This is a genomic window from Mesorhizobium sp. CO1-1-7 (genome assembly GCF_020164885.1).
Taxonomy (GTDB): domain Bacteria; phylum Pseudomonadota; class Alphaproteobacteria; order Rhizobiales; family Rhizobiaceae; genus Mesorhizobium; species Mesorhizobium australicum.
In genome coordinates, this window is the sequence record NZ_JAIUHA010000007.1 from 336,880 (window position 1) to 392,070 (window position 55,191).

58 protein-coding genes and 2 tRNA genes (1 of these 60 only partly in view) are annotated in these 55,191 nt (G+C 62.1%); 35 read left to right on the top strand and 25 right to left on the bottom strand.

Features of this window, described 5'->3' with window-relative positions:
- Positions 1–57: 57 nt before the first annotated feature.
- Positions 58–1,278: a septal ring lytic transglycosylase RlpA family protein gene (locus LB516_RS17895; protein WP_224720100.1), complete on the bottom strand. Its 1,221-nt coding sequence runs from the start codon at positions 1,276–1,278 to the stop codon at positions 58–60.
- A 263-nt stretch (positions 1,279–1,541) separates the two neighbouring features.
- On the opposite strand from LB516_RS17895, the gene LB516_RS17900 reads away from it, so the two are divergent.
- Positions 1,542–1,631, top strand: a tRNA-Ser gene (locus LB516_RS17900).
- Positions 1,632–3,994: 2,363 nt separating this feature from the next.
- Here the strand turns inward: LB516_RS17900 and LB516_RS17905 are convergent.
- Positions 3,995–4,228, bottom strand: coding sequence for a hypothetical protein (locus tag LB516_RS17905; RefSeq protein WP_015317897.1), 234 nt, complete (start codon positions 4,226–4,228; stop codon positions 3,995–3,997).
- Positions 4,229–4,606: 378 nt separating this feature from the next.
- Between LB516_RS17905 and LB516_RS17910 the strand changes: the two genes are divergently transcribed.
- The 5 genes from LB516_RS17910 to rimO all read left to right on the top strand — a co-directional run bounded on the left by LB516_RS17910 (position 4,607) and on the right by rimO (position 9,005).
- Positions 4,607–5,446, top strand: coding sequence for a sterol desaturase family protein (locus LB516_RS17910; RefSeq protein WP_224720102.1), 840 nt, complete (start codon positions 4,607–4,609; stop codon positions 5,444–5,446).
- A gap of 54 nt (positions 5,447–5,500) precedes the next feature.
- The gene (locus LB516_RS17915) at positions 5,501–6,199 is read left to right on the top strand and encodes a DUF2161 domain-containing phosphodiesterase (RefSeq protein WP_015317895.1); all 699 of its coding nucleotides are present in this window, start codon (positions 5,501–5,503) and stop codon (positions 6,197–6,199) included.
- A gap of 56 nt (positions 6,200–6,255) precedes the next feature.
- Positions 6,256–6,663, top strand: coding sequence for a DUF930 domain-containing protein (locus tag LB516_RS17920; protein WP_041163455.1), 408 nt, complete (start codon positions 6,256–6,258; stop codon positions 6,661–6,663).
- Positions 6,664–6,846: 183 nt separating this feature from the next.
- Positions 6,847–7,533, top strand: a complete 687-nt coding sequence (locus LB516_RS17925) for a TerC family protein (RefSeq protein ID WP_023773709.1) — start codon at positions 6,847–6,849, stop codon at positions 7,531–7,533.
- Between the two features lie 158 nt (positions 7,534–7,691).
- Positions 7,692–9,005: a 30S ribosomal protein S12 methylthiotransferase RimO gene (gene rimO / locus LB516_RS17930; RefSeq protein WP_015317892.1), complete on the top strand. Its 1,314-nt coding sequence runs from the start codon at positions 7,692–7,694 to the stop codon at positions 9,003–9,005.
- Between the two features lie 76 nt (positions 9,006–9,081).
- On the opposite strand, the gene LB516_RS17935 is transcribed toward rimO, so the two are convergent.
- The 8 genes from LB516_RS17935 to LB516_RS17970 form a co-directional block, all read right to left on the bottom strand.
- Positions 9,082–10,149, bottom strand: coding sequence for a BMP family ABC transporter substrate-binding protein (locus tag LB516_RS17935; protein ID WP_224720103.1), 1,068 nt, complete (start codon positions 10,147–10,149; stop codon positions 9,082–9,084).
- A gap of 51 nt (positions 10,150–10,200) precedes the next feature.
- Positions 10,201–11,121 carry an ABC transporter permease gene (locus LB516_RS17940; RefSeq protein ID WP_015317890.1) on the bottom strand — a complete coding sequence of 307 codons (921 nt, stop codon included), beginning with the start codon at positions 11,119–11,121 and terminating at the stop codon, positions 10,201–10,203.
- A complete protein-coding gene (locus LB516_RS17945) occupies positions 11,121–12,251 on the bottom strand; it encodes an ABC transporter permease (RefSeq protein WP_141907148.1) in 1,131 nt (376 codons plus the stop codon). The genes LB516_RS17940 and LB516_RS17945 overlap by 1 nt, the downstream gene beginning before the upstream one ends.
- On the bottom strand, positions 12,248–13,825 hold the full coding sequence (locus LB516_RS17950; RefSeq protein ID WP_224720104.1) for an ABC transporter ATP-binding protein: 1,578 nt from the start codon (positions 13,823–13,825) through the stop codon (positions 12,248–12,250). The genes LB516_RS17945 and LB516_RS17950 overlap by 4 nt, the downstream gene beginning before the upstream one ends.
- 217 nt (positions 13,826–14,042) lie before the next feature.
- Positions 14,043–15,020: a quinone oxidoreductase family protein gene (locus LB516_RS17955; protein ID WP_140824442.1), complete on the bottom strand. Its 978-nt coding sequence runs from the start codon at positions 15,018–15,020 to the stop codon at positions 14,043–14,045.
- Positions 15,021–15,047: 27 nt separating this feature from the next.
- The gene (pcsA, locus tag LB516_RS17960) at positions 15,048–15,815 is read right to left on the bottom strand and encodes a phosphatidylcholine synthase (protein ID WP_224587278.1); all 768 of its coding nucleotides are present in this window, start codon (positions 15,813–15,815) and stop codon (positions 15,048–15,050) included.
- Positions 15,816–15,862: 47 nt separating this feature from the next.
- Positions 15,863–16,477, bottom strand: a complete 615-nt coding sequence (locus LB516_RS17965) for a DUF1326 domain-containing protein (protein WP_015317885.1) — start codon at positions 16,475–16,477, stop codon at positions 15,863–15,865.
- A 14-nt stretch (positions 16,478–16,491) separates the two neighbouring features.
- Positions 16,492–17,379 carry a DUF2182 domain-containing protein gene (locus LB516_RS17970; protein ID WP_224720105.1) on the bottom strand — a complete coding sequence of 296 codons (888 nt, stop codon included), beginning with the start codon at positions 17,377–17,379 and terminating at the stop codon, positions 16,492–16,494.
- Positions 17,380–17,493: 114 nt separating this feature from the next.
- Between LB516_RS17970 and LB516_RS17975 the strand changes: the two genes are divergently transcribed.
- Together LB516_RS17975 and hspQ are read left to right on the top strand one after the other, a co-directional pair.
- Positions 17,494–18,708 carry a UbiH/UbiF family hydroxylase gene (locus LB516_RS17975; protein WP_224720106.1) on the top strand — a complete coding sequence of 405 codons (1,215 nt, stop codon included), beginning with the start codon at positions 17,494–17,496 and terminating at the stop codon, positions 18,706–18,708.
- A gap of 147 nt (positions 18,709–18,855) precedes the next feature.
- Positions 18,856–19,179, top strand: a complete 324-nt coding sequence (gene hspQ, locus LB516_RS17980) for a heat shock protein HspQ (protein WP_027142695.1) — start codon at positions 18,856–18,858, stop codon at positions 19,177–19,179.
- A gap of 84 nt (positions 19,180–19,263) precedes the next feature.
- Here hspQ and LB516_RS17985 read toward each other — a convergent pair whose 3' ends face one another.
- A complete protein-coding gene (locus tag LB516_RS17985; protein WP_015317881.1) occupies positions 19,264–19,893 on the bottom strand; it encodes an invasion associated locus B family protein in 630 nt (209 codons plus the stop codon).
- 232 nt (positions 19,894–20,125) lie between these two features.
- Here LB516_RS17985 and LB516_RS17990 point away from each other — a divergent pair, with 232 nt between their 5' ends.
- The 4 genes from LB516_RS17990 (at position 20,126) to mgtE (ending at position 26,751) form a co-directional block, all read left to right on the top strand.
- Positions 20,126–21,946, top strand: a complete 1,821-nt coding sequence (locus LB516_RS17990; protein ID WP_224720107.1) for an extracellular solute-binding protein — start codon at positions 20,126–20,128, stop codon at positions 21,944–21,946.
- Between the two features lie 15 nt (positions 21,947–21,961).
- Positions 21,962–22,642 carry a DsbA family oxidoreductase gene (locus LB516_RS17995; protein WP_141907153.1) on the top strand — a complete coding sequence of 227 codons (681 nt, stop codon included), beginning with the start codon at positions 21,962–21,964 and terminating at the stop codon, positions 22,640–22,642.
- 581 nt (positions 22,643–23,223) lie between these two features.
- Positions 23,224–25,116, top strand: a complete 1,893-nt coding sequence (locus LB516_RS18000) for an ABC transporter ATP-binding protein/permease (RefSeq protein ID WP_181166502.1) — start codon at positions 23,224–23,226, stop codon at positions 25,114–25,116.
- A gap of 270 nt (positions 25,117–25,386) precedes the next feature.
- Positions 25,387–26,751, top strand: a complete 1,365-nt coding sequence (gene mgtE / locus LB516_RS18005) for a magnesium transporter (RefSeq protein WP_224720108.1) — start codon at positions 25,387–25,389, stop codon at positions 26,749–26,751.
- A 57-nt stretch (positions 26,752–26,808) separates the two neighbouring features.
- Here mgtE and gor read toward each other — a convergent pair whose 3' ends face one another.
- From gor to rpiA, 3 genes are all read right to left on the bottom strand, one after another.
- Positions 26,809–28,200 (bottom strand): glutathione-disulfide reductase, encoded by a 1,392-nt coding sequence (gene gor, locus LB516_RS18010; protein ID WP_140824446.1) that lies wholly within the window; start codon positions 28,198–28,200, stop codon positions 26,809–26,811.
- Positions 28,201–28,316: 116 nt separating this feature from the next.
- Complete coding sequence (locus LB516_RS18015) at positions 28,317–28,949, bottom strand: DUF2059 domain-containing protein (protein WP_140619662.1); 633 nt, start codon at positions 28,947–28,949, stop codon at positions 28,317–28,319.
- Positions 28,936–29,667 (bottom strand): ribose-5-phosphate isomerase RpiA, encoded by a 732-nt coding sequence (gene rpiA / locus LB516_RS18020; RefSeq protein ID WP_140664506.1) that lies wholly within the window; start codon positions 29,665–29,667, stop codon positions 28,936–28,938. Before rpiA ends, LB516_RS18015 begins: the two co-directional genes overlap by 14 nt.
- A gap of 252 nt (positions 29,668–29,919) precedes the next feature.
- On the opposite strand from rpiA, the gene LB516_RS18025 reads away from it, so the two are divergent.
- The 5 genes from LB516_RS18025 (at position 29,920) to LB516_RS18045 (ending at position 32,691) form a co-directional block, all read left to right on the top strand.
- The gene (locus tag LB516_RS18025) at positions 29,920–30,603 is read left to right on the top strand and encodes a phosphoglycolate phosphatase (protein WP_224720109.1); all 684 of its coding nucleotides are present in this window, start codon (positions 29,920–29,922) and stop codon (positions 30,601–30,603) included.
- 139 nt (positions 30,604–30,742) lie between these two features.
- Positions 30,743–30,817 (top strand) — tRNA-Val (locus LB516_RS18030).
- Positions 30,818–30,968: 151 nt separating this feature from the next.
- The gene (locus LB516_RS18035; RefSeq protein WP_015317872.1) at positions 30,969–31,226 is read left to right on the top strand and encodes a PepSY domain-containing protein; all 258 of its coding nucleotides are present in this window, start codon (positions 30,969–30,971) and stop codon (positions 31,224–31,226) included.
- A gap of 141 nt (positions 31,227–31,367) precedes the next feature.
- Positions 31,368–32,108 carry a lysozyme inhibitor LprI family protein gene (locus LB516_RS18040; protein ID WP_224720110.1) on the top strand — a complete coding sequence of 247 codons (741 nt, stop codon included), beginning with the start codon at positions 31,368–31,370 and terminating at the stop codon, positions 32,106–32,108.
- A 106-nt stretch (positions 32,109–32,214) separates the two neighbouring features.
- The gene (locus LB516_RS18045; RefSeq protein ID WP_224720111.1) at positions 32,215–32,691 is read left to right on the top strand and encodes a hypothetical protein; all 477 of its coding nucleotides are present in this window, start codon (positions 32,215–32,217) and stop codon (positions 32,689–32,691) included.
- A gap of 3 nt (positions 32,692–32,694) precedes the next feature.
- Here LB516_RS18045 and LB516_RS18050 read toward each other — a convergent pair whose 3' ends face one another.
- Entirely contained in the window at positions 32,695–34,578 is a 1,884-nt protein-coding gene (locus tag LB516_RS18050; RefSeq protein ID WP_224720112.1) for a murein L,D-transpeptidase, read from the bottom strand.
- 209 nt (positions 34,579–34,787) lie between these two features.
- Positions 34,788–35,534, bottom strand: coding sequence for a 3-oxoacyl-ACP reductase family protein (locus LB516_RS18055; protein WP_140619669.1), 747 nt, complete (start codon positions 35,532–35,534; stop codon positions 34,788–34,790).
- A 100-nt stretch (positions 35,535–35,634) separates the two neighbouring features.
- Between LB516_RS18055 and LB516_RS18060 the strand changes: the two genes are divergently transcribed.
- Positions 35,635–36,249, top strand: a complete 615-nt coding sequence (locus LB516_RS18060) for a TetR/AcrR family transcriptional regulator (protein ID WP_224720113.1) — start codon at positions 35,635–35,637, stop codon at positions 36,247–36,249.
- 63 nt (positions 36,250–36,312) lie between these two features.
- Positions 36,313–36,708, top strand: a complete 396-nt coding sequence (locus LB516_RS18065; protein ID WP_015317866.1) for a rhodanese-like domain-containing protein — start codon at positions 36,313–36,315, stop codon at positions 36,706–36,708.
- Positions 36,709–36,720: 12 nt separating this feature from the next.
- Here the strand turns inward: LB516_RS18065 and LB516_RS18070 are convergent, their stop codons facing one another.
- Positions 36,721–37,632, bottom strand: coding sequence for an alpha/beta hydrolase (locus LB516_RS18070; RefSeq protein WP_224720114.1), 912 nt, complete (start codon positions 37,630–37,632; stop codon positions 36,721–36,723).
- A 47-nt stretch (positions 37,633–37,679) separates the two neighbouring features.
- On the opposite strand from LB516_RS18070, the gene LB516_RS18075 reads away from it, so the two are divergent.
- Positions 37,680–38,132, top strand: a complete 453-nt coding sequence (locus LB516_RS18075; protein ID WP_023773737.1) for a MarR family winged helix-turn-helix transcriptional regulator — start codon at positions 37,680–37,682, stop codon at positions 38,130–38,132.
- A 16-nt stretch (positions 38,133–38,148) separates the two neighbouring features.
- On the opposite strand, the gene LB516_RS18080 is transcribed toward LB516_RS18075, so the two are convergent.
- Positions 38,149–38,760 (bottom strand): pyridoxamine 5'-phosphate oxidase family protein, encoded by a 612-nt coding sequence (locus tag LB516_RS18080; protein WP_224682621.1) that lies wholly within the window; start codon positions 38,758–38,760, stop codon positions 38,149–38,151.
- A 64-nt stretch (positions 38,761–38,824) separates the two neighbouring features.
- Positions 38,825–39,178: a gamma-butyrobetaine hydroxylase-like domain-containing protein gene (locus LB516_RS18085; RefSeq protein ID WP_140619676.1), complete on the bottom strand. Its 354-nt coding sequence runs from the start codon at positions 39,176–39,178 to the stop codon at positions 38,825–38,827.
- Between the two features lie 193 nt (positions 39,179–39,371).
- Between LB516_RS18085 and moaA the strand changes: the two genes are divergently transcribed.
- The 12 genes from moaA to LB516_RS18145 all read left to right on the top strand — a co-directional run bounded on the left by moaA (position 39,372) and on the right by LB516_RS18145 (position 48,594).
- The gene (moaA, locus tag LB516_RS18090) at positions 39,372–40,367 is read left to right on the top strand and encodes a GTP 3',8-cyclase MoaA (protein ID WP_140664526.1); all 996 of its coding nucleotides are present in this window, start codon (positions 39,372–39,374) and stop codon (positions 40,365–40,367) included.
- 55 nt (positions 40,368–40,422) lie between these two features.
- On the top strand, positions 40,423–40,896 hold the full coding sequence (locus tag LB516_RS18095) for a hypothetical protein (RefSeq protein ID WP_224720115.1): 474 nt from the start codon (positions 40,423–40,425) through the stop codon (positions 40,894–40,896).
- A 136-nt stretch (positions 40,897–41,032) separates the two neighbouring features.
- Positions 41,033–41,392 carry a hypothetical protein gene (locus LB516_RS18100; RefSeq protein ID WP_015317859.1) on the top strand — a complete coding sequence of 120 codons (360 nt, stop codon included), beginning with the start codon at positions 41,033–41,035 and terminating at the stop codon, positions 41,390–41,392.
- Between the two features lie 178 nt (positions 41,393–41,570).
- Positions 41,571–42,491 carry a DMT family transporter gene (locus tag LB516_RS18105; protein ID WP_224720131.1) on the top strand — a complete coding sequence of 307 codons (921 nt, stop codon included), beginning with the start codon at positions 41,571–41,573 and terminating at the stop codon, positions 42,489–42,491.
- Between the two features lie 53 nt (positions 42,492–42,544).
- A complete protein-coding gene (gene mobA, locus LB516_RS18110; RefSeq protein ID WP_140790821.1) occupies positions 42,545–43,171 on the top strand; it encodes a molybdenum cofactor guanylyltransferase MobA in 627 nt (208 codons plus the stop codon).
- Positions 43,168–43,677, top strand: a complete 510-nt coding sequence (gene mobB, locus LB516_RS18115; protein ID WP_140619683.1) for a molybdopterin-guanine dinucleotide biosynthesis protein B — start codon at positions 43,168–43,170, stop codon at positions 43,675–43,677. Before mobA ends, mobB begins: the two co-directional genes overlap by 4 nt.
- Before the next feature lie 159 nt (positions 43,678–43,836).
- The gene (locus LB516_RS18120) at positions 43,837–44,622 is read left to right on the top strand and encodes an ABC transporter substrate-binding protein (RefSeq protein ID WP_015317855.1); all 786 of its coding nucleotides are present in this window, start codon (positions 43,837–43,839) and stop codon (positions 44,620–44,622) included.
- Between the two features lie 74 nt (positions 44,623–44,696).
- On the top strand, positions 44,697–45,413 hold the full coding sequence (locus tag LB516_RS18125) for an ABC transporter permease (protein WP_015317854.1): 717 nt from the start codon (positions 44,697–44,699) through the stop codon (positions 45,411–45,413).
- The gene (locus tag LB516_RS18130; protein WP_140619685.1) at positions 45,410–46,234 is read left to right on the top strand and encodes an ABC transporter permease; all 825 of its coding nucleotides are present in this window, start codon (positions 45,410–45,412) and stop codon (positions 46,232–46,234) included. The genes LB516_RS18125 and LB516_RS18130 overlap by 4 nt, the downstream gene beginning before the upstream one ends.
- 113 nt (positions 46,235–46,347) lie before the next feature.
- Positions 46,348–47,217 carry an NAD(P)-dependent oxidoreductase gene (locus LB516_RS18135; protein ID WP_224720116.1) on the top strand — a complete coding sequence of 290 codons (870 nt, stop codon included), beginning with the start codon at positions 46,348–46,350 and terminating at the stop codon, positions 47,215–47,217.
- A 5-nt stretch (positions 47,218–47,222) separates the two neighbouring features.
- A complete protein-coding gene (locus tag LB516_RS18140) occupies positions 47,223–47,927 on the top strand; it encodes a DNA alkylation repair protein (protein ID WP_224720117.1) in 705 nt (234 codons plus the stop codon).
- Positions 47,928–48,030: 103 nt separating this feature from the next.
- Positions 48,031–48,594, top strand: coding sequence for a DUF3299 domain-containing protein (locus LB516_RS18145; RefSeq protein ID WP_224720118.1), 564 nt, complete (start codon positions 48,031–48,033; stop codon positions 48,592–48,594).
- A gap of 9 nt (positions 48,595–48,603) precedes the next feature.
- Here the strand turns inward: LB516_RS18145 and LB516_RS18150 are convergent, their stop codons facing one another.
- The 4 genes from LB516_RS18150 to LB516_RS18165 form a co-directional block, all read right to left on the bottom strand.
- Complete coding sequence (locus LB516_RS18150) at positions 48,604–49,095, bottom strand: Lrp/AsnC family transcriptional regulator (RefSeq protein ID WP_006205209.1); 492 nt, start codon at positions 49,093–49,095, stop codon at positions 48,604–48,606.
- Between the two features lie 108 nt (positions 49,096–49,203).
- Positions 49,204–49,878, bottom strand: coding sequence for a uracil-DNA glycosylase family protein (locus tag LB516_RS18155; RefSeq protein WP_140824455.1), 675 nt, complete (start codon positions 49,876–49,878; stop codon positions 49,204–49,206).
- Entirely contained in the window at positions 49,818–50,429 is a 612-nt protein-coding gene (locus tag LB516_RS18160; protein ID WP_140664545.1) for a glutathione S-transferase, read from the bottom strand. The genes LB516_RS18155 and LB516_RS18160 overlap by 61 nt, the downstream gene beginning before the upstream one ends.
- A gap of 33 nt (positions 50,430–50,462) precedes the next feature.
- Positions 50,463–51,086 (bottom strand): thermonuclease family protein, encoded by a 624-nt coding sequence (locus LB516_RS18165; RefSeq protein WP_224621999.1) that lies wholly within the window; start codon positions 51,084–51,086, stop codon positions 50,463–50,465.
- A 76-nt stretch (positions 51,087–51,162) separates the two neighbouring features.
- On the opposite strand from LB516_RS18165, the gene LB516_RS18170 reads away from it, so the two are divergent.
- Positions 51,163–52,683, top strand: a complete 1,521-nt coding sequence (locus tag LB516_RS18170) for a sensor histidine kinase (protein ID WP_015317845.1) — start codon at positions 51,163–51,165, stop codon at positions 52,681–52,683.
- A 28-nt stretch (positions 52,684–52,711) separates the two neighbouring features.
- On the opposite strand, the gene LB516_RS18175 is transcribed toward LB516_RS18170, so the two are convergent.
- On the bottom strand, positions 52,712–53,710 hold the full coding sequence (locus tag LB516_RS18175; RefSeq protein ID WP_140664556.1) for a nicotinate-nucleotide--dimethylbenzimidazole phosphoribosyltransferase: 999 nt from the start codon (positions 53,708–53,710) through the stop codon (positions 52,712–52,714).
- A 198-nt stretch (positions 53,711–53,908) separates the two neighbouring features.
- Here LB516_RS18175 and LB516_RS18180 point away from each other — a divergent pair, with 198 nt between their 5' ends.
- Positions 53,909–54,139, top strand: coding sequence for a DUF1289 domain-containing protein (locus LB516_RS18180; RefSeq protein ID WP_041163452.1), 231 nt, complete (start codon positions 53,909–53,911; stop codon positions 54,137–54,139).
- Positions 54,140–54,149: 10 nt separating this feature from the next.
- The gene (locus LB516_RS18185) at positions 54,150–54,854 is read left to right on the top strand and encodes a TIGR02281 family clan AA aspartic protease (protein WP_224587214.1); all 705 of its coding nucleotides are present in this window, start codon (positions 54,150–54,152) and stop codon (positions 54,852–54,854) included.
- 2 nt (positions 54,855–54,856) lie between these two features.
- Here LB516_RS18185 and dusA read toward each other — a convergent pair whose 3' ends face one another.
- On the bottom strand, positions 54,857–55,191 hold the end of the coding sequence (gene dusA, locus LB516_RS18190) for a tRNA dihydrouridine(20/20a) synthase DusA (RefSeq protein WP_224621996.1). 664 nt of this gene lie beyond the right edge of the window; only the last 335 of its 999 coding nucleotides appear in the window; its start codon lies beyond the right edge, outside the window; the stop codon is at positions 54,857–54,859.

The window sequence follows — 55,191 nt, forward strand, 5'->3', positions numbered from 1 at the left end:
CGAAACTATCGGGCTTTTTCGGTGAGGGATCAACTGCCGGGCGCAACCGGCGCTGGATCAGTCGCGCACGACCAGCGCGTCGGGCGCGCCATGAGACCACGCCGCCTTCAGCAACTCGTCCAGACCGCCATGGCCGTCCGGATAGAGGTTGACCGCATACCAGTCATTGCCGTCGAGATCGGAGCGCTGGATTTCTATTCTGCCGAAGGGCTTTAGTGCCGAGGCCACACGTGTGGCTTCGGTGGCGTCGTCGAACGTGCCGGCGGCGACATAGTCGGCACTGGATGGCGCCGCTTGGCGGCCGGTGTTTTTCCACGACCGCAGGATGTCTGCGGGCGACATGCCGCTGTCGTCCAGAGCGGCAAAGACATCCGCGCGATGGACGCGTTCATCCGCATAGGACAGCGACGCCATGGCGAACGGCGATTGCGGCGGCAGGCTGATCTGCGGCCGTTCCGGCACGATCGGTCCAAAATCGGGCAGCGCCGGATCGCCGAAGGTCGGTTGCGCGGCCATCCGTCCCTGCATCGGTGCCGCGGCATCGGTCAGCTGACCTGGAAACGGCACGGCGGCCGCGCCGACCGGAAGGCTCGGCGAAGGCCCGTTCATGGCCACCATGACGCCGGTCGGCAGGCCGTCCGATGGGTCCAGTATGCGGTTGCCTGGATGGTAAGAGGCCATCAGGTACTGGTCGTCATTGCCGTCGAGCGGCGCGCGGCCGACATATTCGACCTTCACCTTCGCGGTACCGACCTTGTCGTAGTCCAGCATCTGCGCGGCTCGCTCCGAGACGTCGATGATGCGGCCCTCATGGTAGGGGCCGCGGTCATTGACGCGCACGATGACCGAACTGCCGGTTTCGAGGTTGGTGACGCGGGCATAGCTGGGCAGCGGCATGGTCGGATGCGCCGCCGTCAGATGCGCCATGTCGTAGACTTCGCCATTGGCGGTCAGCCGGCCATGGAAGGCGTCGCCATACCATGATGCCAGACCCACCTTGGCGTACTTCTTGTCTTCCTTGGGATAATACCACTTGCCGCGCACCTGATAGGGCTTGCCAAGCTGGTCGCGACCGCCGCCGCGCCGCATGAAGGCAGCGCGCGGACTGGCCTTCACCCCATATTCGGTCTCGGCGAAATATTCCTTGGAGCGGGTCTTCTTGTAGACCATCCCTTTCGGCTCGGGCTGCGACGCGCAAGCGGCGAGCAATGCAGCCGACGCTGCAAGCAACGCAACCGTGGCAACGCGACGAAGACGCGGGTGCGTCACAGCCTGCATTCTTGATTGCCCCCTAAATCTCATGAAGACGTCGCATCCGACCATCAGAGGAGCCAAAGCACTCACTCGACAATGCCAACGACGCCTCGAACCCCGATCCTTTGTGCGCAGGAATTGTTTATCACGGTATTAACCGATTGTGGCCGGAACCGGGCAAGATTGTGACGCCGCCTGTCCTGTCCTAGGCTCAGGGAGCGACCTGCTCATGCAAGCCGGTTGACAGGCCTTTGCCGGGCACACTAGAGCAGTGGCCGGCAGTCGCTGGAGGGATGGCCGAGCGGTTTAAGGCACCGGTCTTGAAAACCGGCGTGGGCGCAAGTTCACCGTGGGTTCGAATCCCACTCCCTCCGCCATAACGTCTATGAATCAGATAGGGACCCCACCGCTATCCCCAGCCCGCTTGGCTGCGATGGTGCCGCAACATCTTCACCAATCATCCGCGGGTGCCATGGTCGAGTTCGACACGGGCATCTGGGGCCGCCGATTTGAGAGCCGATAAGGGGTGACTGCAAGCGCCGTAAAGCGTCTGGCAGTTACCATTCACGATGATTTTGGGCATGGTGGGCACAGGGAACCGGTAGCTATCCACCGCGTTCTCTCGGCATGCTCAAGAAAATCGCCTTTGCCGCCGTGCTTGTTCAAGTTGCAGCCTTGTCAGCCCTCCTGACGCAAACATTCCTCCTTGCATCCACGCCTACCCAAGCGGCCAGTGTGCAAGGCGAGCCCGTGGTGGCCGTTACGGCATCGGAATGCGCCAAGGCGACATGGCCTAATATTCCCGTTCAGTGCCTTGAGAGGGTTGAGGCGAGAGCGCAATAAAACCGGAGAAACGCAAGCCGGCGGGCCGCCTCCGACACACGGAATTGTTCCATTGCGTCCAAGGCGATCATTGCCATCGTCGAAAGCTACAGATTACTGCTGACGCCCGACCGGCGAAACTGTCACGATTAACGAATCATTGACCGCGCTGTCCTATTCTGAGACAGCGCGGTCAAATCCCAACCGGACTGCGCAGGCGGCTCCGGCAACCCAGCCCCCGCCGCACTGTCGGAGCCGCCACCATACAATGGAATAAATACCAGCAATGGTTGAATCAACCGTTACTGCAGTTGTTGCAACTAGAACGAACGACATCCACCGTTCCGCACCATTCCACCTAGCGCTCCCGGTTCAAAAAACCGCAGGACGTCATAGGAGCCAAAAAAGCCCGCCGGGCGGAGCCAGCCCGCTCAGCGTGACAAACAGGAGACTGATAGCGAATCCGTTTCGATTTATGCTCTGAGCATGGAATGCGCCTTCGATGACATCGCCAGCGCCCAGACGGCCCGCAAACGGCAAACGGCAATGGGAAGCGCTATAGCAGCGAGTCCTGCTCTAGCTCCCTCTCGCAAGGCGTGGGCCAGCCGGCTGACACTCTACAGAAGAGCCGAGCAGTCTACCTGATCGCGCATCGAGGCTAGATCGTCGCGAACGAGCCATTCCGAGTAAGCCCTCAGTCGCCTGAGGCCAGCGGTCTTGGCGTCTCGCTCGGTTCGCTCGGTTTCCAGCGTTGCTGACGCTGGGAGCCACGCGATGCATTTAGGCTTCGGATGGTACCGAAGTGATCCGACAATTTGATCCTTCACCGGCCATTCCCCTCATACGCCCTGTGAAGCTTTCACATGTGGCGGGGTAAGTCGTCCGTCATTGTGATGATGTCATGGCCAACTGCGATGCGTTAGCAATCGCTTGGTCCCTCTGGACTATGCCGTGCCGACCGCGTTGTTTCCCGGCTGGTTCCAATGGCGGCAGCTCCCAGCCGCAGGGGATGCAAAAAGCCTTCGGCCGGAGCAGGAGGCAGTTCAAAGGGGGACCGACAACAGGGCAAGCGGACGAGTCCCGAACCTTCATGACCGGCACATATTTTCCAACCCACCCAGCAAAAGGCCCGCCAGCTGGGAACCGGCGGGCAAGTTCTGGAGTGCTGGGATCAACCAGCATAGGTCAACGATGGGCGGCGAAGTTGGTTGCGGGGGCGACCCAACCGTAGACGGCTATTTCGACTCCACGCCCGGCTCAGGCTGAATGTCGATCGTGTCGCCATCTCCATGCACGGCATCACGGTCCCAGTCATTGGTCTTGTCAGGTGTTTTGGCAACCGCTTTTCGGGTGTCCCTTCCTCGGTCCTTGCGGGGTTCTGGACCTGGCAGTTCGCGTGATGACTTCGGCTCCACATGCGCCTCCTGTTCTCTACCAAAACAAAGTCGGGGGGCTCGGGTTCCAACAAAGCAAAGCCCGCCGCCTCCGGGAGGAGCGCAGCGGGCCATTCGGCTAGGAGTTGAGGGGACATCTCCACGCTGCCAAAACAACAGATCGGCAGCGGATTGGTTCCCTGATGACGGGACCGTGAGATAGCGTGTTAGCCCAACAGCCGCCGCAACCGCTCCGCCCCGGCAAACGATCGGCGTTTGCTATTTGGCTTTTAGCCGGAGACATGTCAGCCAAATTTCTTGGCTCGGTCGCTTTTCGCTGCGCGTTCGTCTGGTGGCCCCGACGCTTGGTGCAACCCGACCGTCTCCCGCCGTTTGAATGATGCCGTTTCTGGAAGCTGGCGTATTAACGGTCAAGCTGGCGGGTAATCATCCCAACCCAACACCGCTGGTCAGGCCCGGCGGCGTCCCACCCCTCCTCGCCGGGCCGCCCGCATGTTGCACAAAGGCGAAGGTCGCCACCTTGCTCAGTCGGACTGCTGTGTACGCTCCGCGATGGCAAACGCCTGCAGGTTCCTGGCCTTGCCGATGTCCCGGTCGGCGTTCGCGATGATCGAAAAGAAGGCTGCTCTGGCGATATCCTTCTTGGAGGCCTTGGGGTGCGCTTTCTGGGCAGCCTTGACGAGCTGCTTGGGAGACATGTCGGGCGTGACGATCCTCATGAGGGTATCGCCGATCGCACTCATTTCGCTTGCATCCATGATGGGCGTCCCTGCGCTGACCGCAATGCCACAATAGCAAGGACAACTCGCGACCGACAATATGGTTCTGAAATGAAAAACCCCGCCGGCAGGGACCGGAGGGGTTAGTCCTGGGAGGACGCGCGTTGCGCTGCGTTCGACAAGCGCGCATTGTCCAGATATCGCGCGGTTGCGACACCGATGTGACACAAGGACAGATGGCTGCGTACGCCCTTCGCAAGGACGATCGGTACGCGTCTCGCGGTCTTACGACATCGGTGGCGATCACATGCCGGCCATAAGCATTATCGGAGATCCCTTCAGCCTTTGGAAAGGGAGATGTGGTTCTGCTGAGGAGTTGAAGCGCTGGCGGCGTGCCGGCGACAGGCTGGGCGATAGATGGACATCTTTGGCATCAAGGCGCTTTTGATCTGTGCGCTGATCTTCATTCCGTTCGAACATCTGTTTGCCGAGCAGCCGCAGAAGGTCCTCCGCAAAGGCTTGGATGTCGATCTGATTTATGTGCTGTTCAACACCTTCGTCATAAAGGCAGCCATGGCCATGATGGCGCTCGGCACCCTCGAAGCCGCCGCGATCCTTGTCCCGCAATCGGTAACGCGGGCCGTCAGCGGCCAGCCCATCTGGCTGCAGGTTGCGGAAATGATCCTGATCACCGATATCGGCGTCTATTGGGCGCATCGGGCCTTCCATAAAATCCCCGCTCTCTGGAAATTCCATGCGACACACCATGGCATTGAGGAGCTGGACTGGCTCGGCGCTTTCCATTCCCACCCGGTCGACGCGATCGTCACAAAGGCAATATCGTTGACGCCGATCTACCTCCTTGGCTTCTCCGACGCCTCACTCGCCGTCTTTTCGCTTATCTACTTCGGCCACACGATGCTTGTTCATTCAAACCTGCGGATTGCGTTCGGCCCCTTCAAGTGGTTGATTGCCAGCCCGCAGTTCCATCGCTGGCACCATGCCAACCAGCGCACAGCCTACGACAAGAACTTCGCCGGCCAATTGCCGTTCCTCGACGTGATATTCGGCACCTACAATGCCACCGGCAACAAGCTGCCCGAGAAATACGGCGTCGATGATCCCATCCCCTCCAGCTATTTCGGCCAGCTCGGCTATCCGTTCTTGCCTCACAGGAAGCCGTCGAAACGGGCAGCGCCGAGCGTCGAAGCAGGCTGGTTGCCGGACACGCCGGGCATCGAGCATGTCGACAGATGAGTTCGGGGCCACGGTGCCGAGGCCTTTCATGGCGAATCGGCTGAGCCTCGAGGCATGAACGAGACCTCACTCTACGCGCCGGTGAAGCGCTTCCTCGAAAACCTCGACTTCGTCGTGAAAGGGGAAATCGGCGGTTGCGACATCGTCGCGCTGCGCGAGGGAGAGCCGCCGATCGTCGTCATCTGCGAGCTGAAGCTGCAGTTCAATCTCGAACTGGTTTTGCAGGGCGTCGACCGTGCGGCTGCTTGCGATGAAGTTTGGCTGGCAGCGCGCATGTCGGCGCGGGGCAAGGGGCGCGAAAGCGATGCCAGGTTCCGCAATCTCTGCCGTCGGCTTGGCTTCGGCCTGCTCGCGGTGACCGCCAATGACAGGGTCGAAGTGCTTCTCAGTCCGGTCGCCCAGGCACCGCGCAAAAATGCGCGACGGCGTTCTCGCCTTGTCGATGAGCATCAGCGCCGCCGCGGCGATCCTGTCGCTGGCGGCGGATCGCGCACTCCGATCATGACCGCCTACCGGCAGAGCGCCCTCGCCTGCGCCGCCGCGCTTGCGGACGGCCCCAAACGGCCGCGCGATCTGAAAGCCTTGACGTCGATCGCGCCGAAGATTCTTCAGCACAATGTCTATGGCTGGTTCGCAAGGGTCGAGCGTGGTCTCTATGATCTCACGGATGCCGGCCGAGCTTCGCTGGTTCGTTGGCCGCAGGTCGCGCACGATGAAGCCCGACACGAGATTTTGATTGCGCCGGACCTCTGAATGCCGGGGTTTGCCGAGCATGAACCGCCGCTATTGGTTGATTTTTCAGACAAAACATGTTGCTTGTCCCGCCCATGAAGACACTCTGCATGATGGCCATTGCGTCCCTGACGCTGGCCTTTCCGGCCAGTGCGATGGACAACGCTTTGCGCGCCGGGCTGATGAAACTTGATCCGCAAACCCGCCTCGAACAGCGTTGCGATGCCGAAATCCTGGACCGGATCACCCACGATGATCGCAAGTTCAAGGCCGACCGCGTCGTCGCTTACGCCTTCGCGACGCCGGAGATGAGCGCCGACGCAATCCGGAGTCCCGGTGCGGCGTTCCGCAGCAAGGGGCAATGGTACCGGCTGAAATTCAAATGCCAGACGGGACCGGACCATATGGAAGTTCTCCAGCTCCGCTATCGGATCGGGGACGAGATTCCGGAAGCCGACTGGGCGAAATACAATCTCTACGATTAGGTTCTCGCGGGCTTGCGCCCGCCTCCGGCTTGTGCCGGCGGCTGTCGAGAACCTCCCGCAATTCCACCGCCACGAAAATGGTTTTCCAGCGTTGCCCGTTGCCGCACTTGACGCCAGCGGACCATGCCTTTAGGCCCGTTCGGACGATCGACGACGAACACTCGACGAAGGGCTTCCAGGTCGATGGAAATATTTACCGCCGCGGGCTTTTCGGCTCTCCTTCAGGTCATCGCCATCGACCTTGCGCTCGCGGGCGACAATGCCATCGTTATCGGCCTTGCCGCTGCCGGCCTGCCGGCCAGCCAGCGCCAGCGAGCCATTCTTGTCGGCATCGCGGCGGCCACCGTTCTTCGCATTTTCTTCGCCCTGATCACGCAATGGCTGCTGACCATTGGTCCCATGCTGCTTATCGGCGGCGGCCTGCTTTTGCTGTGGGTTTGCTGGAAGATGTGGCGCGAATTGCGTGTCAGCCACGACGATGAGCGCGACGCCACCGAAGCGCTGTCGAACGGCGACTTCGACAAGGATGGCGTCATTGGCGGCAAGGGGCCGAGCAAAACCTTCTCGCAGGCCGCCTGGCAGATCGTCATTGCCGACGTCTCGATGTCGCTCGACAATGTTCTGGCCGTCGCGGGAGCGGCTATGAACCATCCGACGGTGCTGATTGTCGGGCTGGCGCTGTCGATCGCTTTGATGGGCTTTGCCGCGTCATTCGTCGCGCGCTTGCTGCACAAATACCGCTGGATTGCCTATATCGGCCTGGTCATCATCCTCTATGTCGCGGTCAAGATGCTGCTGGACGGAGCCGTGCAGCAATTCCCCGATCATTTCGCCTTCCTGTCACCCTGGTTCGGGTCAAGCGGGCACTGACGCAAATGTCGGGCCGCAGGGCTCCGTTTGCCTGATTGAGCAAGCCGTGCTATTGCGCCGCCCAAATTGAGCTCCTGCCAGGAGCCATGCAAGCCATCATATGTTGAGACTGCGGGCCGGATCGGTGTTTCCGGTTCGCGTCCATTGGAAAATTGCCCATGTCCGCCCCACGCGTCAGCTTCGTCAGTCTCGGATGTCCCAAAGCCCTTGTCGATTCCGAGCGCATCATCACGCGTCTGCGGGCCGAGGGCTACGAGATCGCCCGCAAGCATGACGGCGCCGATCTCGTTGTCGTCAACACCTGTGGTTTTCTCGACTCCGCCCGCGACGAGTCGCTTAACGCCATCGGCTCGGCACTGTCGGAAAACGGCAGGGTCATCGTCACCGGCTGTCTGGGCGCCGAGCCGGACGTGATCCGCGAGAAGCACCCCAACGTGCTGGCGATCACCGGTCCGCAGGCGTATGAGAGCGTGATGGCCGCCGTCCATGAGGCAGCCCCTCCCGCACACGATCCCTACATCGACCTGCTGCCGCCGCAAGGCGTCAAGCTGACGCCGCGCCATTACGCCTATTTGAAGATTTCGGAAGGCTGCAACAACCGTTGCACCTTCTGCATCATTCCGGCACTGCGCGGCGATCTCGTCTCACGGCCGGCCGCCGATGTGCTGCGCGAAGCCGAGAAACTGGCCAAGGCCGGCGTCAAGGAACTGCTCGTCATCTCACAGGATACCAGCGCCTACGGCATCGACATCAAGTACCAGACGTCCATGTTCGGCGACCGCGAAGTGCGGGCGAAATTCCTTGATCTCTCGGAGGAGTTGGGCAAGCTCGGCATCTGGGTGCGCATGCATTATGTCTACCCCTATCCGCACGTCGCCGACGTCATCCCGCTGATGGCCGAAGGAAAAATCCTTCCCTACCTGGACATCCCCTTCCAGCATGCCTCGCCACAGGTGCTGAAGAACATGCGCCGGCCCGCTCATGGCGAGAAGACGCTCGAGCGCATTCGCGGCTGGCGCGACGTGTGCCCGGATCTCGCCATCCGCTCGACCTTCATCGTCGGCTTCCCCGGCGAAACGGATGACGACTTCGAGATGCTACTCGATTGGCTGGATGAAGCGAAAATCGATCGCGCCGGCTGCTTCAAATACGAGCCGGTCAGAGGCGCCCGCTCCAACGAGCTCGGGCTTGAGCAGGTGCCGCAGGAGATCAAGGAAGCGCGCTGGCATCGCTTCATGCAGCGCCAGCAGAAGATCTCGGCAGCGCAGCTGGCCAGGAAGGTCGGCAAGCGTCTGCCGGTGCTGATCGACGAGGCGCACGGCACTTCGGCAAAGGGTCGCACCAAATATGATGCGCCCGAGATCGATGGTTCGGTCCACATCCAGTCGCGCCGCCCGATGCGCGCCGGCGACATCGTCACCGTCAAGATCGAGCGCGCGGACGCTTACGATCTCTACGGCTCGGCTGTCTGAGCCTTCCATCAAGTTCACCATCCAAATGAAAAAGGGCGCCTCGCGGCGCCCTTCCCATAGAGACGTGGCGTGCTGCTTATTGCGGCAACTTGTCGTCGACGCCCTTGACGTAGAAATTCATGCCGAGCAGCGTGCCGTCGTCGGCGACCTCGCCGTCCTTCAGCCATGCCGAGCCGTCCTGCTTGGCGATCGGCCCGGTGAAGGGGTTCCAGCCTCCGGCGATCTTCTTTTCGGTCGCTTCGGCCATCGCCTTAACGTCGTCGGGCATGTTGGTGTAGGGCGCGAGCTTGACCGCGCCGTCCTTGATGCCGAGCCAGACATTGTCCGGCTTCCAGGTGCCGTCGATGGCCGCCTGCACGCGGCTGATATAATACGGACCCCATTCGTCCGTCAGCGAGGTCAGCTGCGCGTTGGGCGCGAACTTGATCATGTCGGACGACTGGCCGAAGCCGTGCAGCTTGCGCTCCTCGGCCACCTGCAGGGCCGCGGTCGAGTCGGTGTGCTGGACGATGATGTCGGCGCCCTGGTCGAACAGCGCCTTGGCGGCGTCGGCTTCCTTGCCCGGATCGAACCACGAATTGACCCAGACGATCTTGGCCTTGAAGTTCGGATTGATCGACTGCGCGCCGAGCATGAAGGAGTTGATCCCCATCACCACTTCCGGGATCGGGAAGGAGACGATGTAGCCGGCGATGCCGGACTTCGATTCCTTGGCGGCGATCTGGCCGAGCACGTAGCGGCCTTCATAGAAGCGGGCATTGTAGATGCCGAGATTGTCCCCGGTCTTGTAGCCGGTGGCGTGCTCGAACATCACCTTGGGAAACTTCTTGGCGACCTTCACTTCGGCGTCCATGAAGCCGAACGAGGTGCCGAAGATGATCTTGCAGCCTTCGCGCGCCAGGCGCTCGAAAGCGCGATCGGCATCGGGGCCTTCGGAGACGTTTTCCAGGTAAGCAGTCTCGACCTTGTCGCCGAGCGCCTTCTCGACCTCGAGGCGTCCCTGGTCGTGCTGGTAGGAATAGCCAAAATCGCCGATCGGGCCGGTGTAGACCCAGCAGGCCTTCAACTTGTCGGCTGCCTCCGCGGACACGGCCAGCGACAAAGCCGCTGTCGTCGTCATCAGGGCAATAAGCAGTTTTTTCATTGTGTTACCTCTCTGAGTTAAGCCTTGGAGCTTCCCGTCTTGTTCTTGTTGTCAACGATCCGGAACGAATGGCTGCCCCAGGGATGCCGGCGTGTTCATCATCGTCAGACGCTTGTTGCGCGAGATTAGAACGAGAACCACGACGGTTGCCAGATAGGGCAGAGAAGAAAGCATCTGCGAGGGCACTGGAATGCCAAAAGCCTGTGCATGAAGCTGGCCGATCCACACCGCGCCGAAGATGTAGGCGCCGGCCAGTACCCGCCATGGCCGCCAGGACGCGAACACCACCAGTGCGAGTGCGATCCAGCCTCGGCCCGCGGACATGTTCTCGACCCACTGTGGCGTATAGACGAGCGACAGATGCCCACCGGCAAGACCGGCGCAGGCACCGCCGAAGATGACCGAGAGATAGCGGTAACGGATGACCTTGATGCCGAGCGCATGCGCCGAGGCATGGCTGTCACCAATCGAGCGCAGCGTGAGGCCGGTACGCGTCTTGAACAGGAACCACATCACCGCGGCCGTCAGCGCGATCGAAATGTAGAAGATCGGATCCTGGCCAAAAAGAAGCCTGCCCACGACCGGTATGGAACTGAGGCCGGGAATATCGAGATTGGGCAGCCTGACACCGGGCTGGCCGACGAAGCTTGTTCCCATCATGCCGGAAAGGCCGAGACCAAGCAGCGTCAGTGACAGGCCTGTTGCCACCTGGTTGGTGGCCAGCGACAGCGTCATCACGGCAAAAAGCAAGGAGAACAGCGCGCCCACGACGATAGCCGCCAGAAGGCCGATCCAGGGCGATCCCGTCAGATAGCCGGCCCCGAAGCCGCCGACGGCGCCCATGACCATCATGCCTTCGACACCGAGGTTGAGCACGCCGGAACGTTCGACCACCAGTTCGCCTATCGCCGCGATCAAAAGCGGCGTCGCCGCCGTGGCGATGGTCAGGAGGATGTTGACGGTGATGTCCATCAGCGGGCTTCCTTCAACTTTGGTGCGGCCTCGAGCTTCGCGGGCGTTTCCTGTTTCGTCAGCGCCAGACCGATCAAGCGGATGCGGTAATGAATGAGCGTGTCGCAGCCGAGCACGAAGAACAGCAGCATGCCCTGGAACACCCTCGCCACCTTGTCGGAAATGCCGAGTGCGCTTTGCACGGCCTCGCCGCCGAGATAGGTCAGGGCCAGCACCAGGCCCGCGGCGACGATGCCGAGCGGATTGAGGCGGCCGAGGAACGCCACGATGATGGCCGTGAAGCCATACCCGGGCGAAATCACGGGCTGAAGTTGCCCGATGGCGCCGGAAACTTCGGAGATGCCGGCAAGGCCGGCCAGCGCTCCCGATAGCAGGAAGGCAAAGAACACCATCCGGTTGAGGCCGAAGCCGGCGAAGCGCCCTGCCCTTGGGCTGGAGCCCAGCACGCGGACCTCGAAGCCCTTGAGCATGCGGCCCATCAGGATCCAGATCAGCACCGCGGCCACCAGGGCGAACACAAACCCCCAATTGGCGCGCCCGGCATCGGGCATCAGTTCCGGCAGTACGGCCGCGTCGCCGAACTGGATCGTCTGCGGAAAGCCGTGGCCCTGCGGATCGCGCCAAGGGCCGCGCACCAGCCAGTCGAGGAACAACTGCGCGACATAGACCAGCATCAGGCTGGTCAGGATCTCGTTGGTATTGAACCGGGTCTTCAGCAAGGCCGGGATCGCCGCGTAGGCCGCACCGCCGACCATGCCGAGCAGAAGCATCAGCGGCAGCACCAACGGGCCTTCGAATTGCGGGAACAACACGGGAATGATGGAGCCGAAGATTGCCCCGAAGATGAACTGGCCTTCGGCGCCGATGTTCCAGATGTTGGCCTTGTAGCAGACCGACAGGCCGACAGCGATCAGGATCAGCGGCGCTGCCTTGATCGCCAGCTCGTGCAACTGCCAGACCTGGCTGATCGGCTCGATGAAATAGATATGGAAGGCATTCAGCGGGTTGACGCCGAGCAGCGCGAACAGAACCGCGCCGGCAATGATGGTCAGCGCGAAGGCGATGAACGGCGACAGCATCGAAAACAGCGCCGAGCGCTGCGGGCGTTTGACAAGTTCGAGGCGCATCATGCCGTCTCCAGCGTATGTTCGGCGTGGCCGGGCTCGGCGCCACCCATTAGCAAGCCGACCTTCTCGAAAGTCGCTTCGGCGATCGGCATCGGCCTGGACAATTCTCCATTGTGCATGACGGCGATCGCGTCCGATATTTCGAACAGCTCGTCGAGATCCTGGCTGATCACCAGCACCGCCGATCCGCTGCGAGAGAGCTCGATCAAGGCCTGACGGATGTGCGCTGCGGCTCCTGCGTCGACACCCCATGTCGGCTGGTTCACCACCATCACGCTTGGCCGGCGGTCGAGTTCGCGGCCGACGATGAATTTCTGCAGATTGCCGCCCGAAAGTGCTGCCGCTTCGGGATCCGGCGCGCTCTTGCGCACATCCATCGCCTCGATGATGCGCTGCGAGGCGGCATAGACGGCGCCGCTCTTGACCATCCCGCCGCTGCCGACAAAAGCCTTGCCGTCCGTGGCATGGCGCGACAGCAGGAGGTTTTCCGAGAGCTTCATGCGCGGCGCGGCGCCATGGCCGAGACGCTCCTCTGGCACGAACGCGGCCCCCAACAGGCGCCGCCCGGTAATGGTGAGGCTGCCGGCGTTCTTGCCGCGGATGCGCACTGAGGCTGCATCCTGCTGCAAAACCTCGCCGGAGACGGATTCGAAGAACTCGCCTTGGCCGTTGCCGGCGACACCGGCAATGCCGATCACCTCGCCAGCGCGGACATTGAGGCTGATGTTCTTGAGCGGAATGGAAAACGGCGTTGCCGGCTTGCGGTTGAGGTTGAGGATTTCGAGCAGCGGCTGCGCGGTTTCGATCCCCTCGACCGGCGCCCGCACCACAGCCTGCACTTCGTTGCCGACCATCATGCGGGCGAGCGATGAGGCTGTCTCCTCGCGCGGGTTGCAGTGACCGACCACCTTGCCGTGCCGCAACACCGTGGCGTGGTCGCAGATGCGTTTGACCTCTTCAAGCCGGTGCGAAATGTAGAGGATCGATTTGCCTTCCGCGCGCAAGCGCTCCAGCGTCTCGAACAGCTTGTCCGCCTCCTGCGGCGTCAGCACCGATGTCGGCTCGTCCAGGATGATGAGCTGCGGCGTCTGCAGCAGGCAGCGGATGATCTCGATGCGCTGGCGCTCGCCGACGGACAGATCGCCGACCAGCGATTCCGGATCGAGCGGCAGGCCGTAGCTGTAGGAAAGCGCCCTCGCCTTGGCCGCGATGCTGCCGATCGGCGAGCCGTCATCCAGCGACAGCGCGATGTTCTCGGCGGCCGTCAGGGCTTCGAACAGGGAAAAATGCTGGAAAACCATGCCGATGCCGAGCTTTTTGGCAACGCCTGGGCTGGTGATCCGCACTGCCTGGCCGTTCCAGAAAATCTCGCCGGAATTGGGTTCCAGCGAGCCGAACAGCATCTTGACCAGCGTCGATTTCCCGGCGCCGTTCTCGCCGAGCAAAGCGTGGATTTCACCTTTGGCGATGTTGAGATCGATATGATCGCACGCTGTCAGCGTGCCGAATATCTTGGTCAGGCCACGAACCTCGAGCAGGTTCGCCCCATCATGATTTGCACTCACAGTGCCTCCCATCCGGATTACCGGACATGTTCTGTGTTCCCGCAAGCATCGTATGCGCGGCCGGCTCTCGTGCGAAAGCAGCACCCAACTTGAAAGAGCTTCAAGAATTTCAGCGGAAACTCAAGGGCAAAGATCAGCCTTCCTTCGCACAAGCATATGGCGGGCCGGCTTTTCGGGCAAACCATGCTCGCGGCTGCGGCAGCGCGCTGAAAACCCAGGCAGATTGCCGTCAGGGAACCAGGATGGTCGTACCTGTCGTTCTGCGGCCTTCAAGGTCCGCATGTGCCTTGCCGGCATCTTTCAGCGCATAGCGCTGATTGATCTTGATCTCGACGGCGCCGCTGAGCACGACCTCGAACAGTGCGGCGGCGGAGGCATCGAGGTCCTCACGTCTGGCATTGTAGACGAACAGCGTCGGCCTGGTTGCGAACAGCGAGCCCTTCTGCGCCAGCAGCGACATCGAGAACGGCGGGATGGGTCCCGAGGACTGGCCGAAGCTGACGAACATGCCGAGCGGCTTCAGGCAGTCGAGCGAGGCCGGAAATGTGTCGTTACCCACCGAATCGTAGACGACATCGCACTTCTTGCCGCCGGTGATGGCGGCTACGCCGGCGACGAAATCCTGCTCCTTGTAGTTGATGACATGGTCGAAGCCGTGCGCCTTAGCGAGTTCGATCTTGTCGGTGGAACTGGCGGTGCCGATGACCGTCGCGCCGAGATGCTTCGCCCATTGGCCGAGGATCAGGCCGACTCCGCCGGCCGCGGCGTGAAACAGGATGGTGTCGCCCGCCTTCACCTTGAAGGTGCGGCGCAGAAGGTATTCCGCGGTCATGCCTTTCAGCATCATGGCGGCGGCCTGCTCGTCGCTGATGCCGTCCGGTACCTTGACGACCTTGCTGGCATCGATGACGCGCTCTTGCGCGTAAGCGCCCGTCGTCACGGCATAGGCTATCCGGTCGCCCGGCTTCAGCCAGTCGATGCCCCCGCCGACTTCCAGCACCACGCCGGCGGCTTCGCTGCCCGGAATGAGCGGAAATCCGCCGGGCGGCGGATAAAGACCCGAGCGATGATAGACATCGATGAAATTGAGACCGATCGCGGTATGCCTGATCAGGATCTGCCCCGAACCCGGCTGGCCAGGATCGGCGTCCTCGTGGATCAGGACTTCCGGACCGCCATTGGCGTGGATGCGGATGGCTTTGGACATGGAGAGGATTCCTTGAAGAGCGGCTGGTCAGGCCTTTTTGGCGCCGAGGTTCGGAAAGAACTGCATGAGGCCACCAATGGTTGCGAGATAGAGCCCGGTAACGGTGATTCCGATCTTGGTGAAAGTGCCGACTTGCTCGCCCAGCACGCCGATCTGGTCGTAGAAAGCGGCGAGTGCGGCCTGCGCAAGCGCGAGCGCGCCGAAAGCACACCACAACAGCGTCATGCCGAGATTGATCGGCCGCAGCCGCTTCACCCGCACCGGATGGATGAAGTTTATTGGGACAAAAGTCAGAATGCCGGCCACCACCACCACCGCGAACGAGACCCATTGTCCTGGTTCGATGACAAACAGCGTGAACACGACCATGTTCCAGACCACCGGGAATCCCTTGAAGAAATTCTCCTTCGTCTTCATGCCGGTGTCGGCATAGTAGATCGCGCTGGAGACGACGATGATCGCCGCCGAAAGGAACGACAGGCCTTCGCCCATGAAGCCCCGTTGGTAGAGCGCGAAGGCGGGGATCAGCACGTAGGTCACGTAGTCGATGATGTTGTCGAGGAGTTCGCCGGACCAGGTCGGCAGGATTTCCTTGACCTCCAGCTTTCGGGCGATCGGCCCGTCGATGCCATCGACGAACAGCGCCAGGCCTAGCCACCAGAACATGGCCGTCCAGCGCTCCTCGCTCGCCGCCACCAGCGACAGGAAAGCCAGGAACGAACCGGAGGCGGTCAGCAGATGCACCGAAAACGCACGCGCCTGCGGCCAGGTGACCTTCTTCTTCGGCCGTGGAATCCGGTCGGTGATCTTCCCGGCGATCTTGCGGGCTTTTGTGTTCTTGCTCACGGGCCCCGCCAATCAAGCTTGCAGATCTCGGCCGATCGGCCGGCGAAATTCCAGTTGCGGCCAAAGGCGCGCATCTTGCTCTTGTCGGACCTTGCCACGATGATCTCCGGCGCGATCCAGTATTCCGAATTCGTGATCACCGTATCCTTGTCGCGGTCCTTGCCCGCGATTGGCGTGACCGCCCCGTCGATGATCTTCGGAATCTGGAAGATACGCGTCTTGTCTCGTGTCTCGTAGGTGATCGGCACCTGTTCGACACCCAGGAATTTGCCGACCAGAATCGAGAGCAGCGACGTGGTCCCGCCGGCCTTGCCGGTGAAGATCTTGGTCAACGCCTTGACCGCGTAAACCGAGGCTCTGATGTCGATGAACAGGCCCGCGGTCCAATTGCCGCGGCTCATGTAACCGGGGATTTCCATGATCAGCCCAAGGTTGAGGCCGGAGAGGTCGACTTCGCCGAAGTGACCCGCATCGATACGGAAACCCGCCCATGTCTGGCAATAGCCTTCTGTTGGTGGGTGACTGCCGAGCGACAAGACGCAAGGGCAAAAAACCGTGCAATTGCAGGAGAGTACGAGCTCTCCTTTCATTGCCCAGCCCGGGTCAGTCATCGAATTCCCCCCAATCACAGTGAGACTACTAGCAGCACGGCTGCCCAGACAAGCAGTATCGCACCGGCCAGCCGGGTTGGAAGACTGCCCATCGTTTGTTTTTCAATTAGGGTGAACACGCCGATCAGCGCCATCCAGAAGACGTTCATGACGCCGACGGCGAACATCACCAGCATCAATGCCCAGCAGCATCCCAGGCACCAGATACCTTGCACGATGCCCAGCCGAAAGATGCGGGAGGTCTCGGCACTCCAGTTTGAAAACAAGGTCGAGAATGGGTTCCGGCATTTCGTCAGGCAGGCCTCCTTGAGGCCGCTGAACTGGTAGAGGCCGGCAACCAGCAAGGCCAGCCCACCAGCAACGCCAAGCACCGGATCGAATACCCCCGCGGACGCGGCGACTGCGTGGACGGCAAGTGTCAGTGCCGCAAACAGCAGCGATGCGGCGAGCCAGGCGCAGAGGTAGCCGGCAACCAGCACCAGCGGATGGACGACCGGCGCCCGCTTGATCCGCGCCGTATCGGCGATCTCGCAATAGGTGCGGATCATCGGTGCCGCCGACGGCAGCATCGCGGCGATCGCCATCAGGAACCACATGAGGATGAGTGCCAAAGCACGCGGGCCGATGCTTGCGTCCAGCGGCGCTGGCGAAAGGCAAAGAACGAAAAAATGGTCCAGGAAATCGGGCAGCGGCAGCTGTGGCAGGTTGCGCAGGAGAGCGTCACCCGGCGCGCTGATCCGCGCCTCGGCCCCGCGTATCGCCATCGCGGCAAGCAGCAGCCAGGCCAACGCGATGCTTGCACAGACGACGATGTTGACCGTCAAACGCGGGTCGCGCGCGACATTTGCCGTGGCGCGGCCGGCGCGGTCGAGATGGCTGAAGTCGTCCTGTTGGCCGGTCATGACATCCGAATGGGCCGAATCGCCGCGTTGATCAAGCCGCATGATCTGCCCTATATGCCTGTTTGGACTGGCAGGTCTGGTGGCCGCCTCTCAACTGCAGACCGGAAGCCGATCTTGGAGCATCAGCAAACAGCGCGGATACTGATTGCGGGCACGGGGCCGGCGGGGTTGATCGCCGCGCTTGCCTTCGCCGATGCCGGCTTTCCGGTGACGATTGCCGGGCCGGAAAGCTCGGCTCCCGACGGTCGCACCACGGCGCTCATGACGCCTGCCCTGAAGGTGCTCGAACGGCTGGGCGTGATCGAGGACATCAGGCCCAAGGGCGCGCCGTTGAAGGTGATGCGCATTGTCGATGCGACCGGCCGGCTGATCCGCAGCCCCGTCGTCACCTTCCGCGCCAGCGAGATCGGCGAGGAACAGTTCGGCCTGAACCTGCCCAACGGCGTCCTTGGCCCGGCGCTTGCCGGCAAGGTGGCCGCGCATTCCGGCATCGAATGGCGCAGATCCATGGTGAAGGCATGGCATCTTGGCGCCGTCAAAGCGCATGCCGCGCTGACTGATGGCAGCGAGATCGATGCGTCCCTTGCGGTCGCCGCCGACGGCCGCCTGTCGCCGGCCCGCGAGGCCGCGGGCATCTCGACGGCGGCGCGCGCCTACCCTCAGGCGGCGCTTGTCCTCAATTTCGGCCACAACCGCGAACATGGCTTCACCTCGACGGAATTCCATACAGAGACCGGCCCGTTCACGCAGGTTCCACTGCCGGGCAATCGCTCCAGCCTTGTCTGGGTGGTCAAGCCAGAGACCGCCAAGGAGCTTGCCGCTTTGGACGATGCAACGCTCTCGCTCCGCGTCGAGCAAAAGATGCAATCGATGCTGGGCCGGGTATCCGTTGAGCCGGGTCGCCAGATTTATCCATTGTCGACGGTGACCCCCCTGCGTTTCGCGGCGCGACGGGTGGCGCTTGTCGGTGAGGCGGCGCACGTGTTCCCGCCGATCGGCGCGCAAGGCCTCAACCTAGGCATCAGGGATATTGACGATCTGGTTGGAATCGCGCGTGAAAATCGTGAGGATCCGGGGGCTGTTGCGGCCCTTGCTGCATACGATTTCAAGCGCCGGCCCGATATTCTGGCGCGCAGCAGCGCAGTCAATCTGCTCAACATGTCGCTGCTTTCGGACATGTTGCCGGCGCAGATGGCGCGTGGCGTTGGCCTGGGTGTACTTGGCGGCTTTACGCCGCTGCGCGCCTTCTTCATGCGGGAAGGGCTTCGCCCGGGCAGCGGCTTTGCGGCAGTTGCGGGCGGCCTTCGGAAGCCGGCTCGGCAGCGGTAGCGATTTTGCGGACTTTGCCGCGGTATCGCGACGTTCATCAAAACCTTTGTTGCGCATACCGCGTATCTTGAAGGCGCTCAGACGCTCGGGATTGAATTGATGCGGAGTCTGCGCCAAATAAAGCCAAGGAATTCAGTGGTGAGTGCGATGAAAACGGCCAAATTCGCGATCGGACAGGTGGTTCGCCACCGGCTGTTCCCGTTCCGAGGCATCATTTTCGACGTCGATCCGCAATTCGCCAACACCGACGAATGGTACGAGGCCATCCCCGCCGACGTACGGCCGCGCAAGGACCAACCATTCTACCACCTGCTCGCCGAGAATTCGGAAACCGAATACATCGCCTATGTGTCCGAGCAGAATTTGCTCGAGGACCAATCGGGAGAACCTGTCCGCCATCCGCAAATCAAGGAAATGTTCGACAAGAAGCCGGATGGGCGCTATGCGCCGAAACGGCAGTCCAGGCACTGACTTCCGGCATGCTGAGTATGGCCAGAAATGAAAAAAGCGGGGCATGACCCCGCTTTTTTGACTCGCTATATTCCCGACGCCGGATCAGTTGGCGGTCTTCGCCTTGTCCTGCTCGTCCTTGAGCTTCTTGGCGAAATCCTGGTTGTTCTTGGCGACGAAGTCCTGAAGCTTCTTCTGCCGGTCCTCGATGTCCGACTGCTGCAGCGGCGGGCCGTCATAGGCGCCGCTGAAGCCCTGCAGCGCGATCTTGATCGGGTTGGCCTGGTTCTGGAAATTGATCGAGGTCAGCGTGATCCCCTGACCCTTCTTGAACGAAGCGACAAGCTGATCGGTCAGCGGCACTTCCGCCACGCAACGATCCGGGAAGCAGATGACATAGTCGAGCTTCTGCGCCTTGCCGGTGTCGATCTGCAGGCCGATGCCGGGAGGCACGAGGCGGCCGGTCGGGACCGTCACCTGGAACACTTTGCGGTTCACCTTGCCCTTGAGCTCGATCAGGCTGACGCCGGTCACGAGTTGGCCATTGCCAGCGGTGACGATGTTCTGGACATTGCAGATGTCGACGTCTTCCTGCTTGGTGCAGGCCTTGAACCAGCCCTGCGGAATCTGCGGCTGCTGCTGCGCGGAAGCAGAGGGAAGTCCTGCGCCGAGAAAGCCAACCACGCCTGCGGCCATGACCGACAGGCGGTACGCGTTGCTGTTCAGGCTCGTCATGTCGTGCACTTCCTCTCAATGATCCCGGGACCGGCTTCTTCGCGCCGTGTGGTCCAGCTACCTGTTGCCAAAATGAGGCAACAGAATGACTTCGGACGGCGTGTTACACTGCAAGCGGCGTCGAATCCAGCCCGCCGACCGGTAATTCTTGACGACGCCATTGGCCGCCACGCAGGTGCCCCATGCTAGGGTGCGGACCGAATCATCAAGCCGACCTGTTAAGGAGACGGTCATGGGCCGCGTTCTTGTTTGGCTGGTCACCGCATTATCGTTTTTCAGCCTGTCGTCGCCTCCGGCGCTGTCGGAGCCGAAACACGCGATTGCGATGCAGGGCGAACCGGCCCTGCCGCCGGACTACACCCATTTCAGCTACGTCAATCCCGACGCGCCGAAGGGTGGCAGCATTACCTATTGCGTCGTCGGCAGCTTCGACAATCTCAACCCTTTCATCCTGAAAAGCCTGCGCACGACCGCGCGCGGCATGATGGACACGATTTACGGCAATCTGGTCTTCGAGCCGCTGATGCAGCGCAGTGCCGACGAGGCCTTTACCCTTTATGGGCTTCTGGCCGACACCGCCGACATGGATCCCGAGCGCAAGACCATCGAATTCCATCTCAACCCGAATGCCAAATGGTCGGATGGTCAGCCAGTGACGCCGGAAGACGTGCTGTTCACCTACGATGCCTATACGCAGAAAGGCCGTCCGCCCTACAGCGACCGCATGGCCAGGATCGCCAAGCTCGAAAAGACGGGCGACCATAGCGTGCGCTTTACCTTCAATGACAAGGCCGATCGTGAGTTTCCGCTGATCATCGCGCTGACACCGATCATCCCCAAGCACGCTTTCGACATCGACACTTTCGACAGGACGACGCTGAAGCCGTTGATCGGCAGCGGTCCCTACAGGATCGCGCAGGTGACGCCCGGCCAGCGCATCGTCTTCAAGCGCAACCCCGACTATTGGGGCAAGAACGTTCCCGCCAAGCGCGGTTTCGACAATTACGACCAGATCACCATCGAGTATTTTCTCAACGCCAACGCCAAGCTCGAAGCTTTCAAGAAGGGTCTTTGCGCCATCGACGACGACAGCGATCCGGTGAAACGCGAGCGCGATCTCGACTTTCCGGCGTTTCATAGGGGAGACGTTGTCTCAGAAACCTTCGATACCGGCATTCCACCCGTCGTGACGGGTTTTCTGTTCAACACGAGGCTGCCGAAGTTTTCCAACCCCGTGGTTCGGCGCGCGCTCGGCATGCTTTATGATTTCGAATGGGCCAACAAGAACCTGTTCGGCGGCAAGTACACCCGCACGATGAGCTACTGGCAGAACTCGGAGCTTTCCGCGCTCGGCCATCCGGCTGATGACAGGGAAAAGGCGCTGCTGGCGCCCTATCCCGGCCGCGTGCCGGCCGACGTCATGGACGGCACCTGGAAACCGCCGGTGACGGACGGTTCGGGCCAGGACCGCAAGGTGCTGAAGACCGCTTTCGATCTTCTGAAAAGCATCGGCTACCATGTGCAGGACGGCACGATGATCGATCCCGACGGTAGACCTTTCGGCTTCGAGATACTGACCGCCTCGCAGGATGAAGAACGTCTGGCCGGCATCTATCAGCGCACGCTTGAGAAGATCGGCATCAATGTCAGCATTCGCAGCCTGGACGGCGACCAGATCCAGTCGCGCAAGCAGCGTTTCGATTTCGAGGTCCTGATCGGCTCCAGCGGCTTCAACAATTCGTTGTCCCCTGGCATCGAGCAGATCGGGCGCTGGTCGTCCGCCGCGGCCAGGACCGAGGGATCGTTCAACCTCGCCGGCGTCGCCGATCCGGCGATCGATGCGGCCATCGACGCAATGCTGCGAGCCCGTTCAAAGGAGGACTACGTCGCGGCGGTTCGCGTTCTCGACCGGCTGCTGATCTCCGGCTATTACATGGTGCCGATGCAGTACAATACGCAGCAGTGGCTTGCTTACTGGAATTATCTGGAACATCCGCGCAAGACGCCCATATTCGGTTATCAGCTGCCAACATGGTGGCGCAAACCGAACTGAAGTCCGGAGATCGAGATGAGCGAAGCGAACGCCATAACCGTCGACGTGGTGTCGGACGTCGTCTGCCCGTGGTGCTTCATCGGTCAGAAGCGGCTGGACAAGGCGATCGCCGCGGCCGGCGATGTCGAAGTGCATATACGCTGGCGGCCGTTCCAACTCGATCCAACCATTCCGCCGCAAGGCAAGGACCGCCACGACTACATGCTGGCCAAGTTCGGCAGCGACGAGCGCATTCGCGAAATTCATGCCCGCATCGAACCGCTTGGCGAAGCTGAAGGCATTTCCTTTGCCTTCGACGCCATCAAGGTGGCGCCGAACACACTCGACGCGCATCGGCTGATCCGCTGGGCCGGTGCCGCCGGCGAGGACGTCCAGAACCGACTGGTGCGCCGCCTATTCCAGCTGAATTTCGAGGAAGGCGCCAATATCGGCGACCACACCGTATTGGTCGAAGCTGCCCGCGAAGCCGGCATGGACGCCGCTGTTGTTGAAACGCTCTTGCCGAGTGACGCTGATGTCGAGGCGGTTCGCACGGAAATCGCCACCGCGTCGCGCATGGGCATCACAGGCGTGCCGTGCTTCCTGCTCGAGGACAAATATGCCGTGATGGGTGCGCAGGATGCCGACACGTTGGCCGATGCGATCCGTCAGGTCGCGGCGGCCAAGGCGCGTGGCGAGTTGGAGAAAACCGGCTGAGGCCAGCGGACGCTACTTCGCCTTCATTTGGCGTGCTGATGAAAGAGCCGCTTGCCATTGGCCGGTGCGGATCACCCCTTTGGTTGACGAATGGGCAAGAGAACGTCCTGCACTCCCGCTGTTCCAATCCGATATTGGCGACTTCGCCACGGCAAGGAATCAGACGTTGAGGACAGCGTGTTCTCAGGCATTCTGGCCAGGTCTCGGGAAGAGAACCCCGGCCCTCATGATTTTTTGAGTCACGAAACCGTGTGCCAGGTTTCCCCAAGGGAAGATCGACAGAAGCCCCGTTCGCCGCGTCCAAGTTGCTGAAACCAATCAAAATTTTCTGATCGTTGCCCACCGTTTTGCTGGCGATTCGATCTTCAATCTGTTGCCTCAGCGCAACGGCCGCCAGAGCAATCTCATAGGCCTGGTTTAAAAATTAATGGAAAATGATCAATTGGTGTTACCATCCGTAACAAAACAAAAAAGGTTTGGGCGGGATCGTGATTCGGATCGGCAGGCGATCGCAAGAGTCAGTACCGGATGGACTACGCAGCGACGCCGCAGGGCGGTCGCATTTGACGCCGGTATCCTCGATGCGCAATTTCTGGGGGCTCGTGCGAGCCTACTGGATCTCGGACCGCTGGAAGGAAGCCTGGGCGCTGACGCTGGTGATAGCCCTGCTCACCGCGCTGTCCAGCAAGGCTAGCGTGTGGTTCGCCATGGCGTCGGGCGAATTGGTGAATTCGATCGCCTTCCTGCACGATGCCGCCAACACCAGGCCCTTGGAAACAATCCTGACCAACGCCGGCATACTGGTGCTGCTCGTCATGCTCAAGGACGTCGGCTTCACCGGCGTGCGCAATCTCGTCTCGGCAACCTTGCATCGCAAATGGCGCGGCTGGCTGAACGACCAATTCAACCAGGCCTTGCTCGACGGCAACCATACCCATTTTCACGCTCAACATGGCTCCCCGGACGGCGGCATCGTTGCGCCTGACAATGTCGACCAGCGCATCCAGGAATCGATCAAGGACATGACCGGCGGTGCGATCGGCCTCGCTATGGGCGTGCTGGGGTTGGCGACTTCGCTCTACTTCATAGGCCAGAACCTGTTGCAGTCGTCAGTGGAGGTCAAAGGCCTGGAGTTCCTTGGCAGCTATGGCAGCGCTGTTCTCGCCCTTCTCGCTGTTGCCACGTACGTCCCCCTCAACACCTGGATCGCCGTCAAGCTCGGCAGCCTGCTGGAACGTCTCAATATTCGCATGCAGAAGGCCGAGGGAAGTTATCGTAGCGAACTGACGACGTTCCTGCGCCGCAGCTTCCATGTCGCCGCCTCGCATGGCGAGGGCGTGCAGAAGAGGATGCACGACCGGCTCTATGTCGACATCGATCGCACCTGGGGGCGGCTGAATGTCGTCAACTCCAGCTATATGTCGTTCGAGCTGATCTACAACTTCGTCGGCGCCCGTATCGTCGCCTATGCTCCGGGCCTTGTGCCGTTCATCCACAGCCGCTTGGACTATAAAGGCTACATCACCGGCTCCGAAATGGTCGCCCAGCTCATCAGCCAGTGTTCCTGGTTCATCCATGTCATGCCCGCCATCGCCACGCTGCGCGCCAACAGCCAGCGCGTGACGGAGCTCGCCAACGCGATCGAGAAAGTCCAGCACCCGCAGGAATTCTACAGCCAGAGCGGCCGTTCCGACTTCCACTACGCCAGCCAGAATCCGGTCTTCGGTCTGACCATCCAGAAGCTGGAGCTGGCGCATCAGGGTGAGGATGCGACACCATTCCTCAGTTCCGCCAACCTGCGCTTCCGGCGCGGCGAATGGACCTTCCTGAAAGGCGAATCCGGGTGCGGCAAGACCTCGCTGATCAAGGCGATCAACGGCCTGTGGCCTTATGGCCGCGGCACCATCGTCTTCCCCGAGGGCGTCAAGAGCTTCTATGCCGCCCAGGAGGTCAAGCTGCCGCAGGTGTCGCTGAAACAGCTGGTCTGCCTACCAGGCTCCGAAGGCGACCACGGCGATACCCAGGTCGCGTCGGCACTGCACAAGGCTGGCCTTGGCGATTTCATCGAACACATGGCCAATGAAAGCCGCGAGGGCAAGAGCTGGGATCAGGTCCTGTCGGGCGGCCAGAAGCAGAAGCTGGTGGTGGCTCGTATCATCCTGCAGCAACCGGGCCTGCTGTTCCTCGACGAGGCGACCGGGGCTCTCGACCCTGATGGCAAGATTGCCTTCCACCAAGCCATCAAGGACAACTGCCCTGATGTGACGGTGATCAGTGTCATGCACGAAGCCGTGGCACCGAGATCTGCTGCCGGGACCGAGTTCTACCACTCGATGGTCCTGATTGCCGACGGCGTCGCCACGAAGAAGCCGCTTGCCCCAAGCCTGCCGCTGGAACTCACCACGATCCTGGCCCAGCCAAGGCCGGTCGAGGACAAATGGACGCGTTTCTCGCGCCGGCTGAAGCAGAAATAACGCTGATGTCCCCGTGGCTTGCCACGGTGAACGGTCCACGGTGATCACAGTCTCGCGATCCGGGCCGTTCGGCACTGTTTTCCTTCCTCACCGCGATTGACTCGGCAAGGCGCGCTCCTATGTTGCGCCGGCTTGCAGCAGTCAAAAGCGAACCCGCAAGCAGAAAGGTCACCGCGCCATGCCTGGCGACAGTCACAGTCGAACGCAACGGCCGTCCGCCTAGACGTGACCTGAATGGTTCATGTCCTGCCGGACGGCAAGGAGTGAGCCATGAACGATTTTTTCCCCGTAGCGGACGACGAGGCCGTCGCTATCGCCCGCATCCTTGCCAATGATCACGTCGCCGACCTTGTCGAGGCGCTCAACCATGAATCGCGCGAAACCGCGACGGAGCTGCTTTGCGCCGTACCCTTCGAACGGCTGGTCGAGATTTTCGACCAGCCTGAGCTCGAAGGCGCGCCCGCACTGGCGGAGGCCCTGCCCCGTCCCAAGGCGAGCAAGCTGCTCACCGCCATGTCCGTCGACCGCGCGGCCGACATCCTGCGCGAGCTCGACGAGCCGGCACGCTCCGAGCTGCTCGGTGCGCTGGCGCCGCCGCTGCGCGCCACCCTGCTTTCCATTCTGGGCTATCCCGAAGGCAGCGCCGCCTCGATCATGACCACGGAGTTCGTCAGCGTGCCCTCCGACTGGACCGTCGGACGCACGCTCGACTACATCCGCAAGGTCGAACGGACGCGCGAGACCGTCTATGCAATCTACATCGTCGATCCGCGGACAAATCTCCTGGTGCGGTCGACGGGCTTGCGTCGGCTCATCACCGGTGAACCGGACGACCCGATCCTGTCGGTAGCGCCGGACCGCCTGCCGGTGACAGTCACTCCGCTGACGGATCGTGAACACCTGGCGCAGACGATCTCCAAATACGATCTGCTCGCCGTCCCGGTCGTCGACAACGGCAAGATCCTCGGCATCGTCACCATCGACGACATCATCGACACGATGATTGAGGAGACGACCGAAGACGTGCATCGCTTTGGCGGCATGGAGGCTTTGGACGAGCCGTATATGAAGATGAGCTTTCTCGCCATGATCAAGAAGCGCGGTGGTTGGCTCTGTGCGCTGTTCATCAGCGAGATGCTGACGGCCAATGCCATGCAAAGCTATGAGGGCGAGCTGGAGAAGGCGATCGTGCTGACGCTGTTCATCCCGCTGATCATGAGCTCCGGCGGCAATTCCGGCTCGCAGGCGACCTCGCTGGTCATCCGCGCGCTGGCGCTGCGCGAAATCGGCCTTCGTGACTGGTGGCGGGTGGCGCTGCGCGAACTGCCTACCGGTCTCGTGCTCGGCGCCATGCTGGGCGTGGTCGGCGTCTGCCGCATCGCGCTCTGGCAATATATGGGCTTCTATGACTATGGCCCGCACTGGCCGCTGATTGCCGCAACCGTTGGTGCCGCACTGGTCGGCATCGTCACCTTCGGTTCGCTGTCGGGGTCGATGCTGCCTTTCGCCCTAAAACGGATCGGTTTCGATCCCGCCAGTGCATCCGCACCGTTCGTCGCCACGCTGGTCGATGTCACCGGACTGGTGATCTATTTCTCGGTGGCGCTCGTCATCCTGCGCGGCACCTTGCTGTAGCGGTTCGACTGCCGCCGCCGGCCGTGGCTGGCGGCGGCAGCGCCGCGTCAGGCGACGTCAGACGCGCTCGCCGTCCTTCACTCGATAGGTCGGCTTGTACATGGTGACGAGCTCTTCGGAGGCGGTCGGGTGCACGGCCATTGTGCGGTCGAAGTCGTCCTTGGTCAGTCCGGCCTTCAGGGGGATGCCGAGCAGCTGTGCCATTTCGCCGGCATCCGGCCCCAATATGTGGGCGCCGAGAACCCTGCGCGAAGCGCCATCGACGACCAGCTTTATCAGCATCTTTTCGTCACGGCCCGACAGCGTGTGCCGCATCGGCCGGAAGCTGGCGCGGTAGATTTCGACATCGGCGAAGCGCTTTACGGCTTCGTCTTCCGACAGGCCGACCGTGCCGATTTCCGGTTGCGAGAAGACAGCCGTTGCGATCGTGTCGTGGTCGGGCGCCGTCGGATTGTCCTTGAAGGCCGTCTCGACGAAGCACATGGCTTCGTGAATCGCCACCGGGGTCAGCTGCACGCGGTTGGTGACATCGCCGATCGCCCAGATATTGTCGATGCTGGTGCGGGAATACGGGTCGACCTTGATCGCACCGGTCGCGGCGGTCATATCGAGGCCTATGCCTTCCAGGCCCATATTCTCGGTGTTGGGGATGCGGCCGATGGCCAGCATCACCTGATCGACCGTCAGCACCTGCCCCCCGATGAGCTGCGCGTCGAGCCGTCCGTCCGGCCGCTTGCTGACCGATTCGGAGACGGAATGGCAAAGGATCTTTATCCCCTTCTTCTCCATCGTCTCATGCAGCGTGCGCCGCAGGTCCATGTCGAAGCGGCCGAGGATTTCCTTGCCGCGATAGACCAGTGTGGTGTCTACGCCGAGGCCATGGAAGATGTTGGCGAACTCGACCGCGATATAGCCGCCGCCCTCGATCATGATCGCCTTTGGCAGTTCCTTGAGGTCGAAAGCCTCGTTGGAAAAGATGCAGTGTTCGTGGCCGGGCAGCGCCGGATGCGCTGCCGGACGGCCGCCGGTGGCGATCAGGATCTGATCGGCGGTGACGGTGCGGTCCTCGCTCAGGAGGTGGATCACGTGCGGGTCGACGATCATCGCCCGCGTGTGAAACGTCTCGCCACCCGAACCCTCGACATTCTTCTTGTAGATCGCTTCCAGGCGGCTGATCTCGCGGTCCTTGTTGGCGACCAGCGTCTGCCAGTCGAAACTGGCTTCCGGCACTGTCCAGCCATAGCCGGCGGCGTCGGCGAAATGCTCGGGAAATTGCGAGGCATAGACATAGAGCTTCTTCGGCACGCAGCCCCTGATGACGCAGGTGCCACCGAAACGGTATTCTTCGGCAATGCCAACGCGCTTGCCGAGCGCTGCCGCGACCCGCGCCGCCCTCACCCCTCCGGAGCCGCCGCCGATGACGAAGAGGTCGTAGTCATAACCGGCCATGAAGCGGCTCCTTGAACGCCAAAATTCGACTGACAGGTAGGCCGCAAACCGTCAAAAGAAAAGCCCGGACAAGCCGGGCTTCACAGATGGCCGCAAGGCCGTCGGAAAGATCACGATCAGTTCTGCGTGCCGTCCGCCGGCGCAGAACCGTCGGCGGGGGCCGCGCCATCCGCCGGAGCAGCTCCGTCCGCAGGAGCAGCACCATCCGCGGGGGCGGTTGCATCGGCGGGTGCGGCCGGCGCCTTGGCTTTTGCCGCCGCTGCCAGAGTCTCGCCGACTTGCTGGGCGAGATCGCGCGCGACGCCGTTCTGCCAGATGTCGGCGGCCTTGACGAGGTCACGCGTCACGGTCGGGCCGCTGTCGAGCAGCTTCTTGCCGGACTCGGAGCTGTAGAAAGCCGCGATGTCGGAGAGTTCCTTTTCGGAAAACACCTTCGCATAGGCAAGAGCCGCTTCCTTCTCGAGATCCGCACGGCGTGAGGCCATCGCCAGCGCCTTCTCGTTGATCGTCTTGCCGATCAGTTCCTGCATGTCCGGGTTCTTCTGGATAAGCTGCGATTCGAGCGCCGCGGCGGCCTGCGGCAGGATGTTGTCGAACGGGTCGGTCGCGTGGATCGCGGCGACCGCGGCGCGTGCGGCCTTCAGATGCGATTCCGTGACGTCCTGCGCGAAGACAGGCGAGGAGAACGCGAAGACGGCCGAAGCCGCCACAAGGACGGAAAGACGGCGAACCCGGTTATGCAACATCATGATCGGTAGAACTCCCTGGTTTTCGGGCGGCATGGACAGTTTGGATACCGTCGCCGCCGGCGATGATGGCCGCCGACGCCAGCCCGATGAAAAGACCATGCTCGACCACGCCAGGAATGGCGTGGAGAGCATTCGAAAGCGCTCTTGTATCCGGAATGCGGCCAAAAGATGCATCGAGGATAAAATGGCCGCCGTCTGTAACAAAAGGCTGGCCTCCCGTCATCCTCAATGTCACCGGACCGGAAAGGCCGAGATTTCCAGCCGCCATGGCCACGGCGATCTCGGTCGCGCGCAGGCCGAACTGGTTGACTTCGATTGGAAGCGGAAACCGGCCGAGTGTCTCGACCATCTTCGAACGGTCGGCGATGACGATCATGCGCTGCGAGGCCGCGGCCACGATCTTCTCGCGCAGCAGCGCGCCGCCGCCGCCCTTGATCAATGTCAGCTCCGGGTCGACCTCGTCGGCACCGTCGACGGTGAGATCGAGTTCGGGCGTTTCCTCCAGCGTCGACAGCGGCACGCCGAGTTCGCGGCACAGCGCAGCAGTGCGTTCAGAGGTCGGCACGCCCGTTATGGTCATGCCGGTGGCGACCTTGTCGGCAAGCAGCCGCACGAACTCCTCGGCAGTGGTGCCGGTGCCGATGCCGAGCCGCATGCCGTCGCTGACATGGGCAAGGGCCGCCCGCGCGGCCTCGACCTTCAATTGTCTCGCATCCATGCTGCTTTGCTGCCCCGAAACCGAATGCATGTCGCCCAAAATGACCTCGGCTTTGGGAAAACGACATGCATGAAAGAAAGACCTGAAGCGCGCCGCATGAGTCGGTTTCGACGCGACGCGCTTTAGCGTTTTCGGCTCCTAGCATTTTTGCAGGCCGGGTCAAAGCCCTTGGCGGCCGTCCCGCCGGTCTGCTTGCCTTAACGCGTCGCAGCCGTTATCGCCTGCCATGCACAAACCTGCGCAGGATGGATCATGACTCGCCCGATCATCGTGTTCGACCTCGATGGAACGCTGATTGACACGGCGCCGGACCTGCTCGACAGCCTCAACCACAGCCTGGCGGCCAGCGAACTATCGGCCGTCGACGAAGCCGGCTTTAAACGCTTCGTCGGCCATGGCGGTCGGGTGATGATCGAGCGGGCGCATGCCGCGCAGCAACGATCCCTCAAGGTTGAGGAGCACGACCGGCTGCTGAAACTGTTCCTCGATCACTACACCGACAACATTCCGGGCAAATCCCGCCCCTACCCCGGCGTGATCGAGGCGATTGCCCGCTTTGAGAAGGCCGGCTATCTGCTGGCCATCTGCACGAACAAATACCAGGCCAATTCGCTGGCGCTGATCGAAGCACTCGGCTTGACCAGGCATTTCGCGGCAATTGCCGGGCAGGACACGTTCGCGTTCCGCAAGCCCGATCCGCGCCACCTGATCGAGACCGTCAAACTCGCCGGCGGGAATCCGCACCGTGCCGTGATGGTCGGCGATTCGCAAACCGATATCGACACCGCCAAGGCGGCCGGTATTCCTGTCGTCGCCGTCGATTTCGGCTACACCGACCGTCATGTGCGCGAGTTCGAGCCCTCGGCGGTGATCTCGCATTTCGATGCGTTGACGCTCGATCTGGCACAAAGGCTGATCGGCGCCGCCGCGCGCTGAGCGCCGACGATGAAAATCTCTGCGGAACGGGCCTTGGCGAGACCGCAAATCCGATCTGTGTGACAACACCAGACGCTGCCTTGACTTAATGGGTCGGCCTCCCTTATATCGCGGCTCGCTTGGCCTCCGGGCAACGAGCGGGCGATTAGCTCAGCGGGAGAGCACACCCTTCACACGGGTGGGGTCGCAGGTTCAATCCCTGCATCGCCCACCATCTGTTTGCTGAACATCACATCGGCAGCTACAGCCCGCCTTCCCCTTTGGCGCTCTGCCTTTCCGCACAGGCGCTGAACGCCGGAACACCCACATGCGGAACAAACCTGCATGACAGCGAGTTTCCTTGCGTCGAAACTTGAGGGAAAACCATGTCCAGATTTCTGCTTGCGGCCTCCGTCGTCGTTCTTTTCGCCGCCGGACCCGCCTTTGCCGCGGATGAAACTGCACTGCCGCCACCCAATGCCAAGAAGCTGTCGGAGATCATCGCTAAGGTCGAGCAGCGTGACGGGTTTCGGTACGTGAAGGAGGTCGACTGGGACAAGGACGGCTACACCGTCACCTACTATACCTCGGACAAGGCAAAGGTCGAAATCGTCTTCGATCCTGTGACGGCCGAACCAAAATAAGGTTCGCGGACATCACGTCGCGAATGCGCTGCGTCTGCGTGTTCTCAACGACAAAACGAGCGTCAAAATTGTCCATCCTGGCGTATGTTAGGCTGGGCGCGGGGCCGCGCCTTCGGCAATCCTGTTGGCTTGGGGGCCATGATGCGATGTTTCGTTAGACCCTATCTTCTGTCTGTATTCGCCATCGTCTCAGCCGGCGGCTTCCTTGCCGTTTCTCCGGCATTGGCGGACGGGCCGTCCTTCGACTGCGGCAAGGCAAACCTGCCGGCGGAAAAGGCGATCTGCGCCGACCCGCAGTTGTCGGCGATCGATCTGCTGGTTTCGAAGGCCTATAAGGAATTCGAGCCGGCGTTCGGCGGCGACAAGCGCAAGATTGCCCGCGGGCTGATCGCCGATCGCAATGCTTGCAAGAGCGATACCCCCTGTATCGTCAGCGCGCTCGACAACGCCTTGCAGACCTATGGAAATGCGCCGTCCTGGGTGCAGGACTACACCATCGCGCTGATCGGCAAGAAGGCGCTGGACGCCGCTGCACGGAACCCCGGCAATAAGGACCAGCCCCTGCCCTCGGCGATCGGCCAATGCGCGTCGACGCATATCGAGACGCTGACCACGCGGCTTGGCGACGATCCGCTGGAAACGGCTACTCCCGAAGCGGGCAGCGCGGCCACATTCACCAATGGCGGCGGCGCCGTATCCTATAATCGCGAGGCTGGCCTTGCCGCCGCCAAGGTCGGCGAACCCGTCGTCATGTGCTTGATCTCCATTCCCAGGGACTGCCCCAAGGACGACGACCGTGGCCGGGTTTATTATTCCGTCGACCTGGTCGCGAAAGGCTCCTGGGCTCTCCCGGATTCGCAGCATATGTGCGGCGGCGCCTGAGCTGCGGGATTTTCACCAGCGAGCCCAGGAGTGCTCCGTCTCCCCTTGCGTCAATTCGCCATTGATGGCTGATTGTGGAAGGATCAGGCTTCACCGGGGGGTGGACATGTCAACTGCGAAGCACTTGATGAAGCGCGTCCTCATGATGCTGGCCGGCTATCTCGTCGCCATACTTGTTGGTCTGATCGCCGTCGTGGCGATCTATGCCGCGCTGAGTTCCCTGCCCAACGCGCCAGCCTATTTCGACCTCATGGGGGTCTCGCCGATCGCGGCCTTTGTGGTACCGCCGCTCGGCATGTTCATCTATTTCCTGACCATCGTGGTGACCGCGCCTCAGACGCTGATTTTTGCGCTGATCGCCGAATTCTTCTCTCTTCGCAACGCTATGCTGCACATGGTCTTCGGCGCCGCGGCTGCGGCCGGAGGTTTCTTCCTGATCTGGCCGGGCGCGGCGAAGGACGTGGATCTGGAGCGCTGGGTCGACATCGGCATCATAGCCGCCGCCGGTCTGGTTGCCGGGCTGGTCTATTGGCTGATCGCCGGGCGCGACGCCGGTTTCAGGCGCTCGCTGTCGGAGCGATAACGACTAGCTCGAGGGTGAGCGCACCGCCTCGGTTGCGTCCAGGGCCTGCTTCAGCCGGGAATCGCGATCGTAGACGTCGCTGAAATACTCGACCTTGCCGGACATGTCGGGCCAGGCGGTGAAATAAGCGACATAGACTGGGATCTTGCGTATCACATCCTCGGTCGAGTGTCCGTGCTTCAATTTCTCCGCGATATAATCGACCGAGGTGCCGAGCACTGCCGCCGCCATGCCGCGCGGATCCTGCAGGCGCACGCAGCCATGGCTGAGCGCGCGCATATCCTGCTTGAAAAACGATTTCTGCGGCGTGTCGTGCATGTAGATCGCGTGCTTGTTGGGGAACAGGATCTTCAGTTCGCCCAGAGCATTGGCCTCGCTCGGCTGCTGGCGCACATTATAGGGAATGTTGGCGCCATAAGCGCCCCAGTTCACCGCCGACGAAGGGATGCGCTTGCCGCGTGAATCCGTCACCTCGTAGCCGGCCCGGTCAAGATAGCCGGGATCGCCGCGCAACCTCGGCAGCATTTCGTTGACGATGATCGACTGCGGCACGCCCCAGTAGGGGTGGAAATCGACCTGCTTGATCTGGTCGTAGAAGAAGGCGGTCTGGTTGGTGACGCGGCCGACGACGGCACGCGTCTTCAATTTTTCCTGGCCGTCGTCGATATAGCTTGCGGTGAAGGCAGGCTGGTTAATGAAAACACGCGGGCTGCCGAGATCGGAAGGCAGCCAGCGCAGTTCTTCCAGCGCCACCTCCACCTTCAGCAGCCTGTCGGCCTTCGACGTCCCGGCCAGCGTGGCGACCGTGCGTGGACCGATGACGCCATCGCCCTTCATGCCTTCCTTCTGCTGCACCGCCTTGATCAGCGGCACCAGCTCGGGAACGTAGACTTCGCTGGTTGCCAGCCGCGACAGGACCTCGCCATAGGTGCCGCCCATCTCGTCATCGAGATTACGCGCGATCAGCGACAGCAGCTTCGGCAATTCGGGGCTGGTTTCGCCTGGCTTCAGCAGCAGCTTGGGATCGACGACGATTTCGTTCTCGGCGCTCGCCTGCAGCGCTTCCAGTTCGACGCGCAGCGCCTGATATTCCGCATTCTGCGGATGGCGCGATTCCAGATAGGTGCGAACCTCCTGGGTATGCGCCAGAGTCTTCAGCACGCCCATCATGTCGAGCGGCTTGGCCGGGAAATCGTAGTAGCCGGTCATGCGGTTGGGCTCGACACGGCCATTCTGGGCGTCATGGGCATAGCGCAGGACACGTGCCGACAGCGCCATCTCGAATCGCACGAGCTCCTTCAGCTTGACCTCGTCGTCCGCCGAGGACGAACTGGCAGCAGGCACATCGACCGTGTAGTCGGCAGGCGTGAGGCCGTAGCTTGCAGCCTCGCCGAGCACCCGCACGGCATCCTGGGCGCGGTTGTTCGGGGTGGTTCCGGTCACCCAGATGAAATCCGGGTTGGCCGAGTAATAGGCGATCAGCGCCTTGGCGATGTCGGGCTCGGCATAGAGTTCATAGTCGGCGAGCCCGGCAATGGCTTCATGGAAGGCAGCACCCGTGGCCGAAGGCACGAAAGCGGCATCTTGCGGTGTAGCCGGCTGCGGCGCCGTAGCCAGCGTCGAGAAGTCGACACGCACCAGCTTGTCGGCCTTGTAAGTATAGTAGGACGGACTGCTGATCCTCACGCCGCCGCCGGCCGGAGCGTTCGGCTTGGGTTTGTGCTTCGGCGGAGGAGGCGGAAACTCGCCTTTCGGCTCATGCCTGATGCCCCCGCCGAACAGCATGTCGAAAAATCCCTGGGCCCCTGCCTGAGGCATGCCGAAAGCCAGCGTCGCCGTAACCGCCACCAGCGGCATCACGGTTGCTTTTTTACCGAGGAATTTCATGGATCACCCGCTCCGGTCGCAACCGGTTCCCGTTCCGCACGCTAGACCGTCCCGCTCACCGCATGGCGGATGTAAGGCGCGACTATACCGATTCATACCGATTTCGTTAAGCTTTCATAAATTTCGGCAGGGCTGTTGCAGAACGGTTTCACAACATCGTGACGGCCGGCGCGACCGAACTGTCGCGCCGGCCCGGGAATCCCTGTGGCTTACGCGTTTGCGCCTCCATCGATGGTCAGCGCGGCTCCGGTGACGAACCTGCCCTCCGGTCCGGCGAGCCAGGCAACCATGCCGGCGATATCGTCAGCTTCGCCGAATCGCGGGGTGGCCATCTTCTGGCGCTGATGCTCGGCATGCGGGCCGTCGGCCGGGTTCATGTCGGTGTCGGTCGAACCGGGATGGACGACATTGGCGGTGATGCCGCGTGACCCGAGGTCGCGGGCCAATGCCTTAGTCAGGCCGACCAGCGCCGCCTTGCTGGCCGAGTAGGCGCCCAGGCTGGTGTCGGTGACCCGCTCGGCCAGATTGCTGCCGATCGAGATGATCCTGCCGCCCTCGCCCATGTGCCTTGCCGCCGCTTTCGAGGCGATGAACGGCGCTCTCAGATTGATCGACATGGTTTCGTCGAAATCGGCAAGCGACAGCGCATCGATCGGCGCGGCGCGCCAGATGCCGGCACTGTTGACCAGGATGTCGAGCCGGCCGAAGGCAGTCACAGCATCGGCCACCGCCTGGTCTATGGCCTCGGCGTCACGGTTGTCGGCTTTAATGGCGATGGCGCGACCGCCCTTGGTCTCTATCTCGGCGACGACGGACCGAGCCTGCTCCTCGCCATGCACATAGGTCAGCGCCACATCGGCCCCCTCCGCCGCCAACCTTCGTGCAATGGCCGCGCCGATACCGCGGCTGCCTCCGGTGACGAGTGCTGCCTTGCCGTTCAAATTTCCTGATGACATCGGTTTCTCCATTTATGTAGCGATTGATACATAAATACCTGCCAGCCTTGCCCGGCCGCGTCAACTCATTTATGTATCGATCAACACAGAAAAGAGCATCATGTCGGAAAGAGGCCGTCCACGAACCTTCGATCGAACCGCGGCCTTGCGGCGCGCGATGGACGTGTTTTGGGCCAAGGGCTATGAAGGCGCATCGATCAGCGATCTCGCCGTGGCAATGGGCATAAATTCGCCGAGCCTCTACGCCGCCTATGGCAGCAAGGAGGCCCTGTTCCTCGAGGCGACCGATCTCTATTCCCGCGTTGAGGGCGCCGACATCTGGCTCGCGCTGGAAGAGGCGCCAACGGCGCGGCTTGCGATCGAGCGGTTCTTGCGCCGGACCGCGAAGGCCTATTCGCAAAGCGATCGTCCGCAGGGCTGCCTGATTACGCTGGGTGCGCTGCACGAAGACTCGAGCCGGGGCGCGATCTGCGCGGATTTGCGGCGCCGGCGCGCCGAGAATCTCGCCGCGCTGAAGAAGCGTCTGGAGCGCGGCGTGGCCGAAGGTGAATTGCCTGCCGACTTCGATTGCCTTGCAGCCGCGACCTTTTTCGCAACGGTCCAGCATGGCATGTCGATTCAGGCGCGTGACGGCGCTTCCCGCGCCGCCCTGATGGCGACGGTAGCCGGGGCAATGGCCGCTTGGAAGACCATGGCCGGCACCGTCGAGGCGTGACAAACACCATCCGTTGTGCTCGAAATCCGACTTGCCAGCAAACCTGCGGCCGGAGGGAACCACGTGAAAAAAGGGTATCGCGAACTGCTGGATGAGGCCAACGCCGAGATCGAAGTGGTTTCGCCCGAGGAAGCGGCAGGGCTGCTTGAGGACGAAGACACCATCTTCGTCGATCTGCGCGATCCTCGTGAAATCGAACGCGACGGCAGAATTCCCGGCGCCAAGCACGTCACGCGTGGCATGCTGGAGTTCTGGATCGATCCCGAAAGCCCCTACCACAAGCCCTTCTTCGCTTCCGGAAAAAGCTTCGTCTTCTTCTGCGCCGGCGGCTGGCGTTCAGCGCTGGCCACCAAGACGGCGCAGGACATGGGTCTTTCCCCGGTCAAACACATCCTCGGCGGCTACACGGCCTGGAAGGCTGCCGGACTGCCTGTAGAGCCCGGAGACAAGAAGAAATAGCCTGAGTGCCGCTCAGTGGAGCAGCGACGGGTTCTGCTGCATGGTCACGAAGCCGACGGCGCGTTCAACCACGCCCTTGTCGGCCAGAATGCGGCGATGGCCGAGCCCGTCGGCCCAGTGCAGCCGTACATGGTCGCCGGCGCCGGCATAGCGTCGTGCATGTTCAGCCGGCACCTCCCGGTCGTCGGGCGCGTGGATGACCAACGTCGGCACGGGCGCCTGGGCGAGCTGCCGGTCACCGGTGAATTCGTGCAACGGCCGGCCGGAGAGATATTCGACGCGGTCAGCCATGGCGACCTGCGAGCGGGGACCGACATTGAGCATGCGGCTGAAGTCGGCGAAGATTGCCGGCAGCGAGCTTGGTGCCGCGATCAGCACAAGACGTGCGGCCGACAGCGGCGGGATGTCCTTGACGGAGCCGGCGATGGCATTGGCGGCAACGGCACCTCCGAAGGAATGGCCGACGGCAGCCACGAACGGCCCAAACCATTCGCCGGCCACTCTTGCGGCTTCGACGGCATTGACCATGTTCAGGTGCCTGCCCTGCGAATGGCCATGACCGGGAAGATCGAGTGAGACGACCTTGTAGCCGGCGGCGCGAAAACCTTCGATCAGCACGCGCATATATTCGGTACGCGAGCGCCAGCCATGGATGATGAGGACGGTGCCGGCGGACTCGCGGCCCGGCTCGGGGCGGAATTCATGAACCATGACGCAGCCGGTCGCGGTCTTCAGCCGGTGATGCCGCGCCTCGGCCATGAACTCCGCGGCGCGGTCGATGGCGCGGCGCTCGCCGTCGGTCAGTGTCCTGGTGCTTGGCGTACGGCAGAACAATTCGAAAGCCGCACGCCCGGTGATGCGCGGCGCGACATGTTCGGCCGCACCAAACACACCTCGGATGACCTTCAGCCCGAATGATGCCATAGTCAGAATCCATCCATACGTTCAAGCATGAACATAATAGTTCAAAGATGAACAATAAACAAGAGCTACCCTGGGACAACCCGCGTTTTCGCAACTGGGTCGCGGTGGCGCGCGCCTGCCATGTGCTGGAGCGCACGCTGGCGGTGAAACTTGCGCCGCTCGACCTGAAGCCGGCGCAGCTCGACGTGCTGATGAACCTCTACCGCCATCCGGGCATGTCGCAGCACGACCTCGCCCGCAAGCTGCTCGTCGGCCGCTCCAACATCACCATGCTGTTGCCGCAGTTGGAGACGCGTGGCCTGCTGCGGCGCGAAGGCGATGAGAAGGACAAGCGCATCTTGCGGCTTACGCTGACCGAAACCGGCGAGGCGCTGCTGATGCGGGCGCTGAAAGTGCATATGGCGCTGATCGAGAAGGCAATGAGCCAGTCGACGCCGGAACAATGCGACATGATCGGCGAGCAGATGCGCAAGATCTATGACGTGCTGAACGAGGCGTGATCGCCCTTTCAGGCGATCACCACATCGATTTCTTCGCCCGCTCCGGCCATTCCCTGTCGTAGGTTTCGCCATCGATATTCTTGCGGCTGGTGATCTCCAAAATCTTTCCTGGTGTCGGCAGCGACTTCGGGTCGACATGCTTGGCAGGGTTCCACAGTTCCGACCGCACGATGGCGCGAGCGCACTGGAAATAGACCGAATCGACATCGATCACGGTGACCGAACGCGCAGGCTTGCCGTCGACCATGAACGACGCGCACAACGCTGGGTCCGTGGTGATATGGGCCCGGCCGTTGATGCGCAGCGTCGTGCCGGAGCCCGGCACCAGGAACAGTAGGCCGACACGCGGATCGCTGATGATGTTCTTCAGCGAATCGGCACGGTTGTTGCCGCGCCGGTCCGGCATCATCAGCGTTTTCGCATCGACGATGCGCACGAAGCCCGCGAGATCGCCGCGCGGCGAACAATCCAGCCCCTCCGGGCCGCTGGTGGCTAGCGCGACAAAGGGCGAGGCTTCGATAAAGGCGGCGTATTCGGGGATGACGTGGTCAAGTTCCTTGACCACCGAGGCCTCGCCGGGCAATCCGTAAAGGGCTTCGAGTTGTTCGACTGTGGTGATGACCGACATTTTTCAGTCTCCCGTCCCGCCGCCCCTACGCCCGATCCGTGACGTTTTGACGACGCAATGGCGGCTAACGATCGCGGCTCAGGCCCTTCTCGGCGAGCTCCGCGAGATAGGCATTCCAGCGTGCATCCTTCTCATGGCCGAGCGTGTGCAGGTAATTCCAGGTGAAGATGCCGGTGTCATGGAAGTCGTCGAAGGTGATTCGCACCGCATAGTTGCCGACCGGCTCGATCTTCAGGATGGCCACATCGCGTTTGCCGGGAACCGTCACCCGCTGTTCGGGCGAATGGCCCTGCACTTCCGCCGACGGTGAGGCGACGCGCAGCAGCTCGGCCGGCAACTCGAACGGCTGGTGGCCGGGAAAGGTCACGGTGAGCAGCTTGCGGTCCTTGGAGACCCTCAGTTCTTTCGGAGCCGTCATGATCGATCCTGCCTGAATTTGCCCTTCCCTACGCTGCTTCGCGCCAAGCGAAAAGGTATGGGATCGTGCCGACACGCAATGTCGGTCGCGGAATGTTACCAAAGATCGAGGTCGGCTATCTTGAATGGCGGGCTGGATCGTATCACATAGCTGTATATAACGGCGCCGTTAACGGCCACGGAAACGCTCGAACATGAACATGATCGACCCCTTCGGTCGCACGATCAGCTATCTCAGAGTGTCGGTCACCGACCGCTGCGATTTCCGCTGCACCTATTGCATGGCCGAGGATATGGCCTTCCTGCCCAAGAAAGACCTGCTGTCGCTGGAAGAACTCGACCGGCTCTGCACCGTGTTCATTGAAAAGGGTGTCAAACGGTTGCGCCTCACCGGCGGTGAGCCGCTGGTGCGCAAGAACATCATGCATCTGGTGCGCCAGCTTTCCCGGCACCTTGACAGCGGCGCACTGGAAGAACTGACGCTGACCACCAACGGTTCGCAGCTTTCGCGCTTCGCCGCGGAACTCGCCGATTGCGGCGTCAAGCGCATCAATGTTTCGCTCGATACGCTCGATGCCGACAAGTTCCACGCCATCACCCGCTGGGGTCATCTCGGCAAGGTCATGGCGGGCATTGATGCCGCCCAGGCGGCTGGATTGAAAGTCAAGCTCAACGCGGTGGCGCTGAAGGATTTCAACGACGCCGAGCTGCCCGAAATGATGCGCTGGGCGCATGGTCGCGGCATGGACCTTACCGTCATCGAAACCATGCCGATGGGCGAGATCGACGCCGATCGCACCGACCAGTACTTGCCGCTGTCGCTGCTGCGCGCATCACTCGAGCGCCAGTTCACGCTGACCGACATTCCGTTCAAGACCGGTGGCCCGGCCCGCTATGTCCAAGTCGCCGAGACCGGCGGAAAACTCGGCTTCATCACGCCGATGACGCATAATTTCTGCGAAAGCTGCAACCGGGTCAGGCTGACTTGCACGGGCACGCTCTATATGTGCCTTGGCCAGGAAGACGCGGCCGACCTACGCGCTCCGTTGCGCGCGTCCGAAGGCAATGAACTGGTTGCCGACGCTATAGACGAAGCCATCGGCCGCAAGCCGAAGGGCCATGACTTCATCATCGACCGCCGCACCAGCCGTCCGTCGGTGTCTCGGCATATGAGTGTCACCGGCGGCTGACCTTGTCTCCTGTCCGTGCGAGAATGCCGTGCAATCATCGGCTTCGGGGCAAGGCATGCGACGGCTCTACTCAATCATCATATCTCTTGCCGCGGTCTCGGCGAATACCGCGTTTGCCGCGCAATCCACCTACGTGAACGAGCGCTTCGGCACCGTTTGCACCTTCCCCGACGATATCTTCACCGATCGCCAGCCCGAGCCTGAGAATGGCGACGGTCAGGTATGGCTGAGCGCGGACGGCGCCAGCCTGACATGCTCCGGCATCCTCAACATCGACCATGAGACGCCGAGAGACTTTGTCGTCGGCGAAAAGACGAGCAATGAGCCTGGCTACAAGCTCACCTACGGCAAGGCCGGCAAGGATTGGGCGGTGCTGTCGGGCGTGAAGGACGGAAAGATTTTTTATGAGCGGCGGCTGTTTGACGGGGATGGCGTCATCCGCACGGTCTGGATCGACTATCCGCCGGCGCTGAAATCGAAATATGACCCGCTGGTCGGCGCCATCGCTGGCAGCCTCAAGGGGCCATGAACCGTTCGAGCCAAGAGTATTTTAGCCACACCGCAAACAAATCTCTGTCGGCAAATGTCGGTCTGATTTACTGGTCATGGTTTCCCGCCTACCCTCCGTTCCGTAGCGATTCATCGCATTTTCGGGGGATTACATCATGCGCAAACTTCTTCTCGCTTTCGCCTTGCTCGGCTTGGCTGCCCTGCCGGCGGCTGCCCAGTCGATCGGCGGCACTTACACCGTTGCCGGCACCAATTTCGATGGTTCGTCCTATGGCGGCGAAGCCACCATCACGCTGACCAGCGGCACCACCTGCACGATCCACTGGGAGACCGGCGGTTCTTCTTCCGATGGCATCTGCATGCGCAACGACAACGCATTCTCCGCTGGCTACGAAATGGGCAAGGATATCGGCCTCGTCGTCTACAAGGTCGAGGATGACGGGTCGCTGCATGGTCTGTGGACCATCGCCGGCAAGGAGGGGAACGGCACCGAGGTGCTGTCACCCAAGAAGTAGACAATCCCTCGTCCGCACCGTGTCGGGAGGCGTTGCCGCCTTCCGACAGAATTCATACCTCGTCCGGGATGGTTTCACGCCGGCGAAGATGGATATCGGGTCCTGGCCCAGCCCTTTGCCGTTGCTGTCTCGTGGCGGGCTGTTACAGCCTTGCTTGCCAAAGCAACCGGTAGATGTCTTGCCCCTTTCCCCAAATCTTCGCGGCGCGTTGTTCATGGTGGTAGCGATGGTTGGCTTCACGCTCAACGACGCCATCACCAAATACTCTTCTGAGTCGATGAACATGGCGCAGGTCATGTTGATCAGAGGGGCGTTCGCCTCGCTGTTCGTCGGTCTGCTGGCTTGGCAACGTGGCGCACTTTTTCAGCCGCGCCTGATGCTGCAGCCGCTGGTGGCGGTCCGTGTCCTGGGCGAGGCGGGCGCTACGGTGTCCTTCCTGGTCGCGCTCGCCCATTTGCCGATCGGCAGCGTTTCGGCCGTTCTGCAAGCGCTGCCGCTGGCGGTGACGATGGGCGCGGCGCTGTTTTTCGGTGAAGCGGTCGGCTGGCGGCGCTGGCTGGCGATCGCCATCGGGTTTGCCGGGGTCATCATCATCGTGCGGCCGGGTTTCGAGGGCTTCAGCATTTACTCGCTGGTGGCGCTGGCATCCGTCGCCTGCTGCACGGTGCGGGACCTTGCCACCAAGCGCATCCCCCAGGCCATCCCGACGATGCTGGTCTCGACCGCCACCGCGCTGGCCATGACCGTAGTCGGTGCGTTTTTGTTGACGCCGATGGGTGGCTGGACACCGATGACCGGCAAAAGCACGGCGCTGCTGGCGCTGGCCGCGGTGCTGGTGCTCATCGGCTACCAATTCATCATCATGGCGATGCGATCGGGTGAGATCTCCTTCATCGCCCCGTTCCGCTACACGGCGCTCCTCTGGTCGATACTGCTTGGCTTGATTATTTTCGGTGACATACCGGACGTGCCGATGACTGGCGGCGCGGCAATAGTTGTTGGCTCGGGTCTCTATACGCTTTATCGCGAGCGGATGGTCGGCCGGCGAAAGATCGTCGCCGAAAGCACCGGCCCGGCCATGGCGCCGGAAGGACTCTAGCACCCCCTTGAAGCCGCTTGCGATTTCCGCGGCTGGCGTACAGGCTGGATAGCATGAAGCGGGATATTGCTGGGCTCATCCTGGCAGGTGGCCAGTCGAGGCGGATGGGCGGTGGCGACAAGGCGTTGTTGCCGCTGGGCGGCGGCTGCGTGCTCGACCAGGTGCTGTCGCGATTTGGCCCGCAGCTCGAGACCCTGGCGCTCAGCGCCAATGGCGATCCGGCGCGGTTCGCCCGGTTCGGGCTGCCGGTGCTTGCCGATACCATCGAAGGCTTTGCCGGGCCGCTTGCCGGAATCCTGACCGGCCTGGAATGGGCCGCCGCCGGCACGCCTTGCAGGGCGATCGTCACAGCGGCCGGCGACACGCCTTTCCTGCCGCCGGATCTCGTTGATCGTCTTGCGGCGGCGGCGCATCAACACCCCGGTTCGATCGCCGTCGCCTCTTCGGCGGGCCGGCGGCATCCGACCTTCGCGCTGTGGCCAACCGGATGCCGCGAAGCCTTGCGGCATTTCCTGGTCGATGAGGACAACAGGCGCGTTTCGACCTTTATCGAACAACACGGCCATGTCGACGTGGAATTCCCTGTCCCGCAATCCGCCGGAATCGATCCTTTCTTCAACATCAATGTGCCGGACGATCTTGCCCAGGCTGAACAGCTGTTGCAGAGCATGTCGCCATGAACAGACGCATCTTCGGCATCACCGGCTGGAAAAACTCCGGCAAGACCACACTGACGGAAAGGCTGGTCGCGGAGCTTGTGCGGCGCGGCTGGAAAGTCTCGACGGTCAAACATGCTCATCATCATTTCGACATCGACAAGCCCGGCGCCGACAGCTTCCGCCACCGGCAGGCGGGTGCTACCGAGGTTGCGATCGTATCGGGCAGTCGCTGGGCGCTGATGCACGAATTGCGTGGCGAGCAGGAGCCGCCGCTGGATGCCATCCTGTCGCGGCTCGCCCCCTGCGACATCGTGCTGGTCGAAGGCTACAAGCGCGAATCCCACCGTAAGATCGAAACGAGGCGGCTGGAAGCGAAGGACCGGACGCCGCTTGCGGTGGATGATCCCAATATTGTCGCCGTCGCCGCGGATTTCGCCATCGCCGACCAGAGCCTGCCGGTGTTCGACCTCGATGACGCAAAATCCATAGCCGACTTCATCGAGCGTACGACCGGCCTCGTTGCTTGAGAAGTAACGTAACGGTAGAAGCCCATTACCGATTTCGGCGGTTTTGCGGTTGCTTTTTTCTTGGAAAGAGTGGGAGTATCGGCCTAGCGGGCGGTCAAAAAGCACCGCCCCACAGAGCCGTTTCGGAACGACGGCCGGGACCATAAAGAGAGGACTATCATGCGTATTGCACTGCGTATCGCGCTCGCCGCATCGGCTGCGCTGCTGACGCTCGGCGTAGCCCAGGCCCAGGAGAAGACCCTGCGGATCGGCACCGAAGGCGCCTACCCCCCCTTCAACAACCTCACCGCCGATGGCCAGCTTGTCGGCTTCGACATCGACATCGCCAAGGCACTTTGCGATGAGATGAAGGTCAAGTGCACCTTCGTCGCCCAGGATTGGGACGGCATCATCCCCGCACTTCAGGCCGGCAAGTTCGACGCCATCGTGGCCTCGATGTCGATCACGCCGGAGAGGCAGCAGAAGGTCGACTTCTCGCACAAATACTACAACACCCCGTCGGCGATCGCCGTGCCGAAGGATTCGCCGCTCAAGGGAGTGACCAAGGAAGACCTCGCCGGAAAGAATATCGGCGTCGCCACCACCACCACCCATTTCAACTATGCCTCGAAGACCTACACGGACAGCACCATTAAGGGCTATCCGAGCAGCCCCGAGGAACAGGCTGACCTCGCCAATGGCCGTCTCGACGCCATCGAGGACGATATTGTCGTGCTGCAGCAGTTTCTGGATTCGCCTGAAGGCGCCTGCTGCAAGATCCTCGGCCAACCCTCGCCGCAACCTGTCGAAATTTTCGGACCTGGCGCCGGCATCGCCGTTCGAAAGGGCGATACCGACCTGGTCAACAAGCTGAATTCCGCCATCGACGCCATCCGCGCCAACGGAAAATACAAGGAGATCAACGACAAGTACTTCAAGTTCGACGTCTACGGCGCCGAGTCCTGATCATCATTGCCAAGGCGGCGGGGTTTCCCTGCCGCCTTGTTCATCTCGGGAGCGCCGTGGGGTAAGGCCAGTCAATGCCAGTCCAAAGCATATGGACACTGCTCAGTTGGGGACCGGAGGGCTGGAGTGACGATATTGCCTATGGTGCGTTGGTCACCATCGCGCTCGCGCTTGCAACGCTGCCGATCGGCCTAACGATCGGCTTTTTCGTGGCCTGGGCCAAGCAGTCCGAAGAACCGTCGCTGCGGCTGGCCGCCAACATCTACACCACCATGTTTCGCGGCTTGCCGGAATTGGTGACGCTGTTCCTGTTCTTCTTCGGCATGCCCATCCTGCTGCAATACGTCATCCGCCTCTTCAAGCCGGAGGCAACGATCGATGTCGATAGCTTCATCGCCGGCATGATCGTGCTGTCGCTGATCTTTTCTTCCTACGCCAGCGAGGTATTCCTCTCCGCCTTTCGCGCCATTCCGAAGGGCCAGTATGAAGGCGGCTATGCAATCGGCCTGTCGAAATGGCTTACCATGCGCAAGGTGATCCTGCCGCAGCTGCTGCGCATCGCCTTTCCCGGCCTTGAGAATTGCTGGCTGAGCCTGCTCAAGGACACCGCCCTCGTCTCGGTCGTCAACCTCGCTGAAACCCTGCGCAATGCCGGCGTGGCGGCACGTGTCACCAAGCATTCCTTCCTGTTCTACAGCGTCGCCGCACTGGTTTTCCTCGTCCTGGCGATCCTGTCCTCGATCGCAACCGGGTTCATCTTGCGCTCGCTGGGGCGGAGGGAGGCACGATGAGCGTCACGGAAGCGATCTCGGTCGACCGCCCGCCGCCGCGGGCACGCGGCTGGCCGCGCACCCGCATCGTCGGTTACGCACTCGTCGGCCTCTGGATCCTCTTCGGCCTCGGTATCCTCGCCTATCTCGTCTACGCCTGGAATGGCGAGTTCTTTGCCAGATATGCACCCGCCTATCTGCAGGGACTGTGGACCACGCTGTCGCTCGTGGCGATCTCGATGGTGGCCGGCGCGATCTTTTCGCTGCCCGTCACCTATGGCCGCATGTCGAAGAACCGGTTCTTGTCCGGCCTAGCCTATTGCTATGTCTATTTCTTCCGAGGCACACCGCTGCTCGTCCAAGTCTACCTCGTTTACTATGGCTTGGGTTCTTTCCGGCTGCAGCTCGAGTCCATCGGGCTGTGGTGGTTCTTCCGCGAGGCCTTCAACTGCGGGGTGTTCGCCTTTGCGCTCAACACCGCGGCATACCAGGCCGAAATCCTCCGCGGCGCCATCGAGAGTGTTCCCAGGGGCCAATGGGAAGGTGCTGCCTCGCTCGGCCTGCACAAGCTGCAGACGCTGCGCAAGGTCATCCTGCCGCAGGCGTTCATCGTGGCCTTGCGGCCCTACGGCAATGAACTGGTTCTGATGATCAAGGCCTCGGCCATCGTCGCCATCATCACGGTCTATGACCTGATGGGCAATGCGAAGCTTGCCTACGCCAAATCCTTCGATTTCCAGGCCTATGTCTGGGTCGCCATCGTCTATCTGGTGATGGTCGAAATCCTGCGCCATGGCGTCGAATGGATCGAGCGCAGGATTACGATCCACCTCAATCGCTGAGCCGCTCCGGATCGGCCTGTGCCAGTCGATGCCGCAGCGCGCGCCTTGACGAATTCGTCGCATGGCCTAGAGCTTCCGCAGCTGAAATCTCTTTTCCGTCGGAAGGACAAGGCATGGCATCGGTGGCATTTCTCGGTCTTGGCGTCATGGGCTATCCCATGGCCGGACACCTGAAGAACAAGGGTGGCCACGACGTGACCGTCTACAACCGCACCCAAGCCAAAGCTGAGCAGTGGGTCGCCCAACATGGCGGCGGCTTTGTCGCGACGCCGGCCCAGGCCGCCGAGGGCAAGGATTTCGTTTTTTCCTGCGTCGGCAACGATGACGACCTGCGTTCTGTGACCACGGGCCCCGCGGGCGCCTTCAAGGCGATGAAGAAAGGCTCGGTCTTCATCGACAACACCACGGCTTCGGCTGAAGTCGCGCGCGAACTGGCCGAAGCCGCGCAATGGGGCGGCTTCTCATTTCTCGACGCGCCCGTCTCCGGTGGCCAGGCCGGCGCCGAGAACGGCGTGCTGACCGTGATGGTCGGCGGCGATGAGGCCGCCTTCGACAGGGCCAGGCCAGTTATCGACGCTTTTGCCCGCATGGTTGGACTGATGGGATCGGCGGGCGCCGGGCAGCTCACCAAGATGATCAACCAGATCTGTATCGCCGGGCTGGTGCAGGGGCTTTCGGAAGGCATTCATTTCGGCAAGAAGGCAGGTCTCGACATTGAGAAGGTCATCGAGGTGATTTCCAAGGGCGCGGCCGGTTCCTGGCAGATGGAAAACCGGCACAAGACCATGAATGCTGGCAAATATGACTTCGGTTTCGCCGTCGACTGGATGCGCAAGGATCTCGGCATCTGCCTTGAAGAGGCCGATCGCAATGGCGCTAGGCTGCCGGTGACCGCGCTGGTCGACCAGTTCTACAAGGACGTGCAGGCGATGGGCGGCAGGCGCTGGGACACGTCCTCGCTGCTGGCGCGGCTGGAGAAGTAGGCGCAGTGTCCCTGCCCGTTCCAGGCTGGACCGCGCAGGACATCGTCGCCCATCTGCGCTCGATCGGAACCGAGGAAACCCGCGCCGGCATGGGGCGGTTCGGTATCAACACCGCGACCGCGCTCGGTGTCGCCAATGCGGATTTGCGGCCTTTGGCGCGCAAGCTGAAACGCAACCACGAGCGATCCCTGGCGCTGTGGGACAGCGGCGTTCGCGAAGCACGGCTGATGGCGGCCTTCACCGGCGAGCCGAAAAAGATCACCGTTGAAGAGTGCCGCCGCTGGGCCGGCGATTTCGACTCCTGGGAGATCGTCGACACCGTCTCGGATCTGTTCGTGGACACGCCGTTCTGGCGCCAGCTGGTCGAGGAGTTTGCCGCCGACGAGCGCGAATTCGTCCGCCGCACGGCCTTCGCGATGCTGGCATGGGCGTCAGTGCATTTGAAAAAGGAGCCGGACGCGACGTTTCTGTCCTACCTGCCGCTAGTCGAGGCTCATTCCCGCGACGAGCGCAATTTCGTCAGGAAAGCGGTCAACTGGGCGCTGCGGCAAATCGGCAAACGGTCGGTGGGTTTGCATGGCCCTGCCCTTGCCCTGGCGCAGGAACTTGCCAACTCCGCGAACAGGACGGCGCGCTGGATCGGCAAGGATGCGGTGAAAGAACTCTCGCATGCCAAAACCCACGAACGCCTCGCCACCAGAAAGACCTGACAAGGCGGGGATTGCCGCAGCCGGTTCTCGCCGACATGTGACGCGGCTCGAGCATTGACGCCACCGACAGCGGCGTCTTTACTCGCCCGCAAAGGATGCGACCATGAACCATTTCAAAGCGATCCTGGCGCTTGCGGCCGCGCTTGCACTCTCCACCGCGGGCGCTTCGGCCGAGACCACGCACATCTTCTGGAAGGATCTGCGCCCGGCGACGCAGGCCGTCGCCGAAGACGCCGGCTTGCCGATGATCGCGGCGAAACTGCCGGATCATGGCGAGACACTCTCGGTCGCTCTGCACGACAAGACCATACAATTAGCCGGCTATGCATTGCCGGTCGATCGCGACGGAGATCTCGTTTATCAGTTCCTGCTGGTGCCATGGACGGGTGCGTGCAGCCACATGCCGACGCCTCCGCCCAACCAGATCGTGCTGGTCACACCAGCCCGTCCCTACAAGATGTCCGAGGCCTACCAACCGGTTGCCGTCACCGGCGCCCTGAAGCCGGACATGGAGAAGAGCCAGCTGTTCATTCTCGACGGCGTCAGCGTCATCCAGTCCGGCTACACCGTGCGCAAGGCAGATGTCGTGGGCGTCGACACGGTTCCGGACTCCGTTGTGTTGCCGGTGAACTCGCCCTGGAGCTTCCTCAACAAGGAGAAGAATTGAACGGCGGGCTCAGGCCGCGTTCGCGCCCGACTCCTTGTCCAGCACCATATAGTCGAGCGGGATTTCGGTCGTGTACTTGATCTGCTCCATGGCGAAGGACGACGACACGTCCCGGATCTCGATCTTGGCGATTAGCCGTTTGTAGAAGGCGTCGTAGGCGGCAATGTCGGGCACCACGACGCGCAAGAGGTAATCGACGTCGCCACTCATGCGATAGAATTCGACCACCTCGGGAAATTCCTGGATGACCTCGGAAAACCGGCGCAGCCATTCATGACTATGCGAATTGGTGCGGATCGACACGAAGACGGTGACCCGCACATTGACCTTCTCGTGGTCGAGAATGGCGACGCGCCGCTTGATGACGCCCTCCTCCTCCAGCTTCTGGATGCGCCGCCAGCACGGCGTGGTCGACAGGCCGACTTTCTTGGCGACATCGGCGACCGCGAGCGTCGCGTCCTCCTGCAGCAGGCGGAGAATTTTTCGGTCGAGGCGATCCATCGGAGGCTCCTGGTGGAATAGTTTCGCTATATTCCCTTTTATTTGGGCCATTCACAAGAAAAAAATTCTGCCGCTTGCGTCGAAAGCGAGTGTTTTCTTGCTCAATGCCTAACCGAGGCGATAGCGGATTTCCGAGCGCAGGAAAGGCAGCAAATCCATTTCAAACCACGGATTCTGCTTCAACCAGCCTGTGTTGCGCCAGGATGGATGTGGCAGCGGCAGCACTTTGGGGCCGACGGAATTCTCCCAGATGGCGCGCCAGTCCATCACCGTTTCCGTCAGCGAGGCGCGCCGCGCCGCGCCCATATGCCAGGTCTGCGCGTAGATGCCGATCGTCAGCACTAGGTCGATCCGCGGCATCAGCGCCATCAAGGGCGCGCGCCAGGCCGGGGCGCATTCGCGCCTCGGCGGCAGGTCGCCGCCCTTGCCGTCCTGTCCGGGAAAGCAGAAGCCCATCGGCACGATGGCGAATTTCTCGATGTCGTAGAATTCGTCGCTGGTCACATCAAGCCAAGTCCGCAAACGGTCGCCCGAAGCATCGGTGAAGGGCATGCCCGACAGATGCACCTTGGTTCCCGGTGCTTGGCTGGCGATCAGGATACGGGCGCTGGAAGAGGGTCGCAGCACCGGACGCGGCTCATGCGCCAGCGGCTTGCCGATGGGATCGTCCGCGCAGATGCGGCAAGCGCGGACCGTCGCGGCGAATCTGTCCAGTTCCACGCTCAAGCAGCGGCACTCGGCCGGCTGGAGATTGCCTGATGCCAACGCGACACATTGGTGCATTCCTCCGGCACCTTGATGCGTGCCGGCTTCATGAAGTCGATCGCGATCAGCCCTGTGATGTCGGCAATGGAATAGCTGTCGCCGGCGACGAATTCACGACTGCCGAGTTCAGCATCGAGCAGCATGAGAAACTCCACCGCCTTCGGCTTGTTGGCCTCACCCCATTCGGGGACCTGCGGAATTTCCCATTCCTTCATGGCGGGATGGACATGGCGGAAAGCCTGCGTGACGCTGCTGAGCAGGTTGAACTCCATCCGCCTCTGCCACATCTCGACCTGCGCCTTGCCAAGCGCGCCGTTTCCGAACAATGCCGGCTCGGGATGGAGTTCCTCGAAATAGCGGCAGATGGCGACGGATTCGGTGAGGATGGTGCCATCATCGAGTTCCAGCACCGGCAGGCGCCGCAGCGGGTTGCGCGAGCTTATTGGCTGCTGCTTGTGTTCCAGCGCGCCCATGTCGACGGGCACCAACGGAACCGCGATTCCCTTCTCGGCGAGAAAAACCCGAACCCGCCGAGGGTTGGGTGCCCGGCCGCCGTCGAACAGCTTCATTTCGATCCTCCTCTTCCTTCCGCCAGACACGCTTCACCAGAAGCGAAAGATCTCGCGCGCCGCGTCGCCGATCGACGCCAGTGTGCCATGTTTTCGCTCGACGACCTCGCCGTGGTGACTGTCGCGCCAGTCCTGTGGCAGGTCGAACGTGCCCGCCCAGATGCCAACCCTGGCCGCGCGGGCCGTCGCTTCCTCGCCTTCGAAAGCGCCGTAGGCAACGGCCCAGCCGGCCTCGACCTGGGCGCGGTTTAGGTCGGTGCCGCCGGCCTTGCAGTCGCCGAGCAACCGGCCATAGCGGTCGCGCTGCCAGCCGCTGCAGGTGACCGGCCTGCCTGCGATCAGCCGCACCAGCGACTGGCGCGCCAGCGTGCCACAGGCATAATCGGCGCCGTTCTTGTGGCAAGTCTGGGTGTATTCCGGGGCGTCGATGCCGCGCATGCGGATGCGCTCGGTGCCGAGCGTGATCGAATCGCCGTCATTGATGATGGCTGTACCTTGCGTCTTGCGTGTCTCCACTCGATCGAGACGCGCCGCAAGCAGGATCAGCAGCCCCAGAATGATGACGGTCAGCCCGTAATCCAGCAGCTTTCGCCACGGACTTCTCGGGCGCGCTGCCGCGTACCTCGGGCGCGACCTTGGCGACCACGAACGGCTCATATGGCAAACGGTTGGTTAATCATTCGAACGTAGCTTAACACCTTGAAATCGCTGCGCGCATAAATTGAAGCTTTTGATGCCCTTGCAACGCTCGAACACGGCGGACAAGTTCATTGTGGACCGCAGGAAACGGCATCGCAACAGCGATGTCGCGCGCGCGGTTCGCAAGACGCGCGACCGTCTTTCGCAGCAGGCCGGCAATCTCGATTTCGACCGCGAGCTGCTGAAGCTCCATGCCCAGGCGATGACCAGCGGTGCCGTCGTCATCCCGATGCTCGTCCTGGCGATCGCCGCGGCCGGTCGTCTGGCCGGTGTCGGCAATGAGATCGGGCTCTGGGCGTTGTTTACTCTGACCTCTTATACGATCGTCGTTTTCATGGCGCGGCGCATCGAGCGCACGGAAGCTTCCGAACTTAACGCCTTGCAAACGCGAAGGGAATTCCTGGTCGGCCATTTCCTTTGTGGTCTGGGCTGGGCCTGGTTCGTCTGGCTGGGCTGCGGGGCCTGCGAGGTCGACCAGTTCCAGGCGGTCAAGGCGGTGGTGCTGCTGTTTGCCATGGCAGGGACGGCGCTCATGGCCTCGTCCCTGGGCGGAGCACTGCTGGCGACCTTCGCGGTTCCAGTGGCGCTCTACGCCTATGCCGCGACCAAGTCGTGGATGCCGGTCGAGGCCATCATGGCCGCGTTGCTTGTCCTGTCGCTGCCTTTCTTCGCCTATATTGCCAGTCACCTCAATCGCTTCTCCCTGCTGCTGTTGTCGTTCCGCTCCGAAAAGGACGCGCTGATCGCCGAAGTGGAGACGGCGAAGTCGATGTCGGACGAGGCGCGGCGGCGGGCTGAGGACGCCAACCTGGCAAAATCGCGTTTCCTCGCTTCGATGAGCCACGAATTGCGCACGCCGCTCAACGCCATTCTCGGCTTTTCCGAGGTGATGGCGAACGAAGTCCTCGGGCCGATGAGCAATCCCACCTATCGTGACTACGCCCACGACGTGCATGACTCAGGCCAGCATCTGCTCGACCTGATCAACGAGATCCTCGACCTATCGCGCATCGAGGCCGGCCGCTACCAGCTCAACGAGGAGCCGGTCATGTTGCTCAACATCGTCGAGGATTGCTGCCACATGATGGAGTTGAAGGCGCGCAACAAGGACATCCGCGTCATCCAGGATTTCGAACAGACATTGCCGCGGCTGTTCGCCGACGAGCGCGCCGTGCGCCAGATCACGCTCAACCTTCTGTCCAATGCCATCAAGTTCACCGCCACCGGCGGCGAAATCCGCGTCCGGGTCGGCTGGACGGCGGGCGGCGGACAATACATTTCGATCAAGGACAACGGTCCGGGCATTCCCGAAGACGAGATTCCGGTCGTGCTTTCAGCCTTCGGCCAGGGTTCGATCGCCATCAAGAGCGCCGAGCAAGGCACCGGGCTTGGCCTGCCGATCGTCCAAGGGCTGCTCGCCATGCATGGCGGCGAGTTCGAGCTTCATTCCAAGCTGCGCGAAGGCACCGAGGCGATCGCTATTTTCCCGCTGAGCCGGGTGATGGAAGAACTGCCGGCGCTGCCGACCGCAGCGGTGGCCGCGCGACGGCGGTAAGGACCCCGTAAACGCTGGTGCCGCGTGGTCAACCCCGCACAGCCGCCGCCATGCCCGAACTGGTCAGTGCCGCCGCCTTGACCAGCCCAGCCGCCAGAGCGGCTCCCGCCCCTTCGCCGTGGCCGATCCCCAGATCGAGCAGCGGACGCAGCCCGAGGTGCTCGGCCGCCCTTGCATGCGCGCACTCCGGCGACAGGCTGGCGAGAAGACAATGATCAAGGGCTGCGGGGTTCGCTGCATGCAGCACCGCCGCGGCTGCCGTTGCCGCGAATCCATCGAGCAGTACCGGTATCCGCTGCATCCGCGCGGCAAGGATTGCGCCGGCTATCGCCGCGAACTCGCGGCCGCCCACCCGGCGCAGCGCCTCAAGCGGATCTTCTAGATGGCGGCCGTGAAAGGCCAGCGCCGCATCGACCACCTCTGCCTTGCGAGCCCGCATCGCCGCGTCGGCGCCGGATCCCGGGCCAACCCAGTCGGCACCCCTGCCCCCCAAAAGCGCGGCGAGCAGGGCGGCGGCGACGGTGGAATTGCCGACGCCGAGATCGCCGAGGCAAAGCAGGTCGGTGCCGCCGGCAATCGCCTCCATGCCGAAGGCCATGGTGGCGGCGCAACCGCGCTCATCGAGCGCGGCGTCCTCGGTGATGTCGCCGGTCGGGATGTGCAGGGCAAGATCGAACACCTTCAGACCGAGGTCGTTGGCAATGCAGATCTGGTTGATCGCCGCACCGCCGGCCGCGCAAAGCTCGACCGCGTTAGCGGTCGCCGCCACGGGCCTCGGCGAAATGCCTTGCCTGGCAACGCCATGGTTGCCGGCAAAGACAGCCATCAGGGGCCTGGTCACGGCAGGCGGAGCGCGACCGCTCCAGGCTGCGAGCCAGGCGGCGATGTCCTCGACGCGGCCAAGCGAATTCTCAGGCTTATCGGCCTTGGCAAACAGTGTGCGCACGCGCGCTTCAGCTTTGAGGTCGGCCAATGGCAGATTGCCGAGCAGGTCGCGGAAATCATCGAAAGGCAGTGCACTGGTCATGTCGCGAACAATCGTTGCTGGAGCAGAGGAGCGGAATAGCTGTCTTGCGTGACCGGCACAACCTCCTCGATCGTCCTTCCTGATTTGCCGCAAAGGCGGCCACGGAAGGCGCGATCGGGAGGGCTTGCATTGGCTTTGCCATTGCACCATGTGGAGGTGGAAGAGCGGATTCCGGACCGGGTCCACCGAGAGAAAGTCATGACGGCCATCGAATCTCCCTGCATCCTGGTCTGTTCGATCGATATGAAAACCGGCTTCTGCTTCGGTTGCGGCCGCACGCGCGAGGAGATCGGCGCCTGGATAGGGATGACGCCCGAGACGCGCCGCAGCGTGATGGCCGAACTGCCAGCCCGGCTCGAAACCGTCGAGCGCCGGCCGCGCCGGGAAACGCGCCGCACCCGCATGGCACGCGAACGCGACGCACTCTAGCGAGGGACGAGTGAGCAGCCGGCTGTTCTGGGTTGTGATGGCGGTGATCGGTGTAGGGGCAGCCCTGCTCATGCTCAACGATTCCGCCGGCAGCACGTTCGGCGTCGAGAATTACGATTTTGGCCGGCTGATCTGGCTTGGGGCTTTCGGCGCCCTTATCGGCGCCGGCTTGCTGCGGTCCGCTCCGCTGGGAGTAATGGCCCGCAACCTCGGCGCCTGGGCGGCTATCGTGCTCGCGCTGATCGCCGGCTATCAATATCGCTACGAGCTGCAGGACGTCGCCAGCCGGGTGACCGCCGGCCTCGTTCCCGGCAGCCCGCTGGCGCTCGGTGTCGAAGACGGCCACGCCACCGTGACCTTGGACAAGGCCGACAATGGCCATTTCGAAGCGCGCATCCTGGTCAACGGCAACGCGGTTCGCGCCGTTGTGGACACCGGCGCCACCAGCACGGTTCTGACTTCGGAGGACGCCCAGGCCGCAGGCTTCAATCCCGCGGCGCTCAACTACACGATACCGGTTTCGACCGCCAATGGCATGGCGCGCGCCGCGGCGGTCAAAACCGACGAACTGGCGATCGGCGGCATCGTGCGCAAGGATATGCCGGTGATGATCGCCGCTCCCGGCATGCTGAGCCAAAGCCTGCTTGGCATGAACTTCATCGGTTCGCTGTCGGGCTTCGACGTGCGTGGCGACCGGATGATCCTCAGGGACTGAGCTCAGGCCGCTTCGGCGGCCGCTCCACCGAGTTCGACAGCCGCGAAAGCCGTCTTCAGCATATCCGCCCCGGCCCCGGGTCGGGTCGCGTCGGTGGACAGGATCTGACGGTAGCGGCGCGCGCCGGGCAGCCCGTGAAACAGCCCGACCATATGGCGGGTAATATGGCCGAGCCGGCCGCCCTGTTCGATATGGTGCGCCGCATAGTCCGCCATCGCATCGATCAGTGCCGCGAAATCGAACGCTTCCGACCGCGCACCGTAGAAGGCGGCGTCAACACCGGCCAGAATGCCTGGTGTGTGGTACGCGGCGCGGCCGAGCATGGCTCCGTCGACAT

What these genes read in the sequence shown, in the direction of transcription:
- hspQ (WP_027142695.1), top strand. Translation starts at nt 18,856, where the DNA reads ATGAAAACGGCCAAATTCGCGATCGGACAGGTGGTTCGCCACCGGCTG.
- LB516_RS18045 (WP_224720111.1), top strand. Translation starts at nt 32,215, where the DNA reads ATGTCAACTGCGAAGCACTTGATGAAGCGCGTCCTCATGATGCTGGCC.
- LB516_RS18060 (WP_224720113.1), top strand. Translation starts at nt 35,635, where the DNA reads ATGTCGGAAAGAGGCCGTCCACGAACCTTCGATCGAACCGCGGCCTTG.
- LB516_RS17945 (WP_141907148.1), bottom strand. Translation starts at nt 12,251, where the DNA reads ATGATGCGCCTCGAACTTGTCAAACGCCCGCAGCGCTCGGCGCTGTTT.
- rpiA (WP_140664506.1), bottom strand. Translation starts at nt 29,667, where the DNA reads ATGGATGCGAGACAATTGAAGGTCGAGGCCGCGCGGGCGGCCCTTGCC.
- LB516_RS18050 (WP_224720112.1), bottom strand. Translation starts at nt 34,578, where the DNA reads ATGAAATTCCTCGGTAAAAAAGCAACCGTGATGCCGCTGGTGGCGGTT.
- LB516_RS18175 (WP_140664556.1), bottom strand. Translation starts at nt 53,710, where the DNA reads ATGACCAGTGCACTGCCTTTCGATGATTTCCGCGACCTGCTCGGCAAT.
- LB516_RS18150 (WP_006205209.1), bottom strand. Translation starts at nt 49,095, where the DNA reads ATGGATCGCCTCGACCGAAAAATTCTCCGCCTGCTGCAGGAGGACGCG.
- mgtE (WP_224720108.1), top strand. Translation starts at nt 25,387, where the DNA reads ATGAACGATTTTTTCCCCGTAGCGGACGACGAGGCCGTCGCTATCGCC.
- LB516_RS18160 (WP_140664545.1), bottom strand. Translation starts at nt 50,429, where the DNA reads ATGAAGCTGTTCGACGGCGGCCGGGCACCCAACCCTCGGCGGGTTCGG.
- rimO (WP_015317892.1), top strand. Translation starts at nt 7,692, where the DNA reads ATGTCCGCCCCACGCGTCAGCTTCGTCAGTCTCGGATGTCCCAAAGCC.
- LB516_RS17985 (WP_015317881.1), bottom strand. Translation starts at nt 19,893, where the DNA reads ATGACGAGCCTGAACAGCAACGCGTACCGCCTGTCGGTCATGGCCGCA.
- LB516_RS18025 (WP_224720109.1), top strand. Translation starts at nt 29,920, where the DNA reads ATGACTCGCCCGATCATCGTGTTCGACCTCGATGGAACGCTGATTGAC.
- LB516_RS17990 (WP_224720107.1), top strand. Translation starts at nt 20,126, where the DNA reads ATGGGCCGCGTTCTTGTTTGGCTGGTCACCGCATTATCGTTTTTCAGC.
- LB516_RS17955 (WP_140824442.1), bottom strand. Translation starts at nt 15,020, where the DNA reads ATGTCCAAAGCCATCCGCATCCACGCCAATGGCGGTCCGGAAGTCCTG.
- LB516_RS17910 (WP_224720102.1), top strand. Translation starts at nt 4,607, where the DNA reads ATGGACATCTTTGGCATCAAGGCGCTTTTGATCTGTGCGCTGATCTTC.
- LB516_RS18055 (WP_140619669.1), bottom strand. Translation starts at nt 35,534, where the DNA reads ATGTCATCAGGAAATTTGAACGGCAAGGCAGCACTCGTCACCGGAGGC.
- LB516_RS18000 (WP_181166502.1), top strand. Translation starts at nt 23,224, where the DNA reads ATGCGCAATTTCTGGGGGCTCGTGCGAGCCTACTGGATCTCGGACCGC.
- LB516_RS18100 (WP_015317859.1), top strand. Translation starts at nt 41,033, where the DNA reads ATGCGCAAACTTCTTCTCGCTTTCGCCTTGCTCGGCTTGGCTGCCCTG.
- LB516_RS18170 (WP_015317845.1), top strand. Translation starts at nt 51,163, where the DNA reads ATGCCCTTGCAACGCTCGAACACGGCGGACAAGTTCATTGTGGACCGC.
- LB516_RS18165 (WP_224621999.1), bottom strand. Translation starts at nt 51,086, where the DNA reads ATGAGCCGTTCGTGGTCGCCAAGGTCGCGCCCGAGGTACGCGGCAGCG.
- LB516_RS18035 (WP_015317872.1), top strand. Translation starts at nt 30,969, where the DNA reads ATGTCCAGATTTCTGCTTGCGGCCTCCGTCGTCGTTCTTTTCGCCGCC.
- LB516_RS18145 (WP_224720118.1), top strand. Translation starts at nt 48,031, where the DNA reads ATGAACCATTTCAAAGCGATCCTGGCGCTTGCGGCCGCGCTTGCACTC.
- LB516_RS18120 (WP_015317855.1), top strand. Translation starts at nt 43,837, where the DNA reads ATGCGTATTGCACTGCGTATCGCGCTCGCCGCATCGGCTGCGCTGCTG.
- mobB (WP_140619683.1), top strand. Translation starts at nt 43,168, where the DNA reads ATGAACAGACGCATCTTCGGCATCACCGGCTGGAAAAACTCCGGCAAG.
- LB516_RS18125 (WP_015317854.1), top strand. Translation starts at nt 44,697, where the DNA reads ATGCCAGTCCAAAGCATATGGACACTGCTCAGTTGGGGACCGGAGGGC.
- LB516_RS18095 (WP_224720115.1), top strand. Translation starts at nt 40,423, where the DNA reads ATGCGACGGCTCTACTCAATCATCATATCTCTTGCCGCGGTCTCGGCG.
- LB516_RS18085 (WP_140619676.1), bottom strand. Translation starts at nt 39,178, where the DNA reads ATGACGGCTCCGAAAGAACTGAGGGTCTCCAAGGACCGCAAGCTGCTC.
- LB516_RS18075 (WP_023773737.1), top strand. Translation starts at nt 37,680, where the DNA reads ATGAACAATAAACAAGAGCTACCCTGGGACAACCCGCGTTTTCGCAAC.
- LB516_RS18015 (WP_140619662.1), bottom strand. Translation starts at nt 28,949, where the DNA reads ATGATGTTGCATAACCGGGTTCGCCGTCTTTCCGTCCTTGTGGCGGCT.
- LB516_RS17905 (WP_015317897.1), bottom strand. Translation starts at nt 4,228, where the DNA reads ATGGATGCAAGCGAAATGAGTGCGATCGGCGATACCCTCATGAGGATC.
- LB516_RS18040 (WP_224720110.1), top strand. Translation starts at nt 31,368, where the DNA reads ATGCGATGTTTCGTTAGACCCTATCTTCTGTCTGTATTCGCCATCGTC.
- LB516_RS17995 (WP_141907153.1), top strand. Translation starts at nt 21,962, where the DNA reads ATGAGCGAAGCGAACGCCATAACCGTCGACGTGGTGTCGGACGTCGTC.
- mobA (WP_140790821.1), top strand. Translation starts at nt 42,545, where the DNA reads ATGAAGCGGGATATTGCTGGGCTCATCCTGGCAGGTGGCCAGTCGAGG.
- LB516_RS17895 (WP_224720100.1), bottom strand. Translation starts at nt 1,278, where the DNA reads ATGCAGGCTGTGACGCACCCGCGTCTTCGTCGCGTTGCCACGGTTGCG.
- LB516_RS17965 (WP_015317885.1), bottom strand. Translation starts at nt 16,477, where the DNA reads ATGACTGACCCGGGCTGGGCAATGAAAGGAGAGCTCGTACTCTCCTGC.
- LB516_RS18135 (WP_224720116.1), top strand. Translation starts at nt 46,348, where the DNA reads ATGGCATCGGTGGCATTTCTCGGTCTTGGCGTCATGGGCTATCCCATG.
- LB516_RS17915 (WP_015317895.1), top strand. Translation starts at nt 5,501, where the DNA reads ATGAACGAGACCTCACTCTACGCGCCGGTGAAGCGCTTCCTCGAAAAC.
- LB516_RS18155 (WP_140824455.1), bottom strand. Translation starts at nt 49,878, where the DNA reads ATGCACCAATGTGTCGCGTTGGCATCAGGCAATCTCCAGCCGGCCGAG.
- LB516_RS17925 (WP_023773709.1), top strand. Translation starts at nt 6,847, where the DNA reads ATGGAAATATTTACCGCCGCGGGCTTTTCGGCTCTCCTTCAGGTCATC.
- LB516_RS18180 (WP_041163452.1), top strand. Translation starts at nt 53,909, where the DNA reads ATGACGGCCATCGAATCTCCCTGCATCCTGGTCTGTTCGATCGATATG.
- LB516_RS17950 (WP_224720104.1), bottom strand. Translation starts at nt 13,825, where the DNA reads ATGGGAGGCACTGTGAGTGCAAATCATGATGGGGCGAACCTGCTCGAG.
- LB516_RS17935 (WP_224720103.1), bottom strand. Translation starts at nt 10,149, where the DNA reads ATGAAAAAACTGCTTATTGCCCTGATGACGACGACAGCGGCTTTGTCG.
- LB516_RS18080 (WP_224682621.1), bottom strand. Translation starts at nt 38,760, where the DNA reads ATGTCGGTCATCACCACAGTCGAACAACTCGAAGCCCTTTACGGATTG.
- LB516_RS17970 (WP_224720105.1), bottom strand. Translation starts at nt 17,379, where the DNA reads ATGACCGGCCAACAGGACGACTTCAGCCATCTCGACCGCGCCGGCCGC.
- LB516_RS17940 (WP_015317890.1), bottom strand. Translation starts at nt 11,121, where the DNA reads ATGGACATCACCGTCAACATCCTCCTGACCATCGCCACGGCGGCGACG.
- LB516_RS17920 (WP_041163455.1), top strand. Translation starts at nt 6,256, where the DNA reads ATGTTGCTTGTCCCGCCCATGAAGACACTCTGCATGATGGCCATTGCG.
- LB516_RS18070 (WP_224720114.1), bottom strand. Translation starts at nt 37,632, where the DNA reads ATGGCATCATTCGGGCTGAAGGTCATCCGAGGTGTGTTTGGTGCGGCC.
- moaA (WP_140664526.1), top strand. Translation starts at nt 39,372, where the DNA reads ATGAACATGATCGACCCCTTCGGTCGCACGATCAGCTATCTCAGAGTG.
- gor (WP_140824446.1), bottom strand. Translation starts at nt 28,200, where the DNA reads ATGGCCGGTTATGACTACGACCTCTTCGTCATCGGCGGCGGCTCCGGA.
- LB516_RS18130 (WP_140619685.1), top strand. Translation starts at nt 45,410, where the DNA reads ATGAGCGTCACGGAAGCGATCTCGGTCGACCGCCCGCCGCCGCGGGCA.